Below are 55,925 nucleotides of genomic sequence, written 5' to 3' on the forward strand. Positions count from 1 at the left end.
CCGCGGGAACAGCGCGCGGGCCGGACAGCGTGGCTGGTCGGCGAACTCGCTGACCAGGGTGCGGTGCGTCAGTCGTCGCGGCCGGTGACTGCCGCGAGCGCCGCGCTGATGGTGGGGTGGTGGAAGTGGTAGCCGGCTGATTCCAGGGCTGTGGGGACGGCGCGTGGGCCGGACAGGATGGCCTCGTCGGCGAACTCGCCGACCAAGGCCCGCAGCGCGAAAGCCGGGACGGAGAACGGTGTGGGGCGATGCAGTGCCCGGCCGAGGGCGCGGTTGAATTCGGCGTTGGTCACGGGGGTGGGGCCGACGGCGTTGACCGGGCCGGAAAGAGTGTCGTGGGTCAGCGCGAACAGGATCGCGCCGATCTCGTCGGCGCCGGAGATCCACGGGGAGTACTGATGCCCGCTGCCCAGGCGCCCGCCGAGGCCGAGCAGGTACAGCGGCCGCAGCCGGCCGAGGATGCCGCCGTGCGCGGTGAGCACCGGCGCGCTGCGCAGCAGCACGACGCGGGCGCCGGCGGCCGCGGCGGGGCCGGTCGCGGCCTCCCAGTCGCGGCACAGGGTCGCGAGGAAACCCGTTCCGGCGGGAGCGGATTCGTCGACCACCCGTTCGGTGCCGCCGTAGAAGTGCACGCCGCTGGCATTGACCAGCACCGGCACGCCCTCGGCTGCGACAGCCGAAGCCAGCACATCGGTCGGCGTGATCCGGCTGTCTCGCAACTCCTGCTGGTAGCTGCCGGTCCAGCGTCGCCCGCCGATCGATGCGCCACACAGGTTGACGACCGCGTCCGCGCCGCGCAGGGCGCGCACGTCCAGTTCGGCGCGGACCGGGTCCCAGGTGAATTCGCCGGGCACCGCGGCGGCCCGGCGCACCAGCCGGGCCACCTCGTGCCCGTCGCGGCGCAGGGCCGCGACGAGCGCTGTCCCGATCAAACCGGATGACCCGGCGATCACCACCTTCATCGGTGCTTACAGACCGAGGTCGGCCTCGAACGCCGCTTCCTCGAGCCGGTGCCGGATCGTGGTCAGGAAGCGACCCGCGTCGGCGCCGTCGATGAGACGGTGATCGTAGGTGAGCGGCAGGTAGCACATCGAACGCACGCCGATGGACTCGTTGCCGGTCTCGTCGGTCACCACCACCGGGCGCTTGACGATCGCGCCGGTGCCGAGCATGCCCGCCTGCGGCGTCACCAGGATCGGGGTGTCGAAGAGCGCGCCCTGCGAGCCGATATTGGTGACGGTGAAGGTGCCGCCGGACAGCTCGTCGGGCTTGAGGCCACCGTTGCGGGCGCGGTTGGCGATATCGGCGATGGCACGGGCCAGGCCGGCCAGCGACAGATCGCTCGCGTTGTGGATGACCGGGGACAGCAGCCCCTTGTCGGTATCCACGGCGATGCCCAGGTGGACCGCGGCGTGGTAGGTGACTTCCTTGGTCTGCTCGTCGTAGGACGCGTTGACGTTCGGGTGCACACCCAGCGCCTCGACGACGGCCTTGGCGAAGAACGGCAGGAACGTCAGGTTGACGCCCTCGCGCTCCTTGAAGGAGGCCTTGGCTTGCGCGCGCAGTGCCGCGATCTTGGTGACATCGGCCTCGTGCACCTGGGTGAGCTGCGCGGTGGTCTGCAGCGATTCCCGGGTCTTGGTGGCCGTGATCTGGCGGATGCGGTTGGCCTTCTGCGTGGTGCCACGCAGATGCGCCAGCTGCGGAAGCGGTGCCGCGGGTGCGGCCTTGGCGGCCGGGGCGGCGGGCGCGGCGCTCGCGGTGGCGGGCGCCTGCTTGGCCTCGGCCGCGGCGAGCACATCCTGCTTGCGGATGCGGCCGCCGACACCGGAACCGGTGAGCGAGGCCAGGTCGACCCCGTTCTCCTCGGCCAGCTTGCGGACCAGCGGGGTGACATACGGGGTGGCGCCATTGCCCGAGGACGCGGTGGCGGCCGGAGCCTTGGCGACCGGGGCGGGAGCCTTCGGCGCAGGCGCAGGCGCAGGCGCAGGCGCAGGCGCAGGCGCCGGGGCGGGCGCGGGAGCCTTGGCCACGGGGGCGGGCTCGGGCTTCGGTTCCGGCTTCGGCGCGGCGGCCGGGGCGGGCGCGGGGGCCGGAGCCGGGGCGGGCGCGGCGGCGGGCTGACCACTGCCGATCACACCGAGCTGACCGCCGACCTCGATCACATCGTCTTCCTGCGCGCTGATTTCCAGCAGCGTGCCCGCGACGGGCGACGGGATCTCGGTGTCGACCTTGTCGGTGGAGACCTCGAGCAGCGGCTCGTCGACCTCGACCGAATCACCGACGGCCTTGAGCCAGCGGGTGACGGTGCCCTCGGTGACGGATTCGCCCAGCTCGGGCATCTTCACAGGGGTGCCGGAGCCGCCGGTGCCGGAGGCCGCGGGTGCGGCTGGGGCCGGGGCGGCCGCCTGGGGCGCGGGTTCCGGTGCGGGGGCGGGAGCCTCGGGCTCGGCCGCCGCGGGTGCGGGAGCGGGTGCGGCGGCGGGCGCCTCACCGGCTTCGCTGATCACACCCAGTTCGCCACCGACCTCGACCACATCGTCCTCGTTGGCGACGATCTTGGACAGCACACCGGCTGCCGGGGACGGGATCTCGGTGTCGACCTTGTCGGTGGAGACCTCGAGCAGTGGCTCGTCGACCTCGACCGTGTCTCCTTCCTGCTTCAGCCACCTGGTCACCGTTCCCTCGGTGACGCTCTCACCAAGAGCCGGCATCTGGACGGAGAAGGCCATGTCCGTTGACTCCTCTGACTGCTCGACGGATTTTGCAACAGTTGATCTCCGGCGGGCCGCCGCCGCAGGTCGCGACGAATGCCCGTCAGCCACCGACCGTTCCGGTGGCACCGGAGATCCGGGTGGTTCCTTGTACCGCGATCCATCCTTGCACTCGCACGGGTGGCGTGTAGCACAGGGCAGCCAAGAAACCGGTTAATTCTCGTCGAGCTGGCAAGATGGGGGTACCGGTGGGGATTGGTTCTCCGGTGTCGCTAGGAGGTCGGCGCTGATGGGTTTGCTGGATCGGTTCAAAGGCGCCGCGAGGGGTGCTGGTGGCCCTTCACGTGCGGGGACTTCGACCAAGGACGATCTGCGCTACATGCGCGAATGGGTGCGCACGCACGTGGGGGTCGAGGGATTCGTCGAACCGAAGACCACGGTGACCGATGTCACAGTGGTGCTGGTGGCCGCGGATGGGGAATGGACCCGCCGGATCGTCGGCGGGCGCGGTGCGGCCCGGCTTGCCGGTGATTTGCACATCCCCGTCTACGACGTCGGCCGGACCGGCTATCCGCAGCGGATGCGGGACTACGACGCGCGCAAGAAGATCGAGCGGCAGCGCGCTTTCGAGCAGGAGTTGCGCGACCTGTGACGGCGGTGCCGACGAGCCGGTTCGGTACGGAGCGGCTCGTCGGCGGCGTGCCCACTACGAGGCGGCGATGTCCTCGATGACGGCGATCAGCGTGCGCACCGGAACGCCGGTGCCGCCCTTGCCGATATAGCCGAACGGCCCGCCCGTGTTGTATGCCGGGCCCGCGATATCGACGTGCGCCCACTGCACGCCCTCCGGCACGAATTCCTTGAGGAACAGCCCCGCCGAGAGCATGCCGCCCCAGCGGTGCGGCGCCACATTGGCCAGGTCGGCGATCTTGGAGTTCAGGTCCGACCGCAGTTCCGCGGGCAGCGGCATGGCCCAGCCGTTCTCGCCGACCGCGCGGGACAGGAACGCCACCCGGTCACGGAACTCCTCGGTGCCCATCACGCCCGGGGTGCGGGTGCCCAGCGCCACCATCTGCGCGCCGGTGAGCGTGGCGACGTCGATCAGGTAGTCGGGGTTGTCCTCGCAGGCGCGGACGATGGCGTCGGCCAGGATGAGCCGGCCCTCGGCGTCGGTGTTGAGCACCTCGACCGTGGTGCCGCCGTACTGGGTGAGCACATCACCGGGGCGCTGCGCGGTGGCCGAGGGCATGTTCTCGGCCATCGGCACGGTCGCGGTCACGGTGATCGGCACGCCCAGGCGCGCGACCAGCAGCGTGGTCGCCACCACGGCGGCGGCGCCGGCCATGTCCGAGGTCATGTTCTCCATGTTCTGCGCGGGCTTGATGGAGATGCCGCCGGTGTCGAAGGTGATGCCCTTGCCGACCAGCGCCACCTTCTTCGGCCCGCCGGAGTAGGTGAGCCGGACCAGGCGCGGCGGGCGCGAGGAACCCTGGCCGACACCCAGGATGCCGCCGAAACCGCCTGCGGCCAAAGCGTGTTCGTCGAGCACCTCGACCTCGATACCCGCGCCCTCGGCGAGCTCACGGGCCCGGTCGGCGAACTCGGCCGGGTACAGGTGGCTGGGCGGGGTGTTCACGAAATCTCGTGCGGTAGCGACGGCTTCGGCCGTCAGCTGGGCACGCAGCAGCGCGTTCTCGCCGAAATCCGGCTCCGGGACCAGGAATTCGACGCGCGCCACCGGCTGCTCGTCCGGCTTGGGTGCGGACTTGGCCGACCTGAACGGCGTGAAAACGTATGCGCCCAGGTAGAAACCCTCCGCGGCGGCGCCGAGATCGATGCCGCCCAGCGTGGTCGCGACCAGTTCGGTACCCGAGAGCGAACGCGCGGCCACACCGGCCGACTTGCGGACCTGCTCCTCGTCGATCTTCTCGGCCGCGCCCAGCCCGACCGCGAGCACACTGGTCACACCGTCCAGCCCGACCGGCGCGGGGACCCGAGTCAGCTCCTCCGCCTTGCCTTTCGCGCCGACCGCGCCGAGCTGATCGAGCAGTTCCGCGCGGAGGTCCTCGGGCAGCACATCGCCGAACAGGTCCTCCGGGACGATGGCCGGACCGTTCTCCGAGGACGTCAATCCGATCACCAGCACATCGGTGTCGGGGTTGATGGTCTGGACGCGTGTCAGCTCCGGTCCGAGCGAGCGATCTGCAACAGCGGTCATGCGGGTCAGGTTACTGGGTGGTTCGCACGCGGTGCCCGCGCCGCGGGCGTGCGGTGCGTGTGTGTCTCGCGCCGAAACCCGGTGGCGCGTTCGACCGGCGCCGACGGGGCCGGTGGTGCGACTAAGCTGCGCGGGGTGACCGATACGAAGCTGCTGCAGGGGCCCATCCACGCTGTTCACGTCGAGCTCGGTGCGACGTTCGCGCCGTTCGGCGGCTGGGAGATGCCGGTGTCGTACGCGGGGACGGTCGCCGAGCATCAGGCGGTGCGCGGTGCGGTCGGGCTCTTCGATGTCAGCCATCTGGGCAAGGCGACGGTGCGCGGCGCGGGCGCGAAGGATTTCGTGAATTCGGCGCTGACCAACGATCTCGCGCGGATCCGGCCGGGCAAGGCGCAGTACACCCTGTGCTGCACCGAGGACGGCGGCGTCATCGACGACCTGATCGCGTACTACGTCAGCGACGACGAGATCTTCCTGGTGCCCAACGCCGCGAACACGGCCGCGGTCGTGGCCGAATTGCAGAAGGTGGCGCCGGCGGGGATCACGGTCACCGACGAGCATCGCGAGTTCGCGGTGTTCGCGGTGCAGGGCCCGAAGTCCGCGGATGTGCTGCTTGCGCTCGGCCTGCCCACCGAACTGGAGTACATGGCCTACGCCGACGCCGTATGGGACGGACGCCCGGTCCGGGTGTGCCGTACCGGCTACACCGGCGAGCACGGCTACGAGCTGCTGCCGCGCTGGGCCGACGCCGAGGCGCTGTTCCGGGCGCTGACCGAGCAGGTGGTGGCCGCCGGCGGGCAACCCGCCGGGCTCGGCGCGCGCGACACCCTGCGCACCGAGATGGGCTACCCGCTGCACGGACACGAACTGTCCCTGGAGATCTCGCCGGTGCAGGCGCGCGCGGGCTGGGCCGTCGGCTGGAAGAAGCCGGAGTTCTGGGGCCGCGAGGCGCTGGCGCGGGAGAAGGCGGACGGGCCGCGGCGGCTGCTCATGGGACTGAAGGCGCTCGATCGCGGTGTGCTGCGGCAGGGGCAGACGGTGCTGCGTGACGGCGAGCCCGTCGGTGCGACCACCTCCGGCACCTTTTCGCCGACCCTGAAGGTCGGTATCGCCCTGGCGCTGCTCGATACCGACGCTGGCCTGAACCCCGGCGACGAGGTGGAGGTCGACGTGCGCGGTCGGCGGTTGCGCTGCGAGGTGATCAAGCCGCCGTTCGTCGCGGTGCGCACCGCGTAACACCTGGCAACTTGCGCAGCAGGAACCGGTCCGACCGCGGTATTGCCGGCCGGGATGTCAGGAACGCGCGAGGTACTTGCGGCCGGCGCGCGGAGTGGGCGAACCTCGGCGCGAACGGCGCGCCGAACAGCGCGTGTCGTGGAAATCGGACCGAGATAGGATCACCGTCATGACCGTTGCCGCAGAGTTCACCCGTATTCCTCATCCTGCGCCCGCCCCGGCGCAGCGGGTACAGGAGATCCTGACGGCGCCCGGATTCGGCCGGTACTTCACCGACCACATGGTGTCGATCGATTACGCCGACGGGCAGTGGGGCAACGCCCGCGTCGAACCGTACGGCCCGCTGTCGATGGACCCGGCGACCATGGTCTTCCATTACGGCCAGGCCATCTTCGAGGGTTTGAAGGCCTACCGCCAAGCCGATGGCAGCGTCTCCTGTTTCCGAATCGACGCCAATGCCGCGCGGTTCCAGCGGTCGGCCCGGCGGATGGCCATGGCCGAGCTGCCGGAGGAGTTGTTCGTCGAGTCCGTGCGTCAGCTGCTCGCGGTCGACGAGCGCTGGGTGCCCGCGGCCGGTGGCGAGGATTCGCTGTATCTGCGGCCGTTCCTGCTCGCCACCGAGGTGGGGGTGGGCGTCAAACCGGCCGACGCCTACAAGTACCTGCTGCTCGGCTCGCCCGCGGGCGCGTACTTCAAGGGCGGGGTGAAGCCGGTCAAGGTGTGGCTGTCCACCGAGTACGTGCGGGCCGCGCCCGGCGGCACCGGTGAGGCGAAGGTGGCGGGGAACTATGCGGCGTCGCTGCTGGCGCAGGCGCAAGCCTCCGAGCAGGGCTGCGATCAGGTGGTCTGGCTGGACGCGTGCGAGCGCCGCTACGTCGAGGAAATGGGTACGAACAACCTGTTCTTCGTGTACGGCTCGGGATCGCAGGCGCGGCTGGTGACCCCGGAGCTGTCCGGTTCGCTGCTGCCCGGCATCACCCGCGACTCGCTGCTCACCCTGGCCGCCGATTCCGGGTTCAAGGTCGAGGAGCGGTTGATCTCGGTCGAGGAATGGCGTCGCGGCGCCGAATCCGGTGAGATCACCGAGGTTTTCGGCTGCGGCACCGCGGCCGTCATCACCCCGGTCGGGTCCGTGCGATCCGCCGACGGCGAGTTCACCATCGGCGGCGGCGAGCCCGGCGAGGTCACCATGGCCCTGCGCGACACACTGACCGGTATCCAGCGGGGCACCTTCGCCGACATCCACGGGTGGATGAACCCGATGGGCTGAGTCCACACATCGAACGGGCCGGGCTGTTTCCACAGCCCGGCCCGTTCGTGTTTCAGCCCGGCATCAGCATCTGCCACTGATCCAGCGTCTGCGGGCGCATGACGTAGTTGTTGTCCTTGATATGCGACAGGGACGCGCTCGGTTCTTGCGAATACCAGTGGCCCGGGTAGACGACCGGGTCGGAATTCAGGCCGGCGAGATAGCGCAGGCTGCGGAACATCTCCTCGGAGTCCCCGCCGGGGAAATCGGTGCGCCCGCAGCCGTCCACGAACAGGGTGTCGCCGGCGATCAGCCGGTTGTCGAACAGGAAGCACTGGCTGCCCGGGGTGTGGCCGGGGGTGTGCAGCAATTCGATGTCGAACGCGCCGACGGAGATCGTGTCGCCGTGCTCGTGGCCGGTGAGCTCGCTGGGCGCGATGCCGGTGACATTGGCCACCCAGGACAGTTCCTGACTGTTGACATGCACTGGGACGCTGGTCTTCTCGAGTAACTCGCGCACGCCGCCGAGCGTGAAGCCGAGCATGCTGCCGCCGACGTGATCGGGGTGGTGGTGGGTCGCGAGCACGCCGGTGAGCCGCAGGCCGTCGGCCGCGGCGACGTCGACGAGATCGGCGGCGGCGTACGCCGGATCCACCACCACGCAGTCGCCGGTCTCCCGGTCGCCGATCAGGTAGGCGAAATTGCGCATCTGGGTGGCGATCGGATCACCCACGGCGTAATCCCGCCCGGACAGCAGCTGTCGGAAATAGAGGCGCTCGGAAGACATGCTGACACCTTAAATCCCGACCCAGACGGTCAGCGCGGCAGCGGCGGAAATCACTGGCAAACACCCGGTCGGGGAGTGCCGCGACTGTGGCCGAACCCTATGCGGCCAGCGACAATCCGGCCGCGGCGGCGCCCACTGTGAGCTCGAGCGCGGCGCCGAGCACGTCACCGGACAATCCTTCGAAACGGCGTGTGGTGTGGCGGACCAGGAGTTCCGACAGCGCGACCGCGGCCAGCACCACCAGCGGTCCCAGCCAGGGACGACCAGGTACGGCGAAGACCGCGAGCACTATCGCGAGGGCCACCCACCCGAGCCCGGTCCACACCCGCTGCGTGGCGGCCACCAGCGCGCCGAACCCGGTGTCCGGCGCGGCTGGGACACCGGCACGACAGGCCAGCACCACCGCGACCCGGCCGAGCGCGATCGCGAGCGCCACCGCGAGCCACCGGTGCGCCTGCGCCAGCGCCGCGAACGACACCGCCTGCACCGCAATCGAGAACACGATCGCCGCCACCCCGAACGGCCCCGCCCCGCCACTTTTCATGATCTGCCGGGCCCGCTCCGGCGGCCCATAGCTCCCGAGCCCGTCGAACGTATCGGCCAGACCATCCAGGTGCATGCCGCGGGTGATCAACGCGAGTCCGGCGACCACGACGAACCCGGCCAGCAGTGGATTCGCACCTGCCGTCGTCAGCAACCAGAGCAGCCCGGCCGCCGCCGCTCCGAGCAGCACACCGACCAAGGGCGCCACCCTGATACCGCGCGCTGCGACCTCACGATCGACCTGCTCCGGCCCCGGTACCGGCAGCACCGTCAACCAGGAGAACGCGAGCCGCACCCCGCTCATGCGGCCTCCGCGCCTGGGGGATTCATGACTTGTGCAGGTCGAGGGCCGCGGGTTCGGAGGTGCTGACGCCCGCCTCGGCGAAGGTGGACATATCCGCGAGGGTGGCGACGGCGGCGCGCAGTACGGGGAGGGCGGTCAGTGCGCCGGAACCCTCGCCGAGCCGCATCGACATCTCGATCAGCGGTTCGAGGCGCAGGTGGTTCAGGGCCAGGGTGTGTGCGGGCTCGGTGGAACGGTGACCGGCCAGCCACCAGGCGGAGGCGCCGGCGGCCAGATCCTCGGCGACCAGGGCGGCGGCGGTGACGACCACACCGTCCAGGATGACGGGGGTGCGGCGGGTGGCGGCCTGCGCGAGAAAGCCGGTCATGGCGGCGAAGTCGGCGCCGGCGGCGACCCGGAGCAGGTCGACCGGATCCTTGGCGACCGGACGGGCCCGGCGCATGCCGTCGCGGATGGCGGCGACCTTGCGCGCCCAGCCGTCGTCGTCGACACCGGTACCGCGGCCCACGGCGGCCACCGGTTCCTTGTCGGTGAGTGTGGCGATCAGGACGGTGGCGGGGGTGGTGTTGCCGATGCCCATGTCACCGGCGATCAAAAGGTCCGCGCCCGCGTCGATCTCCTCGTCGGCGATGGCCTTGCCCGCGGCGATCGCGGCCGTCACCTCCGCCGGTGTGAGCGCGTCCTCCCGGTCGATGGATCCGCTGGAGCGGCGAACCTTGTGCTTGCTCACCGCCGGATCGGTGTCGGCGTCGACGGAGATATCGGCGACCCGCACCGTCGCGCCCGCGACCGCCGCCAGCGCGTTGACCGCCGCGCCGCCGCCCAGGAAATTGGCGACCATCTGCGCGGTCACCTCGCTCGGGTAGGCGGAGACGCCGTGCCGGGCGACGCCGTGGTCCCCGGCGAACACCACCACGCGCGCCCGCTCGAACTGGTTGGGCGGGCACACACCCTGGCAGGCGGCGACCCAGTTGCCGAGCTGCTCGAGCCGGCCCAGCGACGCGGCGGGCTTGGTCAGCTGCGCCTGCCGCTGTTCGGCCGCCGCGCGAATCTGCGCGTCCGGGGGCGCAACCGGTCCGAATCCGTGTGTCACTGTCGAGCCTCTCGGGTCGGGGCGCGGTCGGGCGCCGCACTGACTTCCGCCCAATCTTGCCTCCCCGGCTATTTGAGCCGCAGGGGGAGGCCCGCCACGATCAGGAACGCCTCGTCGCACACCGCCGCGAGCCGCTGGTTGAGCGCGCCGATCTCGTCGCGGAACAGGCGACCGGAGCGGGTGGCCGGGATGACGCCCATGCCGACCTCCGGGCTGACGAGCACCAGCCGCTGGCGGTACCGCTCGACGGCCGTGACCAGGGCATCGCATTCCGGGGCGATCGTTCCGCGCGGTTCGTCCCAGGCCCCGCGCGCATCGATCCGCGCGGTCAGCCAGGTGCCGATGTCATCGATCAGCGTCGGCTCCGCGACCGCTGCGCCGGCGAGAACTCCTGCCACATCGGCACTTTCGACGACAGCCCAGCCCGCCGGCCGCCGCTCCCGATGCCGCGCGATCCGCTCGCCGAAGTCCGTGTCCTCCGGATCCACCACGGCGGTAGCCACATATCGCGCCGCCCCCGCCCCCACCAGCCCCTCCGCGAACCCCGACTTCCCCGACCGCGCCCCACCCAACACCAATGTCCGCCCCGCACCACCGATCCCGCCAGCCATGCCCGAACGCTACCAACCACCGCCACCTCGGTCACCGTGTCACACACCGTTTGACCACATGACAGCGCGACTCACGGCCCCGGCTCCTACGTGCGCCGGTCGGTGACCAGCCCGCGAACTGCCCGCTCCCGGCAAGCACCGCAGATCGAAGCGCCGTGCTCCATTGCCGGGAGGCTTTTGCCGCGCTCGGGTCTCCCGCCCACGGCGAGCATGAGGTCGAAGCGTCGGGCACTCCATCCTCGGGTCGACATCACCGCGCTCCTCGGCACTGTGCACACGCAGCCACGGCGCATACGCAGTCTCACGGGTGTAGTCGCGAAAGACCCTGTGCGGTGGTGGGTCAGTCGGCCAGGGCGGGGGCCGCGCCGAAGCGGCGGCGGTATTCGGTGGGGGCCAGGCCGACCAGACGCTGGAAGTGGTGGCGCAACAGCGCACCGGAGCCGAAACCGGCTCGGGTGGCGATGGATTCGAGGCTCTGGTCGGTTTCCTCGAGCAGGTGCTTGGCGTAGAGGACGCGCTGATTGGTGAGCCATTTGACCGGGGTGGTGCCGGTTTCGGCGGCGAAGCGGCGGGCGAAGGTGCGGGTGGACATCATGGCGCGGGCGGCCAGGTCGTCGATGGTGTGCGGCAGGGCCAGGTTCTCGTTGAGCCACTCCAGCGTGTCGCGCAGGCTGTCGGTGGTGCAGGCGGGCACGGGCCGTTCGATGAACTGGCGCTGGCCGCCGTCACGCTGCGGCGGCACCACCATCCGGCGCGCGATGATATTGGCCGCGGCGCTGCCGATCTCGCGGCGCACCAGGTGCAGGCAGGCGTCGATGCCGGCGGCGGTGCCCGCGCTGGTGATGAGATTGCCCGCGTCGACGAACAGCACATCCGGGTCGACGGTGGCCGCCGGGAAGCGCCGGGCCAGCTCGTCGACATAGCGCCAGTGCGTGGTGCATTTGCGGCCGTCGAGCAGCCCGGCCGCACCGGCCAGGAAGGCGCCCGAGCAGACCGTCAGGATGGTCGCGCCCGCGGCGTCGGCTGCCCGGATCGCCTCGATGACGGCCGGGTCGGTGTCGCGCAGGGCGTCGGCGGGGAACGCGGGCAGCGCCACCAGGTCGGCTTTCGCGATTTCCTCGAGGCCGTAGGCGGGGGTGATGGTGACGCCCGGCGTGGAGGACGGCAGGCCGACGCCGGGTTCGAGCCCGCACACCTTGAAGTCGAACGGCGGTATGCCGTCGGCGGTCCGGTCGAGGCCGAAAACCTCGCAGATGACCCCGAATTCGAACATGGCGACCCGGGTGGCGAGGACGACGGCGACCTTCGACAACATCTACCCAGGCTACCTGGCTGGATACTTGCGCACAATGACGGTCCAGCCACTTTCGGCCAAATATTATCGAGCGCAAAATTACTGCCATGCTTACTTTTCTGCTTCTCGCGACCGTGATCGTGGCCCTCGGAGTCGTCGCCTCCGGCCGGAGCACAGCCGACGACCACACCGCCCGACGCGCCCAGGACGACCTCACCGTCCTGCGCGCGTACTCCGGTGGGACGTTGCTGTCATGATCGCGGCGCTGCTCACCCTCGCCGTGCTCGCGATCGTCGCGGCCCTGCTCGTCCGGGACCGTGGACTCGCCGGTTCCTCGAACGTGGTCGACCGCGACGCGCAACGCCTGCGCTGCGAGCTGTCCGCGATCTCCGGTCGCGCCGCTCGCGACAACTGAACCCCGCGAACGAGAACAGGCCCTTCCGAATTCGGAAGGGCCTGTTCTCGTTCGCCGAGGTCAGATCGCGTCGCCGGGGCCGACGCGCGGCTTGGGCGCACGCATCTTGCGGATCTGCGAGGCGCGCACGAAGGCGTACCAGCCGAGCTTGACGCCGGTATCGGTGGTCTCCGGGAACCGCTCCACCACCCGGTTGTTCACCAGGCGTCCGAGGATGACGCCCTCGACCATCATGAACAGCATCATCACCAGCATGACCAAGGTCACAATGATCTGATACTTGGGGAAGACGAAGGTGGACAGGATCAGCACCAGCGCCATCGGCATGAACAGTCCGACCAGGTTGCGCCGGGCGTCGACCACGTCACGCACGAAGGCGCGCACCGGGCCCTGATCGCGCGGCAGCAGGTACTTGTCCTCGCCGGCGAGCATGCGCGCGCGCCGATCCTGGGCGGCCAGGCGGCGCTCGGCCGAGGCGGCCTTGCGGTCCGCCTTGGTGCCGCGAGTGGCCTTGCGGCGCGCGCGGGCCTCCTTGGCGGTGAGCGGAGCGGGCGCGATCGGGCCGCGCCGTTTGCCTTGCGCGTCACGACGTTTCGGCGTCGGGCGGCCCTTGCCCAGGGTGGCGGTGGATGCGGGCGTGCGGGAGTCGGCGGTCACGCCACCGGTCGCGTCCGCCGGGGTGTCGGCGGTCGCGTCGGTGCTGCTGGACTCGCCACGACGGAACAATTTCACAGCGACCAGGCTATTCGATGCCGGACGCAGCCGGAAACGCGCGGGTCCCGGAAAGTCCAGGAGCCGATGTCCGCGCCGAGTACGGTGGTGGCAAGATAGGGAATAGCAGCCCGCTGGGTGGTGTTGAAGAGCCACGAGCCGTGCGCTGTTCACGGGTTGACCACAGCTGTCCCTTAGGAGAGTTCATGACTGTGCAGAACGAGACCGAAACTCACGGCGCGATCCTGACCGATGCCGCCGCCGCCAAGGCGAAGGCGTTGCTGGAGCAGGAAGGCCGCGATGACCTGGCGCTGCGTATCGCCGTGCAGCCGGGTGGCTGTGCCGGCCTGCGCTACCAGCTCTTCTTCGACGACCGCTCGCTCGACGGTGACCTCGTCGTCGATTTCGACGGCGTCAAGCTGGCTATCGACCGGATGAGCGCCCCCTACGTCCAGGGTGCCTCGATCGACTTCGTCGACACCATCGAGAAGCAGGGCTTCACCATCGACAACCCGAACGCCACGGGTTCGTGCGCCTGCGGCGACTCCTTCAACTGACGCCACATTGATACGGTGAGGGCGGGGTTTTCTCCGTCCTCACTTTTCGTTGTCCGTCCACCGAAGGGCTTCAGCTCGTGTCTATCGCCGTGTCCGCGTCCATCGCGACCGACCATCTCATGCGTTTTCCCGGACGGTTCGCCGACGCGCTGCTGGCCGATCAGCTCGACCACGTGTCGCTGAGCTTCCTCGTCGACGATCTGCAGGTGCGCCGCGGCGGTGTGGCGGGCAATATCGCCTTCGCCATGGGTGCCCTGAACCAGCGGCCGCTGCTGGTCGGCGCGGTCGGCGCGGATTTCGCCGAGTACCGCGCCTGGCTGGAGGAGCACGGGGTCGATACCTCGACCGTGCGGGTCTCCGAGACCGCGCACACCGCCCGCTTCACCTGCACCACCGATGAGGACATGGCGCAGATCGCGTCGTTCTACCCGGGTGCGATGAGCGAGGCCCGCGACATCTCGATCGGCGATCTGGCCGAGCGCCACACCCTGGATCTGGTGCTGGTCGGCGCCAACGATCCGGAGGCGATGCTGCGCCACACCGAGGAGGCCCGGGAGCTGGGTATCCCGTTCGCCGCGGACCCCTCCCAGCAGCTGGCCCGCCTGGACGGTGACCAGTCGGTGCGCCTGATCGAAGGCGCCGCATACCTTTTCACGAACAAGTACGAGTGGGCACTGCTGCTGCAGAAGACCGGGCTGAGCGCGGACGAGGTGGCGGCGAAGGTCGGTATCCGGGTCACCACGCTGGGCGCGGAGGGCGTCACCATCGTCGATCGCGACGGCACCGAGACCCATGTCGGCGTGGTGCCCGATCGCGGCCGGGTCGACCCGACCGGTGTCGGCGACGCGTTCCGCGCCGGATTCCTGACCGCGCACACCGCCGGTCTGAGCCTGGAGCGCGCCGCGCAGCTGGGTTCGCTGGTCGCGGTGCTGGTACTGGAGACCATGGGCACCCAGGAGTGGAGCCTGAACAAGGACGACGCGCTCGAGCGTCTGGCCGGCGCCTACGGCGCCGAGGCGGCGGACGAGATCAAGCCCCTGCTCTGACCCCCGAAACGACACGTGCCCCTCGGCGAAAGGCCGAGGGGCACTGTGCTGTTCGGGCTGTCTACAGCGAGACCGGGTACACCGGTTCCTGGATGTCGGGCTTGATCCGGTCCTCGACGAAGATGCCGTGCCACACCATGAACACCAGCAGCGTCCAGAGACGGCGGCTGTGGTCGGACCGGCCGGCCCGGTGGTCGTCGAGCATGCCGTTGATGGCGGCCTTGTCCAGCAGGTGGTCGGTCTGGGATTCGGCGATGGTCTGCCGGGCCCAGTCGAAGAGTTCGGTGCCGCGCAGCCAGTGCCGCATCGGCACCGGGAAACCGAGCTTGGCGCGGTGCAGTACATGCCCGGGCACGATGCCCTCGAGGGCTTGGCGCAGCGCGTACTTGGTGGTGTCCTTGGTGATCTTCTGTTCGAATGGCAGCTGCTCGGCGACCTGGAAGACCTCCGAATCCAGGAACGGCACCCGCAGCTCCAGCGAGTTCGCCATGGTCATCTTGTCGGCCTTGACCAGGATGTCGCCGCGCAGCCAGGTGAACAGGTCCAGATGCTGCATCCGCACCACCGGATCCCAGCCGCGGGACTGGGCGTAGATCGGCGCGGTCACGTCCTGATGCGTCCACTCCGGCCGGAATTCGCGCAGCACGGCGCGCAGCTGGGCGTCGTTGAAGCTGCGGGCGTTGCCGTAGTAGCGCTCCTCGAGGGTGAGCGAGCCGCGATGCAGCAGGCTCTTGCCCCGGGTGCCGTCCGGGATGCGCTCGGACAGCCGGCCCGCCAGTTTGCGTACCCCGCGCGGCAAGTACTCGAAGGGCTTGAGCGACAGCGGTTCCCGGTAGATGGTGTAGCCGCCGAACAGCTCGTCGGCGCCCTCACCGGAAAGCACCACCTTGACGTGCTTGCGTGCCTCCTTGGCCACGAAGTACAGCGGCACCAGCGCCGGGTCGGCCACCGGATCGTCCAGGTACCAGACGATTTCGGGGATGGCCGCGGCGAATTCGGCGGGCGAGACCACCTTCACGATGTGCCGGGCCCCGATCGCCGCGGCGCTCTCGGCGGCCACGTCCGCCTCGGAGTAGCCCTCGCGTTCGAAGGCCGCGGTGAACGTGATCAGCTTGGGGTTGTGCCGCATCGCCAGCGCCGCCACGGCGGTGGAGTCGATGCCGCCGGACAGGAAGGAGCCGACGGTGACATCCGCGCGCATGTGCTTGGCGACGGAATCCTCGAGCGCCTGCGCGATCTCGCGGTAGCGGGCCGATTCGGCGCCGGCCGAGAACGGCCGCACCCGGAACCCCGGCTGGAAGTACCGGGTGATCTTCGGGGCCTGACCGGGCCGGACGGTGGCGTAGCTGCCGGATTCGAGGCGGCCGATATCCTTGTGCAGGGTTTCCGGCTCCGGGACGTACTGGAGCACCGTGTAGTGCTCGAGCGCCCGCGGGTCCAGCGCGTCGGTCAACCCGAGCGCGGGCAGCAGTTCCAGCAGGCTCTTCTTCTCGCTGCCGAACGCGGTGCCGCCGGGGCCGGTGGCCAGGAACAGTGGTTTGATGCCGAACGGGTCGCGGGCCAGGAACAGGTCCTGGGTTTCGGTGTCCCAGATCGCGAACGCGAACATGCCGCGCAGTTTGCGCACCGCCTCCGGGCCCCAGTAGTGGAAGGCCGCGGCGATGGTCTCGCTGTCACCCTCGGTCTGGAACATCTGGCCGTCCGGGAACTCCGCGCCGTGAGTCCGGCTCAGTTCCTCGCGCAATTCGATGTAGTTGTAGATCTCGCCGTTGAAGGTGAGCGCGTAGCGCTCCCGGTTCTCCGCCGGGCCCCAGCGCAGCGGCTGGTGCGAGTGCTCGATATCGATGATCGACAGGCGGTTGAAGCCGAAGATGATGTGGTCGTCGTGCCAGGTACCGCGCTCGTCGGGGCCGCGATGGCGCACGCAGTGCAAGGCGTCGTACACCTGCTCGACCACCTGGTCAGTCGCCGCGTCAGCTGTCAGAAATCCGAGCAGTCCACACACGGCGTCGACATCCTCTTTTCCTCATAGGGTGGCTGGAAGAATCTCAGGTCCGAGTATGCCGTACCGGGCGCCGAAATGTTGTGTCCGCCTGCGGCTGCCGCGTCGCATAGACCCTGTGTCCAGCGGGTTTGCGGCGACGACTGCCGGTGCGGCGCTTCCGGTTCGGTCTCGGCGGAGTGTCGAATACGACCCGACGCAAAACTGTGCGCCGGTTTGGTCTACGCTGCGTAGTACTCAGGTCCTTCTCAGCTGGCGTGTGCCCGCGCGGAGGGGCCCGAAACGTGCTTAGGAAGTGCCGCCGGGAGATCGCACCCCGGCGGTGCAGGATGTCGGAATGTGTGGCGACCAGGAAGGCGTGAGCGTGGCGCACAAGGCGAGCGAAGAGACCGGGGCCGTACCCGTGAAGGGCAAGGGCCGTGTCCTTCGACGGGCCGGGCTGGCGGTGTCCCTCGGGATCACCGCGATGCTCGTCTCGGGCTGCTCGATCGACAATGTTTGGCTGCGGTTCGGCTGGCCCTCGGGTGTCACGCCGCAGGCCACCCGGATGCGGGAGCTGTGGACCTGGTCGGTCCTGGCCGCGCTCGCCATGGGTGTGCTGGTCTGGGGCCTGACCTTCTGGACGGTGGCCTTCCACCGCAAGAAGAAGGACTCCCCGGAGTTCCCGCGCCAGACCGGCTACAACGTGCCGCTGGAGCTGACCTACACGGCCATCCCGTTCGTCATCATCGCGGTGCTGTTCTACTTCACCGTGGTGGTGCAGAACTACGTGCACGAGAAGGTCGCCGATCCCGACGTCACCGTGGATGTGACCGCCTTCCAGTGGAACTGGAAGTTCGGCTACCGCGAAATCGACTTCAAGGACGGCTTCAAGTACGACGGCATCGACACCTCCCGTGAGGCCCGCGCCCAGGAACAGCTCGAGGGCTACAAGGAGCTGAAGAACGAAGAGGGCCACCCGCAGCCGGGCCCGGTGCACGGCAAGCCGGAGAACGACATCCTCTCCTACCTGCACTACGACAAGATCGAGACCATCGGCTCCACCCAGGAGATCCCGGTCCTGGTGCTGCCGACCAATCGGGTGATCGAGTTCCAGCTCGCCGCCGCGGACGTGATCCACGCCTTCTGGGTGCCGGAGTTCCTGTTCAAGCGCGACGTGATGCCCAACCCGAAGGAAAACCAGTCCGACAACGTCTTCCAGATCACCAAGATCGAGAAGGAAGGTGCGTTCGTCGGCCGCTGCGCCGAGATGTGCGGCACCTTCCACTCGATGATGAACTTCGAGGTCCGCGCGGTCTCGCCGGAGAAGTTCGTGAAGTACATCGAGGCGCGCCAGGCCGGCAAGACCAACGCCGAGGCGCTGGCGTCCATCGGCGAGTCGCCGGTCGCGACGTCGACGCAGCCGTTCAACTCCGACCGCACGGTCAAGAGCGCGTCCGAAGCCAAGTGAGGATTGATCTGACATGAAGATCGAAGCGCGTATTTTCGAACTGCTCACCGTGTTCTTCGTGATCACCGGCGTGATCTACGGGTTCTTCACCGCACAGTCCCGCACCGGCATCGAGTGGGCGGGCACCACCGCGATCGTGCTGACCGCGGGCCTGTCGCTGATCATCGGCACCTACTTCCGGTTCGTGGCCCGCCGCCTGGACCTGCGCCCGGAGGACTACGAGGACGCCGAGATCGTCGACGGCGCGGGCGATCTGGGCTTCTTCTCGCCCGGCAGCTTCTGGCCCATCTCGCTGGCCGCCGCCGGTTCGGTCGCGGCCCTGGGCCTGGCGTTCTGGCAATACTGGCTGATCGCGATCGGCGTCGTCTGTGTGCTGGTCGCCGCGGCCGGTCTGGTCTTCGAGTACTACCTCGGCCCGGAAAAGCACTGACCTGAAACACGAAGCGCCCCACCGGCTCCGGTGGGGCGCTTCGTCGTTTCCGGGAGCTAGTCGGCCGACTCGTAGCGCAGCGCGTGCTCGGAGGCGCAGATCTCGTCGATCCCGGCGACGATGTCGCGCAGCAGTTCCGAGGGCAGCCCGGTGGGGCGCAAACGGCAGGTGAAGGTGATCAGGGCGTGATCATCGGCGGGCAGGCTGCGGGTGGCCGCCTGGGCGCGCAGGTACTGCGAGCGCACGCCGTAGGTCATGGCCGAGATGACGGTGAAGCAGCCGGTGCGCTCGCGGTGCCCGGCGAACAGATCGTGCAGGCGGTAGAACACCGAGGTGTAGTTGGCCAGCGGCGCGAAGATGCCGACCCGGTAGGCGGGGCCGCGCTCGGAGGAGCTGATCACGGTGTCGGCCAGGTACTCCGCGTCGCGCAGGGTCAGCACCTTCGGCGCGAACATGAGCGCGCCCGCCGCGGCGTTGCGCACCGGCATACCGGCCTTGCCGCTGGCGGCCGAGGCGATGGCGCCCAGCGACTTACGGGTTCGGGTGCCGACCTCGCGGCGGGCCCGCAGCGACCGGGTCGGCGTGGTGGGGTAGAGGCTGGACCACTGGCCGAAACGCACCGTGCCCAGCTGTACCTGCCCGGTGCCGACCGGCCGCGAGACCTTCAGCGGCGCGGTGTCGACCCAGCGGCCCACCTGGAGGGCGGAATTGCCGGGTCGCATGATTTCGGCGTGCGCGTGCTCGATGAAGGAGTCGAAGTCCAGGAACCGGTCCGCGTCGGTGGTGAGCCAGGTGTGGTCCTTGTCGATATCGATCGCGTCCAGGGTGAGTGCGGTGATGATGCCGGCCCGCCCGCCCGCGCCGAGGATCCGATGAAACCGGTCGACGTGATGGCGACGGCCGCAGGTGCCGATCCGGCCGTCCGTGTCCACGTATTCCAGATCCACGATCTGATCGATGAACAGCCCGTACCGGTGCGAGGCGCTGCTGACGCCGCCGACCGAGGCGAATCCGCCCGCGGTGATGTCGCGGTGGTCGCCGACGATCGGCAGGCCCAGCCCGTGCGCGCCCAGCCGCCGGTCGATATCGGAGAGCTTCGCGCCCGCCTGCACCCGGACGGTGCGCCGGCCGAGGTTGATGTCGAGCACCGAGTTCATTCGGCGCAGCGAGACGACCGTGGGCTGGTCGGCGAAGACCGTGCGTGTGCCGGTGCGGTCCGGGGACGGGTGGGTCGACTCGTCCTCGGGCTGTTCGCCGCCGCGGACGGTCAACCGTTCGGCGCGGTCTCGTGAATCCCGCACTGTGCGAACCACATCCGCGGTGTCGCGGGGTAGAACTTCGGCGGCGGAGAGGGTTCGCGGCGTGCTCATGGATCGACACTTAACCACAGCCGGGGCCGCCGCGGCGACCCGAACTCGAGTGTGCGCCAACGGCACCGGTGTGACCCGCGCTGACCAGCGGTAATGCTCGAATCAGGACCGTTCGGTACGGTCAGCGGCGCGAGGCCATACCCGCGAGCCGGTGGTGCAGTTCGGCGGCCCAATCCCGTTGGCCCAGCGTGGCGTAGTCGACCCGCAGCGCGTCGAGCACATCGCGGCTCTGCGACCACACGCCGCCGCGCTTGTCGGCCTCGAGCACCACGCTCATACCGTGCTCGTCGGGCACGAAGGTGACCTCGAGCTGATCGAGCTGCGGGTAGCGGTGCGAGCCACCGAATTCGATCTCCTGATAGAACGGCAGCGTCTGGCGGCTGTTGTGGATCCGCCCGTATTCCACATCGGCGCTGCGCAGTCCGAAGCCGAGCCGCTCCACCGCCTCCAGCAGGACATGCTGGGCGGGCAGCGCGCCCACCCCGATCGGATCGGTATCGGTGGCGTCCACACCCGGCACGTCCACGATGGTGCGCAACGCGACCCAGGTGCCCGGGAGCACGCGACCGTTGTAGAAGGTGATGGGGGTTTCCAGGGGCGTGCGGGCGGCGAACCGGAATTCGGCGGCGGCGCCGGGATCCAGCCGGAACGGGCCCTGCACCCAGGTACGTCCGAAGCTCATGTCCCGCACGCCCTCGTGGTCGTCGTGCTCGTGCTCGACCCGGGTCACGAACTCCACCGCGATCTCGGCGATGTCCTGGGCAACCTTCCCGCCGTGCAACCGGATCACGCCCTCGGCGACGCCGCCGGGCTGGATACCGGGGGTGGACAATTCGGTTTCGACCTCGGCGCCGCCGACTCCCGCCGCGGCCAGCAATCTCTTGAACATGATCTGAATCCTCGCTGCCGCACCATAAAACGCACTTACCGAACGCTTGGCATGTGATCGAGGCCATTCCGCGACCCGGAGAATAGGCGCGGCGCGGGGTGCCGCACGATACTGGTGATACGGCGCGCGCTCGCCAGTCGATATACCGACCGATAGTGTAGTGCCGCTCTTGATGTCGAAACACGAACCGGGGGACGCAATGTCATACCCGCACGGGCAATATCCCGGCGAGCAACAACCGGGTCAGCCGTACCAGCCGACCCAGCCCTACGGGGACCCGTACCAGTCGGGTCCGCAGTACCAGCACGGCCAGTATCCGCCGCCGGGGCCGCCCGGACCGCCGTACCAGCAGCCGCCCTACGGCCCCGGTGGGCCCGGCGGCGGTGGCGGCGGTGGCAAGATGGCCGCGATCATCGTCGCGGTGCTGATCGGCGTCGTCGCCATCGTCGGCGTGGTCGGCGTCCTGGTGATCCGCAGCAGCAAGGACGACGACACCGATCCGATCGCGAGCTCCACCGCCTCGACCAGCACGACGTCACCGTCCTCGACCACCTCCCAGTCGAAGACGACCACGCCGTCGCCGACCCCGACCACGTCGAGCAAGCGGGACACCTGGATCGCGGCCTCCTACAAGGAATCCACCAACCAGGTCGTCTGGGTGCGGTCCACCATCAGCCAGGACTCCGCCACCAATCAGGTGCTCACCGACTGCGGTTCGGAATGCCAGAACCCGATCTGGTCCCGCAACGGCTGCGTCGCACTGGCGTTCGGTCAGAACGGCGGCTGGGGCTCGGACTGGGGTTCCACGGCCGCCGAGGCCGAGTCCAAGGCGATCAAGACCGCGACCGGCGTGTACAACGTGTCCGGTCCGTTCGAGCTGTGGTCCAAGTGCGCGTTCGAATGAGCTGACACCGCGCGGTCATCGAATAGACAGAGGCTCCGAAACGGGAAAGGCCCCGAATCCCACTGGGATTCGGGGCCTTTCCCGTGGGATCAGCTGGCGGCGGTGTCCGGGATGCGGGTGGCCTCCGGGCGGGACCCGCTCGGCACACCCTTGAGGCTGTGCGCGTAGACGTCCACGTACTCCTGGCCGGTGAGCTGCATCAGCTCGTACATGACCTCGTCGGTGACGGCACGCTCGACGAAGCGGTTGCCGCCCATGCCCTCGTAGCGGGAGAAATCGATCGCCTTGCCGTAGGTGACGGTGACCCGCTGCCGCTTCCAGCGGAACGGTCCGGGCGGGCTCACCTTGTCGGTGCCGGTGACGGCGACCGGGATGACAGGAACGCCGGTCTCCAGGGCGAGCCGGGCCATGCCCGTCTTGCCCTTGTAGAGGCGGCCGTCGGGGGAGCGGGTGCCCTCCGGGTAGAGACCGACCAGACGGCCCTGGTCGAGCAGCTTGCGGGCGGCGTTGAGCGCGTCCTCGGCGGCGTCCGCGCCGGTGCGGTCGATCGGGTACTGGCCGGTGGTGGTGAAGAACCACTTCTGGAAGGCGCCCTTGAGACCCGGGGTGTTGAAGTACTCGGCCTTGGCCAGGTAGTTGATCCGGCGCGGGCTGGTCAGCGGGGCGAACAGCCAATCCGCGAAGGAGAGATGGTTACCCGCGAGGATGGCCGGACCGTCCGACGGGATGTTCTCCACGCCTTCTACCTTCGGCCGGTTGTAGAAGGTGATGAAGGGGCCCACCAGGACGAATTTCAGCAGCCAGTAGAACATGACGTCCTTCCCCCGGGACCGGGATGAGTTGCGGGCACCTGCTTGAAACCAGACTTTACCGCTGGTCGGAGATCACATCCAACCCGCTGCGGGGTATCTCACCACAATTCGCCTCAGCCCACGCGGGAGGGCCGATGGTCGGTGTCGACCAGTACCGCGCGGGCCAGTTCGGCCGCGCCGATCATGCCCGCGGCCTCGCCCAGCTGGGTGGTGCGGATGCGGGCCAGCGGCCGATGACCCGCACCGGTGACCGCCCGCGCGTACTCCTCGCGCGCCTCGTCCAGGAACAGCGCGGCCGAACTGCTCACGCCGCCGGCGATCACCACCAGGTCGGGGTCGAAGATATCGCTGACGAACGCCAGCCCGAGGCCGAGCCAGCGGGCGAAGTCGGCCATGGCCGCCACCGCTACGGGGTCGCCGTCCTGCGCGGCGCCCGCCACCCGGCGCCCGGTCAGCGAGCCCGGATCGCGATACACCTCGCGGGCCAGCACGGTGGAGCTGACCGGATCGGTGGCCAGCAGTTCGATCGCGGTATCGGCGAGTGCGGTTCCGCTGCAATACCTTTCCCAGCAGCCGTGCTTACCGCACGGGCAGGCCCGGCCCTGCGGGACGACCTGCAGATGCCCCAATTCCGGTGCCACGCCGTGGGTTCCGCGATACAGCCGCCCCTCGATGAGCAGCGCCGCCCCGATCCCGGTGCCGATCGCGATCAGCACCACATTGTGGCCGCCGGTGGCCGCGCCGAACCGGTATTCGGCCCAGGCGGCGGCATTGGCATCGTGCTCCAGGATGACCGGCAGGCCCAGGCGGTCGGTGAGCCGTTTCGCGACCGGGGTGTCCTGCCAGGGCAAATGCGGTGCGAATCGGACCGTCGTGCGGTCGCTGGTGATGAACCCGGCGACGGCGAGCCCGACCGCGCCGATCGCGTGCCGGCCGCAGAGTTCGCGCACCGACCGCGCCAGCGCGTCCTCCAGGGCCCGCGCGGAATGCGGGGTCGGCGCCACCACGGTATCGAGCACCTGGCCCTCGCCGTCGACCACCGAGGCGCGAATATTGGTGCCGCCGACGTCGATTCCGACGGTCAGGGGGTGGGCACCGGCAATCGGGCGGGTCATGCCTTGAACGTCACGGGGATGCTGACGTACCGGGAACGCTCGCGTTCCGGCGTGGGCCGCCCGGCGGGCGGATCATCGTGTGGCGGCGCGTCTTCGGGATCCGGCAGCACCGGCTCCACCGGTACTCCGGCCAGCGCCTCGCGCAGCACCGTGACGATCGCCGTGCCGTGCCCGGCCACCGCGGCCACCACATCGTGGTGCTCGCCGCGCAGCAGCGCCGCGGCCGCGCACACCGGGCACCAGCTGCAACTGTCCCAGTGCTGCTCGCCGTCGGCGGCGGTGCGCCGCAGCACCGGCTCGACCCGCTCCAGCACGGCCTCGGCCAGCAGTTTCAACTCCTCGGTGAGTTCCCCGAGTCCGTCCTCGTAGGCGGCCCGCTGCTCGGTCATCGCGGCCACAGCTCCGGGTCGGGGACGAAGCGCAGCACCAGATGATGGCCGTCGAGTTCGGCGCCGTCGACCGTGCACCGCCGCAACACCGGTGCCAGACGCACCCGGCGCCGGACCCCGTCCGCTCCCACGATCACATCGTCCTCCACTCGTCCCAGTCGCAGCGTCGCCGGATCGACGACGGGCAGGCGCATCCGCAGCGTGTACACCGAATGCAGGCCGGTGCCCGACTCCCATCGAACCACCGGTTCACCGGAACTTGTGCGAACCTCTGCCAGATTGTCGCCGAGAGACCCGGCCGCGTCGAACTGTTCGGCCAGCTCCAACAGCGCCGTCGGCCCGACCGGTTCGGTCCCGCTGTGCTCGGCGACCAGCACCCGGGCCGTGCCCTCGAAGCGCACGCCGAGTTGTTCGAGTACCGCGAGCTGTTCGGCCCGGCGGGCCAGATACCAGTCGATCGCGGGATGCGCGGAATCGCCGGGCGGCACGGCCGGGAGCACCTTGTTGACCAGCACCGTGTCCAACCGCAGGCCGAGCAGCGCGGCCGCCGAGTGGACCCGCTCGGTCTCGGCGAGCGCGACCCGCTCGGCGACGGTCACCAGGGTGACGCCGGTGCGGGCATGATCGGCCAGCAGGTCGCGCACCGCGGTGACCGCGGTGACGATCTTGTTCACGGTCGCGGCCAGCACCGCGCGCCGCAGATCCAGGCCACCGGCCTGGCGGGCGCGTGCGTGCGGCGGCCAGATCCGCTCCAGATACCCCAGCAGCGTCTCGGGCGCGGTCACGATGCGCAGCATGTCGGCCGAGGGTGGGCAATCCACGACCAGCACGTCCCAGTCGTCCTCGTCGGCGAACTGCGCCAGCTCGACCAGCATCAGCAGTTCCTGCACGCCGGGCAGCCCGGTCAGCTCGGCCGGATCCAGCGCGGCCAGATCGATACCGTGCTGGTGCGAGCCGCCGGTGGACCACATCCGGACCACGTCGCGGAAGCGATCCTCGAGCAGCGCAAGCGAATCCACCTCGATGGCATCGAGTCCCGTTGCCACCCGGATGATTCCGGTGACGGTGCCGGGATCGTGCGCGAACCGCAGGCCCAGCGCGTCACCCAGGGAGTGCGCCTGATCCAGCGACACGATCAGCACCCGCTGCCCGGTGCGCGCATGCGCGATCGCGGTGGCGCACGCCAGCGTCGTCTTACCGACTCCGCCTTTGCCGACGAACAGCTCGAGCCGCGTCCTCGCGCCCGGCTCACGTCGAGCCGCTGGGCCGGTCAGCCCTCCACCCGCTTCTTCAATTCCTTGAGCGCGGTATCGGTGATCACCTTCTCGGCCTTGCGTTTGAACATGCCGATCATCGGAATGTTCAGGTCGACGGTGAGCCGGTAGATCACCTCGGTGCCGCCGTCGGGAGTGTCACGCAGCTCGTAGGTGCCGTCCTGGGCCTTCTGCAGATCGCCGCTGATCAGCTGCCAGCTGACCGCGCGATCGTCGGGCCGCCAGGTGTAGTTCAGCACGTAGGTGTCCTTGACGACCCCGGCGTCGAGCACGAAACGCGCGCTGCGGGCGCGCCCGTCGGCGCCCTTCTCCAGCACCTCCACCGACTTCGCCGCCGACACCCACTCCGGATAGGACTCCAGATCGGCGATCACGGCCATCACCCGCTGCGCGGGCGCGTCGATGAGGATGGACCTCTCTGTCCGGTCGACCATCAGCAGGCCGGGGCCACGCCCGCGGGCCGCCCCGCCTCCAGCCGCGCCTTGATCTCGAACGCCATGTCCTTACCCGCCACCCGGCGAGCCCGGTTCGCGGCCGGCAGCTGCTTGACGTGCAGCGCCGGCATCGGCTCGGCGTGCAGGAAGTAGTGCAGGATCACGCCATCCAGCATCGGCTGCAACCACACCTCCATGGTGCCCTCCAGCCCGCCGCGCACGGTCCAGCGAATGCCCTGCTCGCCCCGGTCTTCTCGGACCTCGAGGAGGAGGTCCGGCCACCACCCGCGCCAGTTGGTCGGCCCGCCGAGCACCTCGGCGACCGCCGCGCCCGAAGCGGCGACGAACGTCTGATCCGCGACCTGAATACTGCTCACAACGTGAGCGTAGTGGATTACGACACAGGCCGGTTCAGTGCAGTAGGTGCCGCAGCCGAGCGCCCAGGCTGTCCCAGCGCCACTGCTGCTCCACCCAGGCTCGGCCCTCGGCGCCCATCCGGGCGGCCGCGTCGCGATCGGACAGCACCGCAACGATCGCCTCGGTGATCTGCTCGGTGCTGCGCCCGTCGACCACGCGGCCGGTCTTGCCCTCGATCACCGTCTCCGGCGCGCCGCCGGACCTGCCCGCCACCACTGGTACTCCGGAGGCCGAGGCCTCCAGGTAGACGATGCCGAGCCCCTCCACGTCCAGGCCCGCGCCGCGGGTGCGGCAGGGCATGGCGAAGACATCGGCGAGGGTGTGGTGCGCGGCGAGTTCGGCCGAGGGCACGCGACCGGTGAACACCACGCTCTCGGCGACACCGAGCGCGGTGGCCAGACCACGCAGCTTGTCCTCGTAGGGGCCGCCGCCCGCGATGACCAGCACCGCGCCGTCGATCTGCTCGCGAATCGAGCGCATCGCCACGATCAACGCGTCCTGGCCCTTGCGCGGTACCAGCCGCGACAGGCACAGGATGGTGGGCCGATCCCCGAGCCCGTACCGTTCGCGCAGCTCCGCCCGCGCTGCCGGATCGGGCCGGAACACCTCGGTGTTCACGCCCGGCGGCAGGTACTCCAGGGCCGCGTTCGGACCGAACGCGGACGCGAAACGTCCTCGGGTATACCGGCTCACATAGGTGACGACGTCCGTGTCCTCGCCGATCGAGCGCAGCGACTGCCGGGCGCCGGGCAGCATCGACCAGCCCACCTCGTGCCCGTGCGTGCTCGCCAGGATCCGCTCGGCACCGGCCCGGCGCAGCATCGGCGAGAGCAGCGCCAGCGGGGCGGCGGCCCCGAACCAGACCGTGTCGCACTTCTCGGTGCGCAGCAGGCGGGCGGCCCGGCGCAGCACCAGCGGCGTCGGCAGCATGAGCGTGGTCGGATGCCGGACCACCTGGAACGGCTGTTCGGCGTCGAACTTCAGATGGCTGTCGCCCTTCCAGCGCGGGGCGTAGACGACCAGGTCATCGGGCGGCAACTGCCCGGTCAGCGCCTGGAGATAAGACTGGATACCGCCCGGCCGTGGCGGGAAATCATTGGTAACCAGCAGAGTTCGGGCCATAACCGAACAACCTACTGTGTCCGGATCGCGAGGCCGAAAACCCGTCGTCGAGCTAGGCGGATTCGGTGCCGAGCCACGCGCGCCAGGCGGCGGCGAACTCGGCACGGCCCGTGCCGAGCACCTCGCGCAGGATACGGTCCGCGGCGTCCGGGGTCTGGGTGGCCAGGGCCCGGTAGAGCTGGAGCAGCCGGGGCTCACCATAGGTGGCGGCGGTGAATGCGCAGACCGACCAGGCCTGTTCGTAGGCCGCGGCGGCGTCGGCGCCGGTGAAGTCGCGGTCGGCGGGCAGGTCGGCGGGGATCTCGCCCGCGCGCAACCGGGCATGCACGGTCGGCGCCACCTCGGCGAGACCACGCTGCCTGCCACGGTGCGCTGCGTACTCGGCGAAACCTTCGAGCAGCCACTGCGGCGCGCCGTCGACGGTGTCGGCGCGGGTCGCGACATGGGTGAGTTCGTGGCGCAGCACGGTGCGCAGGCCGTCCGGACCGAGCCGCCGCCCGGCCTCGGCGCTGAAAACCACTCGCTGCCCGGTCGGCTGCCGGCCCCGCGCGAACGGATCGGCGACCGTCACGGCGGCGATTTCACGGGCGAGCAGCTCGGTCGATCGGGCCAGGGCGGCGAACTCCGAGGGATTGGACGCGACCACCACCAGTGCGGAGCGGGCCCAGTCCGCGCCCCAGAGTTCGGTGATCGAGGCGGTGGCCGGCGCGAGTTCCTCGGCCAGCACCGCCATGTCGGCGCGCTGGGCCGGATGACCGACCACCAGTCCGCCGGACTCCGATTCGACGGCGGTGAGTTCGCCGAACGGGGTCATGACGCCGCGCACCGCCGCCAGCCGGGAATCGTCGGCGGCCACCCGCTGCGCCGAACCCAGCTGGTCGGACCGGATTTTCGGCATCGCCCAGTTCGGGGCGAGCAGCAGGGCGCCACCGGCGCCGGTCAGCAGCGTCACGGTCGCGAGTGTGAGCGCGAACTGGACGCGACGCCGAGCCCGGCGCAATCCCTGCATAGCCAATCAGTATCGCCGAGCGGAGTGATAGGGCGTGGAGGACATGGGCGCCACCGCGACCGGAACGCCGAAGGTGGAGGCGTGCAGCATGAGTCCCTTGCCCGCGTAGATGCCGACATGGGAGATCTCGGGGTAGAAGAACACCACGTCGCCGGGCAGCAGTTCGTCCTTGGGGACCGGCGTGCCGAAATTGGCCTGCTGCGAACTGGTGCGCGGTACGTTCTTGCCGACCTGCTTGAACGCCCACTGCACCAGGCCCGAGCAGTCGAACTGATTCGGGCCGGTCGCGCCCCAGACGTACGGGTCGCCGACGCGGGTCAGGCCCGCGGCCAGCGCGCTGGTGCCGCTGCCGGGCACGAGGTCCTTCAGCAGGGTGTCGCGGTCGAAGCCGGCCGGGAACGGCGAACCCGCCCACGCGGCTTTGTCGTTCGCCGACAGCGCGGTCCACGCCTCGACGACTGCGGTGATGGCGGTGCCCAGCTCGGCCTGCTTGGCGTGGACGTCGGCGCGGACCTTGTCGGACCGGGCGGCGGCGTCGTGCGCGGCGTCGGAGGCGGCGCGGGCTGCGGATTCGGCGCCGGCCGCGGCGTCGGTGGCCTTCTTGAATTCCCGCAGCTGGTCGGTGGTCTGGGCGGCCATCACGTCCAGCACGGACATCTGATCGAGCAGCTTCTGCGGTGAGTCACTGGTCAGCACCGCGAACATGCGGTTGGTCTTCGCACCCTGGTACTTGGCGATGGCGGTGCGGTCGATGACCGGCTGGTATCTGCGGACCTCGGCGCGGGCGGCTTCCAGCACCGCGCGCTTGTCGGTGAGTACGGCGTCGGCGTCGCGTTGGACGGCGAGTTTGGCATCGAGATCGGATTGCGCGTTGAGCGCCTTCTCGTTGAGTTGTTCCGACTCGCGGGATAGGTCCACCATGCGTTGCACCGCTTCGGTAGCGGTGGCGGGCATCGCTACCGGGTCGGCCGTCGCCGGTCCGATGCAGACGGTCGCGGCGAGGATGCCTGCCGCAAGTACGCCTCCCACAACACGATTGGAGCGGTGTGTTCTGTGTGCGGCCACGGCCTGCGGTGCCCCGTTTCTCTCCACTGAGCGATTAGGTCTCGATTAGGTTACGGAATGGTTCAGGTCCGTGTCCAGTGGGGAACGAACCGGTCACACCCCGGCCGGGTATGTCGTCACGCCCGCCGGATCGCTGGTAGGCGACCCGGCGGCGGCGAAGTCGTTGCGGCGGACGGTCGCTCAGTAGCGGCGTGCGCCCGCGAACGGCATCTCCGACATCGAGGCGACCTTCACCGGGACGCCCGAGGTGGAGGCGTGGACGACGGTGCCGTCACCGGCGTAGAGGCCGGAATGGCCGCCGCCGTAGAAGGACACGACATCGCCCGGCTGCAACTCGTCGATCGAGACGGGGGTGCCCGCCGAGAGTTGCGCGCCGCTGGTGCGGGGTAGCTCCAGGCCGGCCTGGCGGTAGGCCCACTGGACCAGGCCCGAGCAGTCGAACGCATTCGGGCCCGCGGCGCCGTAGACGTACGGGGCGCCGATCTTGGACTGCGCGGCTTCGAGCGCGATCTCGCCCGCGGTCTGCACCGGGGCGGGCGGGGTCCACGGCGCGGGGGCCGGGTTGGGCACCTCGATGCCGGGAATGCCCGCGGGGATGGGGATCTCGTTGGGCACCTCGAAGGTGCCGACGCCGGGGATGGTCACCGGCTGTGCCGACGCGGGGGCCGCGGGCAGGAGGATCGCGCCGATGGTGGCAGCGCCGACGGCTCCGGCGGCGACGGCACGCCGCGCCCCTCGCTTGACGGTGGTGTTCGCCATGATGCGGTTTCTTCCAATCTGCCCCACGACGTCGCACCCGGTCTGGTGCGGCGGACTGCGTGCCGTTCGCACCGGCTCCGTGGTCGGGTCCGGTGCGGCGGACTCCGTGAGGTCTCGAAAAGGTTACGAACACATCACGGGCATTTGTAAAGCCCGTACCGGTCGGAATTGGCCTCGTTTCGCAATTTGTCCGGGTTTGCGTGCGAGATATCTCACAGGGAATTACGGGCCCTGAATTCGGACATTTATCAGGCGGCTCTCAGGCGTCCGTGCGGCGAGTCGCGAGCCTGGGACCGGCCACGATAGGGGTCGGGTATGGGCCCGTTCACGCAGGTAGTTCGGTTAGTCGCGATATACCGGAGGGCTCCCGGCCGGTCAGTTGACCAAATCTGTGGTGACACGCCGGTGGGCGAGTTCCGGAAAGTTCGACACGCCCGGGCCATTTATTTACACCCGCGTCTGAATGTGACCTGCATCACAATTTGATTAACTAGATCGAATCACGGGCATCGAAACGAAAACCTCGCGCGGAATTCGACAGTTTCTCCGTGTCTTTTGTTGTGGGCTCAACCAACTGTCCTGGGCTTTCGCGGTCCGCCGAGTCTGTCGGTGCCTGGCTCTACGCTGCACGTCGTGCCCGACCCGTCCGCCGCGCAGCTGGCCTTCGATGAACTCGACACCCCGCTGTACGACACGACATTCGTCATCGTGGACCTGGAAACCACCGGGACCAGCCCCGAAGGCGACGCCATCACCGAGATCGGCGCGGTCAAGGTGCGCGGCGGTGAAGTGCTCGGCGAGTTCGCGACCCTGGTCAACCCCGGGCGCGAGATCCCACCGCAGGTCGTGCACATCACCGGCATCACACACGCCATGGTGTACGCGGCGCCGCGGATCGAGCAGGTGCTGCCCGGATTCCTCGAATTCGCCCGGGGCGCGGTGCTCGTCGCGCACAACGCGCGATTCGACACCGCCTTCCTGCGCGCCGCCGCCGTGCGCTGCGAGACCGTCTGGCCGAACCCGCCCGTGCTGTGCACGGTGAAGCTGGCGCGGCGGGTGCTCAGCCGCGACGAAGCGCCCTCGGTGCGGCTCGGTGTGCTGGCGCGGGTCCTCGGGGCGAGTACGCAACCCACGCACCGTGCGCTCGACGATGCGCGCGCGACGGTCGATGTGCTGCACGCGCTGATCGGACGGGTCGGAAACCAAGGCGTGCACAGCCTCACCGAGCTGCTGGACTACCTGCCCGATGTCAGCAACGGGCAGCGGGCCAAACGGGTGCTGGCCACCGATCTGCCGACCGCGCCCGGTGTGTACCTGTTCCGGGGTCCGAGCGACGAGGTCCTCTACATCGGAACAGCGGTGAATCTGCGCCGCCGCGTGCGCAACTACTTCACCGGCTCGGAGACACGCGGGCGGATGAAGGAGATGGTGGCGCTCGCGACGCGGGTCGACCACGTCGTGTGCGCGCACGGACTCGAAGCGGGAGTTCGCGAACTGCGGCTGCTCGTCGCGCACGCGCCGCCCTACAACCGGCGGTCGAAGTTCCCGAAGAAGGTGTGGTGGCTGACGCTCACCGACGAACCGTTCCCGCGGTTCGCGGTGGTGCGGGTTCCGACCCGAGATGCTCTGGGGCCGTTCAACTCCCGTGCCGACGCCGTCGATGTCGGAGCGACCGTCGCCGAGCACATCGGGCTGCGTAGCTGCACCGGGCGTCTTTCTCGTACCGCCGTGCACGAGTGTCCGCCCGCCGTCGTCGGTGGCTGTCCCGCCGCGCGTGAAACACCCACAGATATAAAGGAATACGCGCCCACTGCGGCCGCCGTGCGCGACCTGTTCGCCGGCCGCTCCGACGCGATCCTGTGCGCCATCTTCGACCAGCTCGAAAAGCATTCCCGCGCAGAACATTTCGAAGCCGCCGCGCGCCTGCGCGACCGAGCGGTCACCGTCGTCCGCGCGCTCGCCCGCACCCAGCGCCTCGCCGCCCTGGCCCGCATCCCCGAACTCGTCGCCGCCCACCCCGACGGCGCGCGCGGCTGGGAATTCGCCGTCATCAGATACGGCCGCCTCGCCGCCGCGGGCAACGCTCGGCGCGGCGTGCCCCCGATGCCCGTCGTCGACCATCTGACCGCTGCGGCCGAATTCGTCGTCCCGGACACCATCGCGCCGCTCACCCCGGACCCACAGACGGTGTTGCCGGTCGCTGTCGAAGGGCCACCTCTACTCGGCGGCTCGCCCGAGGAGATCGCCCTGGTGGTCCGCTGGTTGGCGCGGCCCGGCGTGCGGATCGTGCGTAGTGCCGCGGGCTACTGGGAGCCGCTCAACGGTGCGGCCCGCTACCTGACGTGGGCCGAGCAGGCGGAGGCGGCGGCGCGGAGCGAACTCGCGGGAGCGGACTACCTCGGCCAACTAGGCTGACCGCATGATTAACGCGATCGTGCTCATCCACGCCGACAACGGCCGGATTCCCGAAACCGCACAGGCCGTCGCCGATACCGAAGGCGTCACCGAGGTGTACTCCTGCGCGGGCGACGTCGACCTGATCGCGATCGTGCGCGTCCGCGACCACGAGAAGATCGCCGAAGTGGTGACGGCGGGCATCGACAAGGTGCCGGGCGTCCTGCGCACCACCACCCACATCGCCTTCAAGTCCTACTCCAGCGCCGACGTGGAAGCCGGGTTCTCGCTGGGGGAGTGAGGGTCAGTTCTCGCCGAGGGTGTTGGTGAGCTTGGCCCAGTTGTCCAGCAGGGCGGCCGATTTGCCGGTATCGATGGCCTCGGCGGCCCGCTCGACGGCCGCGGCGAGGGCGGTATGGATATCGGCCTGCGGGTCGCCGACACCGCGCGACCAGTCGTAGGCGACGATCGCGGCCGCGGAGTTCACCAGGACGGCGTCACGGACCGGGCCCGGCTCACCGGCGAAGACGGCGCGGGCGATACCGGCATTGGTGTCGGCGTCGCCACCGCGCAGCGCGTCCAGGTCCACGCGGGGGATGCCCAGCCGGGTCGGGTCGATGACGGTCTCGCGCAGCCGCCCGCCGGAGACGACCCAGGCGGTCGTGGTGTCCGAGGTCGTGATCTCGTCGAGGCCGTCGTTGCCGCGCACCACCAGCGCGCTCGCGCCACGCTCGGCGAACACACCCGCGATCACCGGCAGCAGATCGGCGAAAGCGCAGCCGACCAGGCCCGCGCGCGGCTGCGCCGGATTGGTCAGCGGGCCCAGAATATTGAATACGGTGGGGATGCCGATCTCGCGGCGGGCGGCGCCGGCGAACCGCAGCCCGGAATGGAACACCGGTGCGAAGCAGAAACCGATACCGGCCTCGCGCACGCTGGTCGCCACCGCCTCGGGGCCGAGATTCAGCTTCACGCCGAGCGCCTCGAGCACGTCGGCGCCGCCGCTCTTCGACGAGGCCGCGCGATTGCCGTGCTTGACCACCGGCACCCCGGCGGAGGCGACGACGATCGAGGACATGGTCGAGATGTTCACCGAGCCGGACCGATCGCCGCCGGTGCCGACGATGTCGACCGCGTCGCCGTCGATCCGCACCAGTTGCGCGTGCCCGAGCATGCCCGCGGCCATGCCCGCCAGTTCGGCGGGCGTGGGGCCCTTGATCTTCATCGCGACACCGAACGCCGCGATCTGCGCGGAGGTCGCGTTGTCGGAGAAGATCTCGTTGATCACCCAGGTGGTGTCGTCCGCGGCCAGGTCGCCCCCATCGGCGAGGGTCCCGAGTACCTGTGGCCAGCTACGCACACTCATGTCCTTCTCCCTGTCACTGGTTTCGCCCACCAGTCTGTCGCGATGCAGCCTATCGGGCCAGACGTTATTCGCCGGGGGCGGCGCTGGGCCGGGGCGCCGCCCGGCCCGTCGCGCCGAGGAGACCTCCATCTCAGCAATTCCTCAGCGCGGCCTGCCATGCTGGGGCGGTCGTCCTGGGTGAATACCGACGCTTCCTGCGTAAACACGGACACGCCGACACCCGTGTGAGACCCGCTCTGTCCGTGCGTTTTCCGACACGGACAGACAAGTTTCGCACCCGGGTACCTGCGTCGTACTACGACGAGTCATACTTACCGGCGTGACGACCGCAGTAGGCACCCCAGGATCGGCCATTACTCAGCGTGTGCATTCGCTGAACCGGCCCAACATGGTCAGCGTCGGTACCATCATCTGGCTGTCCAGCGAGCTGATGTTCTTCGCCGGACTCTTCGCCATGTACTTCGTCGCGCGCGCGCAGGCCCACGGCAACTGGCCGCCGGAGCCGACCGAGCTCAACATGAAGCTCGCGGTCCCGGTCACCGCCGTGCTCGTCGCCTCCTCCTTCACCTGCCAGATGGGCGTGTTCGCGGCCGAACGCGGCGACGTGTTCGGGCTGCGCCGCTGGTATGTCCTCACCCTCGCGATGGGCGCCTTCTTCGTGGGCGGCCAGGGCTACGAGTACTACCACCTGGTCCACGAGGGCACCACGATCTCCAGCAGCGCCTACGGCTCGGTGTTCTACATGACCACCGGCTTCCACGGCCTGCACGTCATCGGCGGCCTGATCGCCTTCGTGTTCCTGCTGATCCGCACCAAGGTCAGCAAGTTCACGCCCGCGCAGGCGACCGCCGCGATCGTGGTCTCGTACTACTGGCACTTCGTCGACATCGTCTGGATCGGGTTGTTCGCCACGATCTACTTCGTCCGCTGAGCGGGCGCATCCACACGTACAAGTCGGTTCCGTCTACTCCAAAGGGACACAGATGAGTTCATCTCCCCCGTCAGCGCCAGAGCCCGCCAGCCCCGGGAAAGGCAACGCCACCAAGGTCCGCAAGCAACGGCGTCTGCGCCGTCGCATCGCCGGCGGACTCGCGCTGCTGATTGGTCTCGTCGGAGCCGGTTTCCTGGCCACGGCCCTCACACCCGAGCCGCAGGTCGCCACGGCCAACGAGGACCAGTCCGCGCTGATCCGCGAGGGCAAGCAGCTCTACGACACGTCCTGCATCACCTGTCACGGCGCCAACCTCCAGGGCATCACCGACCGCGGTCCGAGCCTGATCGGCGTCGGCGACGCGGCGGTGTACTTCCAGGTGTCGACCGGTCGTATGCCGTTGGCCGCCAACCAGGCCCAGGCCCCGCGCAAGCCGGCCAAGTTCGATGCCGCGCAGACCGACGCGCTGATGGCCTTCATCCAGTCCAACGGCGGCGGCCCCACCGTCATCCGCGACGAGAACGGCGAGATCGCCCAGGAGTCGCTGCGCGGCCCCGACGTCGCCCGCGGTTCGGAGCTGTTCCGGATGAACTGCGCGTCCTGCCACAACTTCACCGGTCGCGGCGGTGCGCTGTCCTCCGGTAAGTACGCGCCGCCGCTGAACGAGGCCACCGAGCAGCAGATCTACGCCGCGATGCTGACCGGGCCCGAGAACATGCCGAAATTCTCCGACCGGCAGCTGACGCCGGAGGAGAAGAAGGACATCGTCGCCTACGTCCGCAACGCCGTCGAGGAATCCGCGCCCGGCGGCTGGGATCTGGGTGGTTTCGGCCCCGCGACCGAAGGCCTCGCCGCCTGGGTGATCGGCATCGCCGCGATCGTCGGTGCCGCGATGTGGATCGGATCCCGGTCATGAGCGAAAAGGAGCCCAACGAGATGCGGCCGGAAGAGGGCCACGACAGCACCGAGCTGTCGAAAGAATCGGCGCGCGAACTCGATGTCACGCGTGACTACACCGAGGCCGAGCTCGACGCGATGACCCGCGACGAGCTGGTCGAGCTCGGCACCGCGCGCGACGGCGTCGACGTCGCCTACCGCCGCGAGCGTTTCCCGATCCCGGGCACCCGGGCCGAGAAGCGCGCCGAGCGTGAGGTGAGCTTCTGGTTCGCCGTCTCCGCGCTCTCCGCGGCCGCCCTGATCGGTGTGTTCCTGTTCTGGCCCTGGGAGTTCAAGGGCAAGAACGAGGACGGCCACGCGGCCTACTCGCTGTTCACCCCGCTGGTCGGTCTCACCTTCGGTATCGCCGTGCTGGTCATCGGTATCGCGGTCGTGCTGATCCGCAAGAAGTTCATCCCCGCCGAGCTGTCCATCCAGGACCGCCACGACGGTCCGTCGCCCGAGGTCGAGCGGCGCACCCTGGTGGCCGAGCTCAGCGACGCGCTGGACACCTCCACCCTGGCCCGCCGCAAGATGATCACCCGGACCGCGGGCGCCGGCGTCGGCATCCTCGGTGTGGGCGCGCTGATGGTGTTCGCCGGCGGCCTGATCAAGAACCCGTGGGCCAAGGGCGACAAGTCGCCGCTGTGGGTTTCGGGCTGGAGCCAGGACGACGACAAGAAGCCCGACACCATCTACCTCCGCCGTGACACCGGCCGCCCCGAGGACATCGTCCTGGTGCGCCCGGAGGATCTGGACGCGGGCTCCATGGAGACCGTGTTCCCGTGGAAGGAGAAGTGGCGCGGCGACGAGCACGCGACCCTGCAGTCGCTGCGCGGTATCCGCAACTCGGTCATGCTGATCCGGCTGCGCACCGAGGACGCCGAGAAGGCGATCAAGCGCAAGGGCCAGGAGAGCTTCAACTACGGCGACTACTTCGCCTACTCGAAGATCTGCACCCACCTCGGCTGCCCGACTTCGCTGTTCGAGCAGCAGACCAACCGGATCCTGTGCCCGTGCCATCAGTCGCAGTTCCTGGCGACCGAGTGGGGTAAGCCGGTCTTCGGTCCCGCCGCTCGCGCGCTGCCGCAGCTGCCGATCACCGTCAACTCCGAGGGTTACCTCGTCGCCGCGGGCGACTTCATCGAGGCGCTCGGACCGGCCTTCTGGGAGCGTCGTTCATGAGTCCTTCTATGGTTGCCTCCCAAGCCAACGAGATGGACGAGCGGTATCGCGCCGCCGCGTTCATGAAGCGTTCGATCAACAAGGTCTTCCCGACGCACTGGTCGTTCCTGCTCGGTGAGATCGCGCTCTACTGCTTCATCATCCTGCTGCTGTCGGGTGTGTACCTGACCCTGTTCTTCGATCCGTCGATGAGCGAGGTCGTCTACAACGGCGCCTACCAGCCGCTGCGTGGTGTCACCATGTCCCGCGCCTACGAGACCTCGCTGGAGATCTCCTTCGAGGTGCGCGGCGGCCTGTTCGTGCGCCAGGTGCACCACTGGGCCGCGCTGCTGTTCGCGGCGTCGATCATCGTGCACCTGTTCCGCATCTTCTTCACCGGCGCGTTCCGCAAGCCGCGTGAGGCGAACTGGGTGATCGGCTCGCTGCTGCTGATCCTGGCGATGTTCGAAGGCTTCTTCGGCTACTCGCTGCCCGACGACCTGCTCTCGGGTACCGGTCTGCGGGCCGCGTTCGGTGGTATCACCATGGGTATCCCGGTGGTGGGTACCTGGATGCACTGGCTGATCTTCGGCGGCGATTTCCCCGGCACCATCATCATCCCGCGCCTCTACATCGCGCATGTGCTGCTGTTCCCGGGCATCATCCTGGCGCTGATCGCGGCGCACGTGGCGCTGGTGTGGTACCAGAAGCACACCCAGTTCCCCGGCCCGGGCCGCACCGAGAACAATGTGGTCGGCGCGCGCATCATCCCGGTGTTCGCCGCGGACCAGGGCGCGTTCTTCGCCTTCACACTCGGCATCATCGGCATCATGGGTGGCGTGCTCCAGATCAACCCGATCTGGAATATCGGCCCGTACAACCCCTCTCAGGTGTCCGCGGGTTCGCAGCCCGACTTCTACATGATGTGGACCGACGGTATGGCGCGTCTGATGCCGCCGTGGGAGCTCTACATCGGCAACTACACGGTTCCGGCCGTGTTCTGGGTCGCCATGATCATGGGCCTGGTGTTCACGCTGCTGATCGCCTACCCGTGGATCGAGAAGCGGCTCACCGGTGACACCGCGGCGCACAACCTGCTGCAGCGTCCGCGCGACGTGCCGGTGCGTACCGCGATCGGGTCCATGGCGATCGCCTTCTACCTGGTGCTGACCCTGTCCTGCGTCAACGACATCCTGGCGTTGAAGTTCGACATCTCGCTGAACGCGACCACCTGGGCCGGTCGTATCGGCCTGCTGGTGGTGCCGCCGGTGGCGTACTACGTCGCCTACCGGTTCTGCCTGGGTCTGCAGCGCAGCGACCGCGCGGTGCTCGAGCACGGTATCGAGACCGGCGTGATCAAGCGTCTGCCGCACGGCGAGTACATCGAGGTACACCAGCCGCTGGGCCCGGTCGACGACCACGGCCACCCGCTGCCGCTGGAGTACCAGGGCGCCCACGTGCCCAAGAAGATGAACAAGCTCGGCGCCGCCGGCAAGCCCGGCACCGGTTCGTTCCTCCGTCCCGACCCGTTGCAGGAGAGCGAAGCCCACTTCGAGGCCGAGGAAGCCGAGGAGCACAAGCAACTCGCCGCCCTCGCCAAGGCCCAGCGCAAGGCCCTGGAAGGCAAGTCCGGCCACTGACCCGGCCGTAAGCACAAGGCCCCGAGTCGATTCCGACTCGGGGCCTTTGCTTGTTCCAGGTATACGGTCAGAAGGGGTCGGCGGCGGCTCGGCGGATCACCTCGCGGGCGAGCGGACCGTGCAGGGCGTCGATGGGTTTGCCAGGGAGGCTGGCGTCATCGGTGAAGATCCACTCGAGGATTTCCTCGTCGGTGTACTTCGCGTCCTTCATGACCGTGATCAGCCCGGGCAGGTGTTTGGTGACGCCGCCGTCGGGATCGAAGAAGATTTCGGGTACGCCCGCGACGCCGCCCCGGCGCAGCGCGAGCAGTTGGTGATCGCGCAGCATCTGATGCACCCGGGTCACCGAGATCCCGAGCCTGTCGGCCACCTCAGGCAGTGGCAGCAAGGTCACCGACTCCGGAAGAACATCATCACTGCATGGAAATGCACTCACTCCGACAACGGTAGACGGTGCTCGAACACCGGGTGGCAGACACCCGGCTGTTGCCTGTCGAAAAACTGCTCGCGGCAGGCGGGGCTCCCGCTCGAACACAGTTACCATCGTGGGGGCCGCACGGCGCGGACGAGAGGTTTTGGAGGACATCACGTGATCGGGCAGATCCTGGAGGGGCGCTACCGGATTGACGCGTCGATCGCGCGGGGCGGGATGTCGATGGTCTTCCGGGGGATGGACACCCGGCTCGACCGCCCGGTCGCGATCAAGGTGATGGACCCGAAATTCGCCGGTGACCCGCAGTTTCTGTCCCGTTTCGAATTCGAGGCGCGCGCGGTCGCCAAACTCAAGCATCCGTCGCTGGTCGCGGTGTACGACCAGGGCGTGGACGGCGACTACCCGTTCCTGATCATGGAGCTGGTCGAAGGCGGCACCCTGCGTGAACTGCTGCGCGAGCGCGGCCCGATGCCACCGCACGCCGTGCGGGCGGTGGCCGAGCCGGTACTGGAGGCGATCGGCGTCGCGCACGCGGCCGGGCTGGTCCACCGCGACATCAAACCCGAGAACGTGCTCATCTCCGACGCCGGCGACGTCAAGATCGCCGATTTCGGGTTGGTCCGAGCGGTCGCCGCGGCCAACACCACCTCGGCGAGCGTCATCCTCGGCACGGCCGCCTACCTGTCGCCGGAGCAGGTCATGTCCGGGTCGGCCGATTCCCGCAGCGACGTGTACTCCTTCGGCATCCTGATCTTCGAACTGCTGACCGGGCAGGTGCCGTTCACCGGCGATACGTCGATCTCGGTGGCATACCAGCGCATCGAGAACGACGTGCCCGCCCCCAGCGCGTACATCGCGGGCGTGCCGCCGGAGTTCGACGACCTGGTCGCGCGCGCCACCGCCCGCGAACCCCTGCACCGTTTCGCCGACGCCCGGGAGATGGCAGCCGAACTGCGCGCCATCGCCGCCGATCTGGAGCTGCCCCCGTACCGGGTGCCCGCACCGAAGGAATCGGCCCAGCATCACAGTGCAGGATTCACCGCTGTCACTCCACAACCTGCCCCGCGCTCCGCGCCGCAGCACACGCCCGCCCCGCAGCACACGAAGGTCGTCACCACGACGCGGGCCCGCGTCGCCGACTACGGTCCGGACGATTACAACGCCACCGAGGTCCACCCGTACGCACCCGCGCCGCGCCGGGATCAGCCCTACGGCTCCGATCCGGTGCGTTCCCGGCGCACCGCGCTGGTGTGGGCGGCGATCGTGGTGGCACTGACCCTGCTGGTCGGCATCGGCGGCTGGTGGCTCGGCGTCGGCCGGTACACGGCGGTTCCGCCCGTCGCCGGGCTGAGCGTGGAGCAGGCGACAGCCGCCCTGCAGAACGCCGGATTCGAGACCGAAACCCGGCAGAAAGCCTCCGACACCATCCCCGTCGGCGGCGTCGTCGGCACCGACCCTTCCGCGGGCTCCAAGGTGACCGACGGCTCGATGGTGTCCGTGCTGATCTCCAGCGGCAAACCTCGGGTGCCCGACGTGCAGCCCGGCGCCGAGATCAAGAAGGTCAACCAGTTGATCCGGGACGCCGGACTGCAACCCATCGACGCGGGTGAGATCGGCAGCCAGCTGCCCAAGGGCAGCCTGGTGCGGGTCGACCCGGAGGTCGGCACCGTGCTGCCGATGGGCGCGCAGGTGAAGGTGTACCGCAGCAACGGCGAACCGCCCAAGCCGCTGCCCGATGTGCGCGGCAAGACGGTCGAGGAGGCCACGGCGGCGCTCACCAAGGCCGGGGTCAAGATCAAGGGGCAGCGCACCGAATTCGACGCGGACATCGAATCGGGCCAGGTGGTGGCCACCGACCCCGCCGCGGGCACCGTCGTCGGCTCCGGTGATTCGGTGACGCTCATCGTGTCCGACGCGGTGAAGGTGCCGTGGGTGATGGGCTCCAGTGTGGGCGAAGCCCGAAAGAAACTGGTGGAGCTGGGATTCAAGGTGCGGGTCCAGTCGATCACCAACTCCGACTCCTCCGTCGTGGTCGGTCAGGCGCCCGCCGCGACCACCCGGGTCCAGCCGGGCAGCACCGTCACCCTGACCGCGCTTCCCTGAGCGAAAAAGACAGCGGGCCCGCCGGAATTCCGGCGGGCCCGCTGTCGTGAACGCTGTTTGTCAGCGCAGCATTTCCGCGACCAGGAAGGCCAGCTCGAGCGACTGCTGAGTGTTCAACCGCGGATCACAGGCCGTCTCGTAGCGATCGTTGAGATCCAGATCCGAAATGTCCTGCGCGCCACCGAGGCATTCGGTGACATCCTCACCGGTGAGCTCGATGTGCAGACCACCCGGATGCGTACCCAGCGCGTGATGCACCTCGAAGAAACCCTGTACCTCGTCGACGATCCGATCGAAATGCCGGGTCTTGAAACCGGTGGACGCCTCGTGGGTGTTGCCGTGCATCGGATCGCACTGCCAGATCACCTGATGTCCGGTGGCCTGGACCTTCTCGATGATCGGCGGCAGCGCCTCACGCACCTTGCCGTTGCCCATGCGCGAGACGATGGTCAGGCGGCCCGGCTCGTTGTTCGGATCCAGCCGCTCGACGTACTCCACCGCCTGATCGGGGGTGGTGGTGGGGCCGATCTTCAAGCCGATCGGATTGGCCAGCAGTTCCGCGAACGCGATGTGCGCGCCGTCGAGCTGGCGGGTGCGCTCACCGATCCACAGGAAGTGCGCGGACAGATCGTAGAGGGCGGGTTCGCCGGTGACCGGGTTCTCGCCCAGGCGCAGCATGGCGCGCTCGTAGTCGAGCACCAGCGCCTCGTGGCTGGCGTACAGGCGCGCGGACTGCAGGCTGGGATCGTTGACCCGGCAGGCCGTCATGAAAGCCAAGCCGCGGTCGATCTCCTCGGCCAGGGCCTCGTAGCGGGCGCCCGCGGGCGACTGGGCGACGAAATCGCGGTTCCAGTCGTGCACCTTGTGCAGGTCCGCCATGCCGGCGCTGGTCAGCGCGCGCACCAGGTTCATCGCGGCGCTGGCGTTGGCGTAGGCGCGAACCAGGCGCGACGGATCGTGCTCGCGCAGCTTCTCGTCGGCGACCAGCGAGTTCACCATGTCGCCGCGGTAGGACTTCAAACCCTTGGAGTCGGTATCGGCGGAGCGCGGCTTGGCGTACTGGCCCGCGATCCGGGCCACCTTGACCACCGGCAGGCTGGCGCCGTAGGTGAGCACCACGGCCATCTGCAGCAGGGTGCGGATATTGCCGCGAATATGCGGTTCGGTGTTGTCGGCGAAGGTCTCCGCGCAGTCGCCGCCCTGCAGCAGGAACGCCTCACCGCGCGCCACCTCGGCGAGCCGCTCCCGCAGCTCCTCCACCTCGGCGGGAACGCAGATCGGCGGCACGCTCTCGAGCACGGTGCGCATCTTCGCCGCCTGCTCCGGATCCCACGACGGCTGCTGTAGCGCGGGGCGGGCCAGCGCGTCGTCCAAGCGCCTGCGCAACTCGACGGGCAGCGGCGGCAGTTCCGGCAAGCGGTCGATGGGTACGTCGACGGTCCAGTTCACGTGCCTCAGCTTACGGTCAGTCCGGTGGTGGGGGGCACCCCGAGGTAGTGCTGAATCACGGCACCATGGTGTCGGGATCGCCCACCTTGGTGGGGCTTGCGGCAAACGCCCGGCAGATGGCGCATAGGGTTGGCGGCAGGGTCACGACAAGATCGAGAAGCGAGGCGATCGCACTGCGGTATTTCTACGATTCGGAATTCATCGAGGACGGGACGACCATCGACCTCGTCTCGATCGGATTCGTCTGCGAGGACGGCCGCGAATACTATGCGGTATCAACTGAATTCGACGCCGAACGAGCCGGGCCGTGGGTGCGCAAACACGTCCTCCCGCAGCTCCCGCCCCGTACTTCCCCGCTGTGGCGCACCCGCGAGCAGATCCGCGACGATCTCTACAAGTTCCTGATCCCCCGCCCGTCCATCCAGCCGGAACTGTGGGCCTGGGTCGGCGCCTACGACCACGTCGCCCTGTGCCAACTCTGGGGCTCCATGATCGACCTCCCCCCGAACCTGCCCCGCTACACCAACGAACTCCGCCAGCACTGGGACGCCCACGGCCGCCCCGACCTCCCGCCCATCCCTCCCGACGCCCACGACGCCCTCGCCGACGCCCGCCACAACCTGGCCAAGTTCGAAGCCATCGAGGCGGCGCGGCGGCGCTGAGTTCAGCGCGACATGAGCTGGGTCGCCGCGACCCGCAAGCGCTTCGGCACCCCGACCACCGCCCGGGAGCCGAACACGGCGTAGTCGCGGCGTTCGATCTCGGTCAGGATGCCCGCGTAGAGGGCGCTGGCGGTGCGGATGGCGGGGCGCACCCGCGGGTCGAGCAGGTCGATGCCGGGGTCGGCGCGGCGGTAGACGCCGCGGGTGACGGCGATCAGATGTGCCAGCGCGCGTCGCACGCGCGGGTCGGTGTGCCCGGTGCGGCGGCAGTGCGCGAGCAGGTCGGGGTCGACGCCGAAGGCGGTGAGGTCGTCGGCGGGCAGGTAGATCCGGCCGCGATCGAGGTCTTCGGCGATGTCGCGCAGGAAGTTGGTGAGCTGGAAGGCTTCGCCGAGGGCCGCGGCGGCGGGTTCGGCCTCGGCCCGGGGGACGACGGTGCCGAGTACCGGCAGGAGTTGCAGGCCGATGGCGGCGGCGGATCCGCGCATGTATTCGCGCAGTTCGGCCATGCTGGCGTAGCGGGACCGGAAGTGTGGTGAGCCGGGCAGATCCATGCGCATGGCGTGCAGGAAGGTCCAGAAGTGCGCCGGCGCGATGTCGTAGCGCGTGATGGTGTCGGTGACGGCGAGCAGGACCGGGTCGTCGGCGACGGTGGCGGGGCCGGTGTCGAGGGCGGCGCGCAGACGCGCTTCGAGGCGGTCGAGTTCCGTGCCGGGGTCGGCGTGTGCGCCGTGGTCGACGATGTCGTCCACCTGGCGTGCGAACGCGTACAGGGCGTGGACGGCCGGTCTGCGTGGTGCGGACAGTAGGCGGGTGGCCAGGAAATAGGTGCGTCCGTGCTCGGCGGCGATCCGCCCGCAGATCCGGTAGGCGGCTTCGAGTGGGGTGGAGCTCATGGACGCGGTGCGGCGGCTTCCGCGGGCGTCGGGGTGGCGCGCAGGCGCAGCGGGTCGACCTTGCGCAGGGACAGCGCGGCGACCACGGCGACGAAGGCCGCCGCCGCGACGTGCCAGAAGTTGTACAGGCCGATATTGCCGTCCGGGGTGAAGACCAGCATCAACCAGGTGCACAGCCCCACCAACACCATCAGTGTGGTGGTGGACAGCGCGAAGCCGGCGGCCAGCGCCAGCGGCCAGGAGTAGTACCAGGGCAGCGCGGCGGGGGAAAGGATGACGATGGCGACGAACGCGATGGTGATGCCGAGCACCGCCTCGCGTTCGCTGTGCCGGAATCGCCACCAGGTCCAGATTAGGGCCAGCCCCAGCACAACCTGCCCCATCTTGCGGGTCAGGTGGAGCACCGGTGCCTGGTCGAACGGGGTCACCCAGGTGACCATGTCAGCGAGGACGGTGGGCAGCGACAGCCAGTTGATGATCTTGTTGGAGCCTTCGAGCGCTTGCAGCCAGCCGATACCGACGCCGGCGAGCAGCGAGGCCGCGGCGAAGACCGCTGTGAACACCACCAGCCCCAAGCCCGCGATCTTGACGAAAACGAACGCCGGATGCGGCATGTCCTGGGAGGGCCGGGCCGCGTCGGGATCGATCACCTGCGGGTCGTCGGTGGCGGTGCCGAGGCGTTCTGCGGCTCGCTTCTCCTTCTCGTGCAGCATCCAGATCCACACGAGGAAGGGCAGCGCGATGCCCGCGGTCGCTTTGATGGCGACGCCGATCGCGACGACCACGATGCCCGCCACGTGGTGACGTTCCAGCACCAGCGCGATGCCCGCGCACATCAGGCCGACCATAAGCATCTCGTTGTGCACGCCGCCGATCAGGTGGATCAGCACCAGTGGGTTGAGCACGGCCAGCCACAGCGCGACCGTCGGCTTGCCGCCGAGATGCTTGGTCAGATAGGGCACCGCCCACATCATCAGGGCCAGCCCGGGCAGCATCACCAGGCGCAGGCCGATGGTCCCCGCGACCACGTTGTCACCGGTGATCTCGGTGACTCCCTGGGCGAGCAGCAGGAAGATCGGGCCGTAGGGTGCGGTGGTCGTCGTCCAGACCGCGCTCACATTGTCCAGCAGCACACCAGGATTGGCGACCGGGCCGACCGCATAGGGATCGAACCCGTCCCGCAGCAGCGCCCCCTGCGCCAGATAGGAGTAGGCATCGCGGCTGAACATCGGCACCGCGAACAGCAGCGGGAAGATCCAGATACCGACGATGGCGCGCAGCTCGTTCAGCGTGACCTCGGCGCCGGGCCGGTCGCCGGTGCCGATGGTGGTGCGGCCCAGCCGCACCCACGCGGTGATCATGAGCAGGACGCCGATCCAGACGAACATGCTCGACAGCACGAGGCCGTGCCCGAACCGTAGCCAGGACAGATGCCAGGATTCCAACAGCGGGTCGACCTTGCGGACGCTGCCCGCGCCGAAGCCGCCGAAGGTGATCATGAACGCGCCGACGAACCCCATCAGGGCCGCGTGGCCCTCGGGGCTGCGGGCGAAGTCGGCGTAGGTCTGCATCCGGGACCGGGCGGGTCGCGGGGTCGCGACGGTGTGCCCGGTGTCGGGGGCGACGCTCGGTGTGTCGACGGTGATGCGCATGTCCGGGGATGCCATGTGGTGTCGGTCCCCCCGGATAGGTCGGCGGTCGCAACCGCGAGCGAATAGGTCGGCGATCAGTTTAATGCTTCGCTGGGAACCCTAGCGCCATGGTAGGTGCGGTTTCACCCGAAGTCGCCGCCGCCGGGCCGGTAATTCGGGTTGCCGCCAGTTTTCCGGACAGCAGCACGGTGGGCACGCCGACGCCCGGGGTGGTGCCGCAACCGGCGATAACCACATTGTCGCTGGACCTCGGCAGGTTGCGCGGCCGGAACGGCCCGGTCTGCCGGAAGACGTGCGCCGCGGAGAACGGTGTGCCCGCCAGCATGCCCTGGTCGCGCCAGGTGTACGGGGTGTCGAGGTGGTCGACGGTGAAGTGTTCGGCGATGCCGGTGTACCCGCGCTGCTCGAGCACGGCCAGCAGTTCGCGGAGGTAGGACGGGCCGAGCCGGTCCCAATCCAGCGGCGCGGCATCGAGATTCGGGCACGGGGCGAGCAGCGAGAACGGTTCGTGCGGTCCGTCGCCGCGCGGGATGTACAGGCCGGGATCGGTGAGCGCGGGCCGGGTCAGCAGCAGTGACGGGTCGCTCATGAGCCGCCCGCGACCGCGGCGGGCCGCGATTTCGGCGAAGGTGCGGTCCCAGGCGGCGCCGAAGTCGATGGTGTGGTGGGCCTGTATCGGCCAGCCCGCGGCTACCTCGGCGGGGACCGTGCCGTGCGCGACGACCGCCGAGGGCGCGGCCCGCAGCCGGCGGCGGCGGATGCCGAACCGTTCGATCGAGCCGAGGTCGGCGGTCAGGACGACGGCGTCGCAGTCCAGGGCCCGCCCGTCGGCGGTGCAGACGCGCCGGGCCCGCCCGCCCGCGTAGTCGATGCCCACGACCTCGGTGCCCAGTTCCAGCGTGCCGCCCGCTTCGGTGAAGGCCCGCGCCAGCGCCGCGGCCACCGCTCGCATGCCGCCCTCGGGGAAGTACACGCCGAGCGAGGTGTCCATATGGGGGATCGCGCCGTACACCGCGAGCGCCTGGGCCGGCGGCAGCCCGGCGTACAGCGCCTGGAAGGTGAACAGCCGGGCCAGCCGCGGGTCGCGCAGGATCCGTCCGACCCGGGGGCCGAGCCGGCCGAACCCGCCGATTCGCGCCAGGTCCAGCAGGGCGGCCCGCTTCTCCGGCCGCCGCACCAGATCCAGCGGCGAGTCGAAGTTGGTGTCCATGAACTCGGTGAACTCGGCCGCGTAGATCCGGCCCAGCCAGGCGCGCAGCCGCCGGTAGCGGCGGGCCTCGCCCGGCCCGCAGGTCCGGGTGACCTCCTCGGCCATGGCGTCGGGGTCGGCGAACACGCGGATGTCGGTGTCATCGGCGAATCGCGCGTGATAGCTCGGTGTGAGGAGATGGATGCGCAGTCCGCACGACTCGGGTGTGCGGCCGACCGCCGCGAGTGCGTCGCCGACCAGCTCGGGCAGCGTCAGAACGGTTGCGCCGGAATCGATCTCGTAGTCAGGGCCGCGATACACCCCGACCCGGCCGCCCACGTGGTCGGCGCGTTCGAGCAGCGTGACCGTGCGCCCGGCGCCGGTCAGGTGCAGCGCCGCCGCGAGCCCGGCCAGACCGGCGCCCACCACGACGACCCGATCGGTCGGTCCCGCAACGGTTTTCATCGAACTATCTCCTCGCCCAGGCATGCCGATACCTCCGAGCACCGTCGGTGGCCGGAGGTATCGAACGGAAGGTGCTATTCGCCGGTCTGCTCGTCGGCCGTGGCGGCGCAGGCCTTCGGCAGCCGGATGGCACGGCGGGCGGGCAGGGCCGCGCCCATCATGATGCGGCGCTCGGTGAGCACGAAGCTCTTGCCGCGACGCCTTCCGGTCGTCCGCGGCGCGGGCCCCGCACCGACCGTGATTACTCGATCGGCTGGTCCCACAACGGCTTTCATGCGGTCCTCCTGGTTGCGGCGAGTGCCATCGCACGCAATGACTGTTTCGCGGATGTGGTGGCGGTTGAGTTCTCGATCGCGGCCAGGCCGCGTTCGGTCAGGTCGGCGATGCGGGCTTCCACGTCGTCGACGGCGCCGAGATCGGTGAGCACGGCCCGCAGCCGCTCCACCTCCTCGGCGCTCAGATCGGTGCCGATGCTGGTGCGCAGCAGAGCGGCGGCGGCCGGATCGGTGGCGTCGGCGCGGCGCAGTGCCTCGGCGAGCAGCACCGTGCGCTTGCCTTCGCGCAGGTCGTCGCCGGAGGGCTTGCCCGTGACGGCCGGGTCGCCGAACACCCCGAGCAGGTCGTCACGCAACTGGAAGGCGATGCCGATATCGGTGCCGAACTCACGGTAGGCGTCGAACAGCCCGGCGTCGGCGTCGGCGATGGCGGCGCCCAGGTGCAGCGGGCGCTCGACGGTGTAGGCGGCGGTCTTGTAGCGGTTGATCCGTAGCGCCGCCTCGACCGAGTCGTCGCCGCCTGCCTCGCCGTTGATGTCGAGCAGCTGCCCGCCCAGCACCTCGGTGCGCATCAGCGCCCAGAGCGGGGCGAACCGGCCGACGGTGGCGTCGTCCAGGCCGGAGGCGTGGACCATGTCGTCGGCCCAGGCCAGCGCGAGATCGCCGATCAGGATGGCGACGCTGGCCCCGAAGTGGGCGGAGTCGCCGGCCCAGCCGCGCTCGCGGTGGCGCTGTTCGAAGTCGACGTGCACGGTCGGCCACCCGCGCCGGGTGCGTGAGGAGTCGATGATGTCGTCGTGGATGAGCGCGCAGGCCTGCACCAGTTCGAGTGCGGCGCAGGCGCTGAGGACCGCGGGCGCTTCGGGGCCGTCGGGGTCGCCGCCCGCGCCGAGCCAGCCGGTCCAGGCGAACGCTGGCCGGGTGCGCTTACCGCCGCGCAGCACGAACAGCTCCAGCGCTTCGGCGGATTCGACGAACGGGGCGCCCAGCGGGTCGACCGTGGTGCGTTTGGCGGCGAAGAATTCGGTGAGGGCCTTCTCCACCGCGACGACGAACTCGGGTGCGCTCAGTTGTGCGGCGGCCGCCCCGGTCACCTCGGCGGGTCTGTGCGCCGACGACAGGGTTCGAGACGGGGTACCTGGTCCGGCGGACAGGGCAGCCTCCAAACGTGGTGCACGGGCCGCGTGGTGCGTGACGCGGCGGAAGTCGGTGTGTCGGGCTCGGAGCCGAGGCGGGAGATCAACCAGGTCACCGCGTGGGTACTGCCCAGTAAAAGGATACGCGCGCGGGTAGCCGCCGGGGTCGGGCGGGGCCACCTCATTTCCCGCGATGTGGGAGTAAATAGGTCGAACGTGCAGGTCCCCCTACACTGGACCGGTGACTTTCGATGACTTACGGGGCAGTTCGGCCCCTGGCCGACCTGCCCGGACGCCACCGATCGTCTCCGGAACCCCCTCGGTCGTGCAGCGCCTGCGGACCCACGGCGCGCGGGCTGTGCCGTTCTCGGTGGAGTTCAATCCGCCGCGCGATGCCGCCGCGGAGGCCCGGCTGTGGCGGGCGGTGCGCGAGTTCGAGCGTATGCATCCCGCCTTCGTGTCCATGACCTACGGCGCGGGTGGTTCCACGCGCGATCGCACTGTCCGGGTGACCGGCCAGCTGGCGCAGGAGACGATCCTGCTGCCGGTGGCCCACCTGACCGCGGTCGGGCACAGTGTGGCCGAGCTGCGCTCGCTGGTCGGCGCGTACGCCGATTCCGGGATCAAGAACATTCTGGTGCTGCGCGGCGATCCGCCGGGCGATCCGCTCGGTGCGTGGACCAGGCATCCGAACGGTGTCGAGTACGCCGAGGAGCTGGTCCGGATCGTGCGCGATCTGGGTGATTTCCATGTCGGTGTCGCCTCGTTCCCGCAGGGCCATCACCGGTCGCCGGATCTGGATCACGACACCGAGTTCCTGGCCGCGAAACTGCGTGCGGGCGCGGAGTATTCGATCACCCAGATGTTCTTCGACGTCGAACACTATCTGCGGCTGCGGGATCGGCTGGCGGCCTTCGATCCGGTCGAGGCGGAGAAGCCGATCATTCCGGAGCTGATGCCGATCACCTCGCTGCGCACGGTCGCGCGTGCGGAGGAACTGTGCGGCCGGCCGCTGCCGGGCCGGGTGCTGGAGCGGTTGCGCCGGGCCGCCGGTGACGGCCCGGAGGAGAACCGGGCCGCCGTGCGCGAGGTCGGTATCGAGATCGCCACCGAGATGGGCCAGCGCCTGATCGACGAGGGCGCCCCCTGCCTGCACTTCATCACATTGAACTTCGCGAAGGCGACCAGCGAGGTGCTGACCAACCTGGGCTACGGCGTGACCGCCGCACCGCTGAGCGCCTGACCCACCAGCCGGGTGCACCGGCGAGCGGCACGGTGAGGTAGCTAAATCACGCCGCGCGGGTAGCGCGGGCGTCCCACGCCTCGGCCAGCAGCCGATGCGAGTCCAGCCGGTCGGCGTGCCGGTGCGTGACACTGGTGATCAGCAGTTCGTCCGCCCCGCTGACGCGTTGCAGGGCCGCGAGCCGGTCGGTCACCGTGCCGGGCGAGCCGACGAGCTGGGTCGCGACCCGGTCGGCCACCAGCCGCTGCTGGTCGGCGGTCAGCGGTCCGGCGGTGTCGGGGTCCGGATACTCCGGCGCACCCGCTCCGCTTCGGATCCCGTGTACCCAGTGGCCGTAACTGGAGGCCAGATGTTGTGCGGCGGTATCGGTTTCGGCCACCACCACATCCGCGGAGAGCACCACGTAGGGTTCGGCGAGCCGCACCGAGGGCCGGAAGGCGGCCCGATAGGACTCGACGGCGTCCAGCGCGGTGCCGGGTGCGACGTGGTAGGCCGCGGCGAACGGCAGTCCCAGCCGTCCGGCGATCTCGGCGCTGGTTCCGCCGGAGCTGCCGAACAGCCACAGGTCGACCTTCGCGCCCGCACCCGGCACCGCCCGCAGCGCGAATCCGTCCGGGGTGGTGTAGGTGTCGGCCAGCAGCGCGCGGATGTCGTCGACCTGTTCGGCGAAGTCCTGCGGCTGCGCGCCCTCCTGGTGCAGTGCGTGCAGACCGGCGAGGTATTTGGATCGGTCGGCGATTCGGCCGGGATCGAACGGCGGCGGGATCACCACGCCGTCGCGGACCTCGGTGCGCCCGGTCGCGGTGTCGATCGCCGGGCGCTTCGGCCGGGCCGGTTCCGCCCCGAACTGGGTCTTGCGATGCCCGGAGCGGCCGATGCCCAGGTCCAGCCGCCCAGGGTAGAGCGCGTCGACGGTGCCGAACGCCTCCACGATCGAGGCCGAGGTGTGGTGGCCGACCTGCACCGCTGCCGTACCCACCCGGATCCGGTCGGTGGCCGCCGCGATCAACCCGAGCAGCGTGATCGACGACGAGCTCGCCACCGCGACGAAATGATGTTCGGCCAGCCAATACCGGTGGTAGCCCCACTGTTCGGCGCGGCGGGCCAGATCGACGGTGTTACGCAGCGCCTGCTGCGCGGTGGACCCGGCGCTGATCGGCGACAGATCGAGGATCGACAGCGGAACGCTCATGCCCGGCCACCCGGCCGCCGCTCGCCCGCCTCGACGGCCACCCGCAACCGGTTCTGTTCGGGCGCGATGGGGCAGGTCGCGAAATCGGTGAAGGCGCAGGGCAGGTTCGCTGCCCGGTTGAAATCCAGATCTACGGTGCCGTCGGCGGCGGGTGCGCCGACGGCCAGCGACCGTGCCGCCGGATAGGTGGTGACACCGCTGGTGGCGTCGGTGAACAGCACCCGCAGATCCGTGCCGCTGCCGAAGGCCACCACCTGTTCGGTCACGCCGTCGATGCTGAATTCGATGGTGCCCGTGGCAGTGTGATGGTGTTCCAAACCCTCGACCACCGCGCCCGTGGTGAGCGTCTGCGGCGCGTCGAAGGGCCGGTAGTGACCGGTCACCACCCACCGCGGGTCCGGCGCGTAGACCGGAATACCCTCGAAGGTGATCAGGCTCGGGGCCGCCGGGTCGTGTACCCGGACCGCGTACCGGCCGGTGCGCCGGATCACCTCGAGGATCCGATCACCATGTCGCACTTCGAGTCCCGGCGCGCCTTCGACCGGCGTCAGGATCTGCACACCGGCGATCTCGGCGTCCGCGTGCGCGAGCCGGTCACCGGGCTGGGCGGTGACGAAGACCTTGTCGTCGGTCACCCACCAGGTGCCGGGCACGTTCGCGAGACGTTCGGGCTGATCGGTGAGCCAATGCAGTCCGGTCAGGCTCAGGAAGCCGAGCGGGTCGCGCAGCTGCGCCTCCCGGTCCCGATGCCACCGGGCCCAGTCGGTCTCGAATTCGGTTGCGGTGCTGGTGGTCATGACGCGCGGGCTCCTTCGTGGACGGTGTGACGGGGATGGCGCAGGCCGAGATGGTCGCGCAGGGTCGTGCCGGTGTAGGCGGTGCGGAAGCTGCCGCGGTCCTGGAGTTCCGGGACGACCCGGTCGACGAATTCATCGAGCCCGCCGGGGGTGAGGTGCGGAACGAGAATGAAACCGTCCGCGGCCTCGGCCTGGACGTACTCGTCGATCCGGGCGGCGACCTGCGCGGGCGTTCCCACGAACTGCTGGCGGGCGGTGACCTCGATGATGAGTTCGCGGATGCTGAGCTTGTCCGCCTCGGCCTTGGCGCGCCAGGCCTCGGCGACCGCGCGCGGATCCTTGGCGTGCCGCACCCGGCCGCGGGTGATGTTCACATTGTCGGCCGGTTCGATCTCGGGCAGCGGCCCGTCCGGGTCGTAACCGGAAAGGTCACGGCCCCACACCTGTTCGAGAAAGGCGAGGGCAGTCTGCGGGCCGACCTGCTGGCGGCGGATGTGGTGGGCGCGCTCATGCGCGTCGGCCTCGGTGTCGCCGAGCACGAAGGTGGCGGCGGGCAGGATCTTCAGGTCCTCGGGTGCGCGACCGTATTTCGCGAGGCGGCCCTTGAGGTCGGCGTAGAACTTCTGCCCGGCTGCCAGTGTGCCGTGGCCGGTGAAGATGGCATCGGCGGTGGCGGCCCCGAATTCGCGGCCCTCGTCGGAATCGCCCGCCTGCAACTGCACCGGGTAGCCCTGTGGGCTCGGCGGCAGGACGAAGGTGGCGTCGATCTCGAATTGTGAGGAGCGGATCCGGGTTTCGGCGACATCGTGGGCGAATACGCCGGTGTCGCGGTCCACCACCAGCGCGTCGTCGGGCCAGCTGGCCCATAGCGCCCGGCTGGCCTGGACCACCTCGGCGGCGCGCTGGTAGCGCTGGCTGTGCTCCAGATAGCCGCCGCGGCGGAAGTTCTCGCCGGTGAACGCGTCGGAGGAGGTGACGGCGTTCCAGGCGGCGCGGCCGCCCGAGAGGTGATCCAGGGTCGCGAATTGCTTTGCCAGCTCGAAAGGTTCGTTGAACGTGGTGTTGATGGTGCCCGCCAGGCCGAGCCGGTCGGTGACCCCGGCGAGCGCGTTGAGCACGGTGAAGGTGTCGGGGCGGCCCACCACGTCCAGGTCGTGGATGCGATCGCGGTGCTCGCGCAGCCGCAGCCCCTCGGCCAGGAAGAAGAAGTCGAACAGTCCGCGTTCGGCGGTGCGGGCCAGGTGGCGGAAGGAGGCGAAGTCGATCTGACTGCCGGACTCCGGATCCGCCCAGACGGTGGTGTTGTTGACGCCGGGGAAGTGCGCGGCGAGGTGGACTTGTCTACGTGGTGGCATGGATCTCTCGGTTCGGCGACGCGTAGCGGCTGAGGGGGCGGTGCAGGCCGAGCCGGTGCCGGAACCCGGTGCCCGCCACGGGTTTACGGTTCAGTTCGGTGAGGCGGGCCAGGACCGGCGCGGTGGCCAGCGGCCGCAGCACGACACCGTCGGCGATCCGGTCGCGCCCGATCTCGTCGAGCAGGGCGCGCAGGGTCGCGGTGGTGCCGAGGTGGCGCAGCGCGGGGGAGTCCGCCGCGGCCCAGCGATCGAGCTCGCGAACCTGCGCGCGGGCCGCTTCGACCGTGTCGGCGAGGTGCAGGTCCAGATCCAGCAGGACGCGCACCGAATCGGGATCCCGATCGGCGGCGGCCAGCGCGGCGCGCAACTCGTCCCGGCGGGCACGGGCCGCTGCCAGGTCGGTGGCGGCGACCCGGATCAGATCCGCGCGGCGGATCGCGACGGCCGTGCTCTCGGGGTGTGCGGCGCGCACCACCACGATCGGCTGCCCCTGCGGTGGCCGCGGGGTGATCGAGGGACCGCGCACCGAGAAGTTGTCCCCGGCGAAATCGATGTAGTGCAGCTTGTCCCGGTCGATGAACCGCCCGGTGGGCTCGTCGCGGATTTCGGCGTCGTCCTCCCAGCTGTCCCACAGCCGGGTGACGACCTCGATTGCCTCGTCCGCTTCGTGCCACAGTGCCGCCGCATCCTGAACCTGTTTGCGGCCGAAGGCTTTCGCCTCGGCCGCGGTCTCGGAGACGGTCACCTCCCAGCCCGCCCGGCCGAGCGCGGCGAAGTCCAGGCTCGCGATCGCCTTGGACAGGTGGAAGGGCTCGGTGTGGGTGACGGCGGCCTGGGGCAGCAGTCCGATGCCGTGCGTGGCCGCCGCGACCCGCGCGGCGACCGCAACCGCGTCGAGCCGGCTCCGGGTGACGCCCGGTCCGCCGGGTTGCAGCGCGAACCCGTCGGGCAGGAAAACCGCGTCGGCCCCGGCCTTTTCGGCGGCCTGGACGACGTCCACCCAGTACGCACCGGTGAACAGGTGCTCCGCGGCCGAGTCGGGGCGGCGCCAGGCGGCCGGGTGGACGCCCGGTCCTGCGGGTTCGACGCCGAGAAACAATCTCGGATCAGTCATGTGCGGCAATCCTCTCCCTGGGTACGGCCGCGAGCAGCTCGCGGGTGTATTCGTGCTGCGGCGAGTTGAAAATGTCCGCGGTGGAGCCGGTTTCGACGATGCGGCCGTGCCGCATGACCGCGACCCGGTCGCTGATCCGTCGCACCACGGTGAGGTCGTGCGAGATGAACAGATAGCTCAGGCCGAGTTCGTCTTGCAGCCGGTCCAGCAGTTCGAGGATCTGGGCCTGGATCGAGGCGTCCAGCGCCGAGACGGGTTCGTCCAGGACCAGCAGTTCCGGGTGCAGCGCCAGCGCGCGGGCGATCGCTACGCGCTGGCGCTGCCCGCCGGAGAGTTCGGCGGGCCGGCGCTGTGCGACAGTCGCCGGCAGCGCGACCTGGTCCAGGAGTTCGCCGACCCGGGCCGTGCGGGCACCGATACCGAAGGCGCGCAGCGGCTCGGCGATGATGCGCGCTACCCGCCAGCGGGGATCCAGTGAGGCGTAAGGGTTCTGGTACACCACCTGGATGCGCCGGCGCAGCGCGCGCAGCCGGGCTCCGCGCAATCGGGTCAGGTCGTGCCCGTCGAAGGCGACCGTTCCGCTGTCGGGGGTGAGCAGCCGCAAAGCGATTCGTGCCGTGGTCGACTTGCCGGAGCCGGATTCGCCGACCAGCGCCAGGGTTTCGCCGCGGCGCAGCTCGAAGCTCACGCCGTCGGCCGCGGTCACCGAACCCCCGCGCGTGGCGAATCGCTTGTGTACCTCGCGCACCGACAGCAGCGGCGGGCCGTCGGCCCGGGGCGAACGGAAGCCCTCGAACGGCGCCAGGCTGGGCGCGGCGGCCAGCAGCCGTCGGGTGTACGGATGCTGTGGCGCCCGCAGCAGGTCCGCGGTGGGCCCGGTCTCGACGATCGCGCCGTCGTGCAGCACGATCAGCCGGTCCGCCCGTTCGGCGGCCACCGCGAGATCGTGGGTGATCAGCAGCACCGCGGTGCCGCGCGCGGTGGTCTGGGCGGTGAGCTGATCCAGGACCCGGCGGGCCACCGTGGTGTCCAGCGCGCTGGTCGGTTCGTCGGCGATCACCAGGTCGGGGGTGGCGATCAGCGCGGCGGCGATCAGCACCCGTTGCCGCTGCCCGCCGGACAGCTGGTGCGGATACTGGCGCGCCCGCAGCTCCGGCCGGTCCAGTCCGGCGTCGGCGAGCAGGCGGATCGCCCGCTCTCGCGCCTGCGCGGGTGCCGCGAGCCCGTGCACGAGCAGGGTCTCGGCGACCTGGTCACCCACGCGCCGAACCGGATTCAGTGACAGGCCGGGATCCTGCGGAACGAATCCGAGGC

54 protein-coding genes (1 of these 54 cut by a window edge) are annotated in these 55,925 nt (G+C 69.6%); 19 read left to right on the forward strand and 35 right to left on the reverse strand.

What is annotated here, in order from left to right:
• Window positions 1-68 precede the first annotated feature (68 nt).
• Window positions 69-962, reverse strand: a complete 894-nt coding sequence (locus ACFVMC_RS17370; RefSeq protein ID WP_379211312.1) for a TIGR01777 family oxidoreductase — start codon at window positions 960-962, stop codon at window positions 69-71.
• 6 nt (window positions 963-968) lie between these two features.
• Window positions 969-2,732 (reverse strand): 2-oxoglutarate dehydrogenase, E2 component, dihydrolipoamide succinyltransferase, encoded by a 1,764-nt coding sequence (gene sucB, locus ACFVMC_RS17375; RefSeq protein ID WP_379211314.1) that lies wholly within the window; start codon window positions 2,730-2,732, stop codon window positions 969-971.
• A gap of 271 nt (window positions 2,733-3,003) precedes the next feature.
• On the opposite strand from sucB, the gene ACFVMC_RS17380 reads away from it, so the two are divergent.
• Window positions 3,004-3,366 carry an oxidoreductase gene (locus ACFVMC_RS17380; RefSeq protein ID WP_379211316.1) on the forward strand — a complete coding sequence of 121 codons (363 nt, stop codon included), beginning with the start codon at window positions 3,004-3,006 and terminating at the stop codon, window positions 3,364-3,366.
• Window positions 3,367-3,420: 54 nt separating this feature from the next.
• Here ACFVMC_RS17380 and ACFVMC_RS17385 read toward each other — a convergent pair whose 3' ends face one another.
• On the reverse strand, window positions 3,421-4,932 hold the full coding sequence (locus tag ACFVMC_RS17385) for a leucyl aminopeptidase (protein WP_379211318.1): 1,512 nt from the start codon (window positions 4,930-4,932) through the stop codon (window positions 3,421-3,423).
• A gap of 135 nt (window positions 4,933-5,067) precedes the next feature.
• On the opposite strand from ACFVMC_RS17385, the gene gcvT reads away from it, so the two are divergent.
• Both gcvT and ACFVMC_RS17395 read left to right on the forward strand, forming a co-directional pair.
• The gene (gene gcvT / locus ACFVMC_RS17390; protein ID WP_379211319.1) at window positions 5,068-6,168 is read left to right on the forward strand and encodes a glycine cleavage system aminomethyltransferase GcvT; all 1,101 of its coding nucleotides are present in this window, start codon (window positions 5,068-5,070) and stop codon (window positions 6,166-6,168) included.
• Between the two features lie 169 nt (window positions 6,169-6,337).
• A complete protein-coding gene (locus tag ACFVMC_RS17395) occupies window positions 6,338-7,438 on the forward strand; it encodes a branched-chain amino acid aminotransferase (protein ID WP_379211321.1) in 1,101 nt (366 codons plus the stop codon).
• 52 nt (window positions 7,439-7,490) lie between these two features.
• On the opposite strand, the gene ACFVMC_RS17400 is transcribed toward ACFVMC_RS17395, so the two are convergent.
• From ACFVMC_RS17400 to ACFVMC_RS17420, 5 genes are all read right to left on the reverse strand, one after another.
• Window positions 7,491-8,204, reverse strand: coding sequence for an MBL fold metallo-hydrolase (locus tag ACFVMC_RS17400; RefSeq protein WP_379211323.1), 714 nt, complete (start codon window positions 8,202-8,204; stop codon window positions 7,491-7,493).
• A 97-nt stretch (window positions 8,205-8,301) separates the two neighbouring features.
• Window positions 8,302-9,051 carry an adenosylcobinamide-GDP ribazoletransferase gene (locus ACFVMC_RS17405; RefSeq protein WP_379211324.1) on the reverse strand — a complete coding sequence of 250 codons (750 nt, stop codon included), beginning with the start codon at window positions 9,049-9,051 and terminating at the stop codon, window positions 8,302-8,304.
• Window positions 9,052-9,073: 22 nt separating this feature from the next.
• Window positions 9,074-10,144 (reverse strand): nicotinate-nucleotide--dimethylbenzimidazole phosphoribosyltransferase, encoded by a 1,071-nt coding sequence (gene cobT, locus ACFVMC_RS17410; RefSeq protein ID WP_379211326.1) that lies wholly within the window; start codon window positions 10,142-10,144, stop codon window positions 9,074-9,076.
• Window positions 10,145-10,212: 68 nt separating this feature from the next.
• Window positions 10,213-10,755 (reverse strand): bifunctional adenosylcobinamide kinase/adenosylcobinamide-phosphate guanylyltransferase, encoded by a 543-nt coding sequence (locus ACFVMC_RS17415; RefSeq protein ID WP_379211328.1) that lies wholly within the window; start codon window positions 10,753-10,755, stop codon window positions 10,213-10,215.
• A 340-nt stretch (window positions 10,756-11,095) separates the two neighbouring features.
• On the reverse strand, window positions 11,096-12,070 hold the full coding sequence (locus ACFVMC_RS17420; protein ID WP_379211330.1) for a helix-turn-helix domain-containing protein: 975 nt from the start codon (window positions 12,068-12,070) through the stop codon (window positions 11,096-11,098).
• Window positions 12,071-12,156: 86 nt separating this feature from the next.
• Here ACFVMC_RS17420 and ACFVMC_RS17425 point away from each other — a divergent pair, with 86 nt between their 5' ends.
• Both ACFVMC_RS17425 and ACFVMC_RS17430 read left to right on the forward strand, forming a co-directional pair.
• On the forward strand, window positions 12,157-12,306 hold the full coding sequence (locus ACFVMC_RS17425) for a hypothetical protein (protein WP_379211332.1): 150 nt from the start codon (window positions 12,157-12,159) through the stop codon (window positions 12,304-12,306).
• Window positions 12,303-12,464, forward strand: a complete 162-nt coding sequence (locus tag ACFVMC_RS17430) for a hypothetical protein (protein ID WP_379211333.1) — start codon at window positions 12,303-12,305, stop codon at window positions 12,462-12,464. Before ACFVMC_RS17425 ends, ACFVMC_RS17430 begins: the two co-directional genes overlap by 4 nt.
• Before the next feature lie 60 nt (window positions 12,465-12,524).
• Here the strand turns inward: ACFVMC_RS17430 and ACFVMC_RS17435 are convergent, their stop codons facing one another.
• Window positions 12,525-13,121: a DUF3043 domain-containing protein gene (locus ACFVMC_RS17435; RefSeq protein ID WP_379211553.1), complete on the reverse strand. Its 597-nt coding sequence runs from the start codon at window positions 13,119-13,121 to the stop codon at window positions 12,525-12,527.
• Window positions 13,122-13,381: 260 nt separating this feature from the next.
• Here ACFVMC_RS17435 and ACFVMC_RS17440 point away from each other — a divergent pair, with 260 nt between their 5' ends.
• Window positions 13,382-13,732, forward strand: a complete 351-nt coding sequence (locus ACFVMC_RS17440; protein WP_379211335.1) for a HesB/IscA family protein — start codon at window positions 13,382-13,384, stop codon at window positions 13,730-13,732.
• Between the two features lie 77 nt (window positions 13,733-13,809).
• Complete coding sequence (locus ACFVMC_RS17445; protein WP_379211336.1) at window positions 13,810-14,778, forward strand: carbohydrate kinase family protein; 969 nt, start codon at window positions 13,810-13,812, stop codon at window positions 14,776-14,778.
• Window positions 14,779-14,839: 61 nt separating this feature from the next.
• Here the strand turns inward: ACFVMC_RS17445 and asnB are convergent, their stop codons facing one another.
• Window positions 14,840-16,783, reverse strand: coding sequence for an asparagine synthase (glutamine-hydrolyzing) (gene asnB / locus ACFVMC_RS17450; protein WP_379211338.1), 1,944 nt, complete (start codon window positions 16,781-16,783; stop codon window positions 14,840-14,842).
• 463 nt (window positions 16,784-17,246) lie between these two features.
• Here asnB and ACFVMC_RS17455 point away from each other — a divergent pair, with 463 nt between their 5' ends.
• A complete protein-coding gene (locus ACFVMC_RS17455) occupies window positions 17,247-18,230 on the forward strand; it encodes a cytochrome c oxidase subunit II (RefSeq protein ID WP_379211555.1) in 984 nt (327 codons plus the stop codon).
• 13 nt (window positions 18,231-18,243) lie between these two features.
• Entirely contained in the window at window positions 18,244-18,660 is a 417-nt protein-coding gene (locus ACFVMC_RS17460; protein ID WP_379211340.1) for a cytochrome c oxidase subunit 4, read from the forward strand.
• A 56-nt stretch (window positions 18,661-18,716) separates the two neighbouring features.
• On the opposite strand, the gene ACFVMC_RS17465 is transcribed toward ACFVMC_RS17460, so the two are convergent.
• Together ACFVMC_RS17465 and ACFVMC_RS17470 are read right to left on the reverse strand one after the other, a co-directional pair.
• Window positions 18,717-20,030 carry an FAD-binding oxidoreductase gene (locus ACFVMC_RS17465; RefSeq protein WP_379211341.1) on the reverse strand — a complete coding sequence of 438 codons (1,314 nt, stop codon included), beginning with the start codon at window positions 20,028-20,030 and terminating at the stop codon, window positions 18,717-18,719.
• Between the two features lie 121 nt (window positions 20,031-20,151).
• Entirely contained in the window at window positions 20,152-20,919 is a 768-nt protein-coding gene (locus ACFVMC_RS17470; protein ID WP_379211342.1) for a sporulation protein, read from the reverse strand.
• 199 nt (window positions 20,920-21,118) lie between these two features.
• Between ACFVMC_RS17470 and ACFVMC_RS17475 the strand changes: the two genes are divergently transcribed.
• On the forward strand, window positions 21,119-21,823 hold the full coding sequence (locus tag ACFVMC_RS17475) for a DUF4189 domain-containing protein (RefSeq protein WP_379211344.1): 705 nt from the start codon (window positions 21,119-21,121) through the stop codon (window positions 21,821-21,823).
• An 89-nt stretch (window positions 21,824-21,912) separates the two neighbouring features.
• Here ACFVMC_RS17475 and ACFVMC_RS17480 read toward each other — a convergent pair whose 3' ends face one another.
• The 10 genes from ACFVMC_RS17480 to ACFVMC_RS17525 all read right to left on the reverse strand — a co-directional run bounded on the left by ACFVMC_RS17480 (window position 21,913) and on the right by ACFVMC_RS17525 (window position 30,219).
• Window positions 21,913-22,635 (reverse strand): lysophospholipid acyltransferase family protein, encoded by a 723-nt coding sequence (locus ACFVMC_RS17480; RefSeq protein ID WP_379211346.1) that lies wholly within the window; start codon window positions 22,633-22,635, stop codon window positions 21,913-21,915.
• 113 nt (window positions 22,636-22,748) lie between these two features.
• Window positions 22,749-23,750: an ROK family protein gene (locus ACFVMC_RS17485; protein WP_379211347.1), complete on the reverse strand. Its 1,002-nt coding sequence runs from the start codon at window positions 23,748-23,750 to the stop codon at window positions 22,749-22,751.
• Window positions 23,747-24,139, reverse strand: coding sequence for a hypothetical protein (locus tag ACFVMC_RS17490; RefSeq protein WP_379211349.1), 393 nt, complete (start codon window positions 24,137-24,139; stop codon window positions 23,747-23,749). The genes ACFVMC_RS17485 and ACFVMC_RS17490 overlap by 4 nt, the downstream gene beginning before the upstream one ends.
• Window positions 24,136-25,413, reverse strand: a complete 1,278-nt coding sequence (locus ACFVMC_RS17495) for an ArsA family ATPase (RefSeq protein ID WP_379211557.1) — start codon at window positions 25,411-25,413, stop codon at window positions 24,136-24,138. Before ACFVMC_RS17495 ends, ACFVMC_RS17490 begins: the two co-directional genes overlap by 4 nt.
• A complete protein-coding gene (locus ACFVMC_RS17500) occupies window positions 25,410-25,847 on the reverse strand; it encodes an SRPBCC family protein (protein WP_379211350.1) in 438 nt (145 codons plus the stop codon). Before ACFVMC_RS17500 ends, ACFVMC_RS17495 begins: the two co-directional genes overlap by 4 nt.
• Complete coding sequence (locus tag ACFVMC_RS17505; RefSeq protein WP_379211352.1) at window positions 25,847-26,224, reverse strand: polyketide cyclase / dehydrase and lipid transport; 378 nt, start codon at window positions 26,222-26,224, stop codon at window positions 25,847-25,849. The genes ACFVMC_RS17500 and ACFVMC_RS17505 overlap by 1 nt, the downstream gene beginning before the upstream one ends.
• A 34-nt stretch (window positions 26,225-26,258) precedes the next feature.
• On the reverse strand, window positions 26,259-27,386 hold the full coding sequence (locus ACFVMC_RS17510; RefSeq protein WP_379211354.1) for a glycosyltransferase family 4 protein: 1,128 nt from the start codon (window positions 27,384-27,386) through the stop codon (window positions 26,259-26,261).
• 52 nt (window positions 27,387-27,438) lie between these two features.
• Window positions 27,439-28,338: a hypothetical protein gene (locus ACFVMC_RS17515; RefSeq protein ID WP_379211355.1), complete on the reverse strand. Its 900-nt coding sequence runs from the start codon at window positions 28,336-28,338 to the stop codon at window positions 27,439-27,441.
• Between the two features lie 63 nt (window positions 28,339-28,401).
• Window positions 28,402-29,424 (reverse strand): NlpC/P60 family protein, encoded by a 1,023-nt coding sequence (locus ACFVMC_RS17520; protein ID WP_379211356.1) that lies wholly within the window; start codon window positions 29,422-29,424, stop codon window positions 28,402-28,404.
• Window positions 29,425-29,640: 216 nt separating this feature from the next.
• On the reverse strand, window positions 29,641-30,219 hold the full coding sequence (locus tag ACFVMC_RS17525; RefSeq protein ID WP_379211357.1) for a C40 family peptidase: 579 nt from the start codon (window positions 30,217-30,219) through the stop codon (window positions 29,641-29,643).
• A 633-nt stretch (window positions 30,220-30,852) separates the two neighbouring features.
• On the opposite strand from ACFVMC_RS17525, the gene ACFVMC_RS17530 reads away from it, so the two are divergent.
• Window positions 30,853-32,634 (forward strand): DEDD exonuclease domain-containing protein, encoded by a 1,782-nt coding sequence (locus ACFVMC_RS17530; protein WP_379211359.1) that lies wholly within the window; start codon window positions 30,853-30,855, stop codon window positions 32,632-32,634.
• A 4-nt stretch (window positions 32,635-32,638) separates the two neighbouring features.
• Entirely contained in the window at window positions 32,639-32,914 is a 276-nt protein-coding gene (locus ACFVMC_RS17535) for an Lrp/AsnC family transcriptional regulator (protein WP_209896999.1), read from the forward strand.
• A 3-nt stretch (window positions 32,915-32,917) separates the two neighbouring features.
• On the opposite strand, the gene trpD is transcribed toward ACFVMC_RS17535, so the two are convergent.
• On the reverse strand, window positions 32,918-33,979 hold the full coding sequence (gene trpD / locus ACFVMC_RS17540) for an anthranilate phosphoribosyltransferase (RefSeq protein WP_379211361.1): 1,062 nt from the start codon (window positions 33,977-33,979) through the stop codon (window positions 32,918-32,920).
• Window positions 33,980-34,298: 319 nt separating this feature from the next.
• Between trpD and ACFVMC_RS17545 the strand changes: the two genes are divergently transcribed.
• The 4 genes from ACFVMC_RS17545 to ACFVMC_RS17560 are packed head-to-tail and all read left to right on the forward strand — an operon-like array spanning window position 34,299 to window position 38,650.
• Window positions 34,299-34,910: a heme-copper oxidase subunit III gene (locus ACFVMC_RS17545; RefSeq protein WP_379211363.1), complete on the forward strand. Its 612-nt coding sequence runs from the start codon at window positions 34,299-34,301 to the stop codon at window positions 34,908-34,910.
• Between the two features lie 52 nt (window positions 34,911-34,962).
• Window positions 34,963-35,826, forward strand: a complete 864-nt coding sequence (locus tag ACFVMC_RS17550) for a c-type cytochrome (RefSeq protein WP_379211364.1) — start codon at window positions 34,963-34,965, stop codon at window positions 35,824-35,826.
• Window positions 35,823-37,031 (forward strand): ubiquinol-cytochrome c reductase iron-sulfur subunit, encoded by a 1,209-nt coding sequence (locus ACFVMC_RS17555; RefSeq protein WP_379211365.1) that lies wholly within the window; start codon window positions 35,823-35,825, stop codon window positions 37,029-37,031. Before ACFVMC_RS17550 ends, ACFVMC_RS17555 begins: the two co-directional genes overlap by 4 nt.
• A complete protein-coding gene (locus ACFVMC_RS17560) occupies window positions 37,028-38,650 on the forward strand; it encodes a cytochrome bc complex cytochrome b subunit (protein WP_379211366.1) in 1,623 nt (540 codons plus the stop codon). Before ACFVMC_RS17555 ends, ACFVMC_RS17560 begins: the two co-directional genes overlap by 4 nt.
• A 67-nt stretch (window positions 38,651-38,717) precedes the next feature.
• On the opposite strand, the gene ACFVMC_RS17565 is transcribed toward ACFVMC_RS17560, so the two are convergent.
• Window positions 38,718-39,086 carry an Rv2175c family DNA-binding protein gene (locus ACFVMC_RS17565; protein WP_379211368.1) on the reverse strand — a complete coding sequence of 123 codons (369 nt, stop codon included), beginning with the start codon at window positions 39,084-39,086 and terminating at the stop codon, window positions 38,718-38,720.
• Between the two features lie 153 nt (window positions 39,087-39,239).
• Here ACFVMC_RS17565 and pknB point away from each other — a divergent pair, with 153 nt between their 5' ends.
• Entirely contained in the window at window positions 39,240-41,186 is a 1,947-nt protein-coding gene (pknB, locus tag ACFVMC_RS17570; protein WP_379211370.1) for a Stk1 family PASTA domain-containing Ser/Thr kinase, read from the forward strand.
• Between the two features lie 60 nt (window positions 41,187-41,246).
• On the opposite strand, the gene ACFVMC_RS17575 is transcribed toward pknB, so the two are convergent.
• Window positions 41,247-42,635, reverse strand: a complete 1,389-nt coding sequence (locus ACFVMC_RS17575) for a class II 3-deoxy-7-phosphoheptulonate synthase (protein ID WP_379211371.1) — start codon at window positions 42,633-42,635, stop codon at window positions 41,247-41,249.
• 173 nt (window positions 42,636-42,808) lie between these two features.
• Here ACFVMC_RS17575 and ACFVMC_RS17580 point away from each other — a divergent pair, with 173 nt between their 5' ends.
• Window positions 42,809-43,297 carry a polyadenylate-specific 3'-exoribonuclease AS gene (locus ACFVMC_RS17580; protein WP_379211558.1) on the forward strand — a complete coding sequence of 163 codons (489 nt, stop codon included), beginning with the start codon at window positions 42,809-42,811 and terminating at the stop codon, window positions 43,295-43,297.
• A gap of 2 nt (window positions 43,298-43,299) precedes the next feature.
• Here the strand turns inward: ACFVMC_RS17580 and ACFVMC_RS17585 are convergent, their stop codons facing one another.
• From ACFVMC_RS17585 to ACFVMC_RS17605, 5 genes are all read right to left on the reverse strand, one after another.
• Entirely contained in the window at window positions 43,300-44,193 is an 894-nt protein-coding gene (locus ACFVMC_RS17585) for a phytoene/squalene synthase family protein (protein WP_379211373.1), read from the reverse strand.
• Complete coding sequence (locus tag ACFVMC_RS17590) at window positions 44,190-45,845, reverse strand: alpha-(1->6)-mannopyranosyltransferase A (RefSeq protein WP_379211560.1); 1,656 nt, start codon at window positions 45,843-45,845, stop codon at window positions 44,190-44,192. Before ACFVMC_RS17590 ends, ACFVMC_RS17585 begins: the two co-directional genes overlap by 4 nt.
• A gap of 79 nt (window positions 45,846-45,924) precedes the next feature.
• Window positions 45,925-47,499, reverse strand: a complete 1,575-nt coding sequence (crtI, locus tag ACFVMC_RS17595; protein WP_379211374.1) for a phytoene desaturase family protein — start codon at window positions 47,497-47,499, stop codon at window positions 45,925-45,927.
• Between the two features lie 74 nt (window positions 47,500-47,573).
• Window positions 47,574-47,774, reverse strand: a complete 201-nt coding sequence (locus ACFVMC_RS17600) for a hypothetical protein (protein WP_379211376.1) — start codon at window positions 47,772-47,774, stop codon at window positions 47,574-47,576.
• Window positions 47,771-48,940, reverse strand: a complete 1,170-nt coding sequence (locus ACFVMC_RS17605) for a polyprenyl synthetase family protein (protein ID WP_379211378.1) — start codon at window positions 48,938-48,940, stop codon at window positions 47,771-47,773. The genes ACFVMC_RS17600 and ACFVMC_RS17605 overlap by 4 nt, the downstream gene beginning before the upstream one ends.
• A 211-nt stretch (window positions 48,941-49,151) precedes the next feature.
• Here ACFVMC_RS17605 and ACFVMC_RS17610 point away from each other — a divergent pair, with 211 nt between their 5' ends.
• A complete protein-coding gene (locus ACFVMC_RS17610; protein ID WP_379211379.1) occupies window positions 49,152-50,153 on the forward strand; it encodes a methylenetetrahydrofolate reductase in 1,002 nt (333 codons plus the stop codon).
• Window positions 50,154-50,199: 46 nt separating this feature from the next.
• Here the strand turns inward: ACFVMC_RS17610 and ACFVMC_RS17615 are convergent, their stop codons facing one another.
• The 5 genes in view from ACFVMC_RS17615 to ACFVMC_RS17635 are tightly spaced (each overlapping or abutting the next) and all read right to left on the reverse strand, a layout consistent with a single transcriptional unit that may run on beyond the window.
• Window positions 50,200-51,345, reverse strand: coding sequence for an LLM class flavin-dependent oxidoreductase (locus ACFVMC_RS17615; protein WP_379211381.1), 1,146 nt, complete (start codon window positions 51,343-51,345; stop codon window positions 50,200-50,202).
• Window positions 51,342-52,142, reverse strand: a complete 801-nt coding sequence (locus ACFVMC_RS17620) for a DUF1684 domain-containing protein (RefSeq protein WP_379211383.1) — start codon at window positions 52,140-52,142, stop codon at window positions 51,342-51,344. Before ACFVMC_RS17620 ends, ACFVMC_RS17615 begins: the two co-directional genes overlap by 4 nt.
• A complete protein-coding gene (locus tag ACFVMC_RS17625; protein ID WP_379211385.1) occupies window positions 52,139-53,497 on the reverse strand; it encodes an NtaA/DmoA family FMN-dependent monooxygenase in 1,359 nt (452 codons plus the stop codon). Before ACFVMC_RS17625 ends, ACFVMC_RS17620 begins: the two co-directional genes overlap by 4 nt.
• Window positions 53,484-54,611: an LLM class flavin-dependent oxidoreductase gene (locus ACFVMC_RS17630; RefSeq protein WP_379211387.1), complete on the reverse strand. Its 1,128-nt coding sequence runs from the start codon at window positions 54,609-54,611 to the stop codon at window positions 53,484-53,486. Before ACFVMC_RS17630 ends, ACFVMC_RS17625 begins: the two co-directional genes overlap by 14 nt.
• Window positions 54,604-55,925, reverse strand: the 3' portion of a protein-coding gene (locus ACFVMC_RS17635) for a dipeptide ABC transporter ATP-binding protein (RefSeq protein ID WP_379211389.1). The gene runs 343 nt beyond the window's last position; 1,322 of the gene's 1,665 nt are visible here — the last part of the coding sequence; the start codon falls outside the window, past its right edge; the stop codon is at window positions 54,604-54,606. The genes ACFVMC_RS17630 and ACFVMC_RS17635 overlap by 8 nt, the downstream gene beginning before the upstream one ends.

The sequence above is a fragment of the Nocardia sp. NPDC127579 genome (assembly GCF_042672005.1).
GTDB lineage: Bacteria > Actinomycetota > Actinomycetes > Mycobacteriales > Mycobacteriaceae > Nocardia.

Coding starts and splice junctions, on each gene's coding strand:
- ACFVMC_RS17510 (WP_379211354.1), bottom strand. CDS start 27,386: ATGGCCCGAACTCTGCTGGTTACCAATGATTTCCCGCCACGGCCGGGC.
- ACFVMC_RS17535 (WP_209896999.1), top strand. CDS start 32,639: ATGATTAACGCGATCGTGCTCATCCACGCCGACAACGGCCGGATTCCC.
- ACFVMC_RS17395 (WP_379211321.1), top strand. CDS start 6,338: ATGACCGTTGCCGCAGAGTTCACCCGTATTCCTCATCCTGCGCCCGCC.
- ACFVMC_RS17405 (WP_379211324.1), bottom strand. CDS start 9,051: ATGAGCGGGGTGCGGCTCGCGTTCTCCTGGTTGACGGTGCTGCCGGTA.
- ACFVMC_RS17430 (WP_379211333.1), top strand. CDS start 12,303: ATGATCGCGGCGCTGCTCACCCTCGCCGTGCTCGCGATCGTCGCGGCC.
- ACFVMC_RS17440 (WP_379211335.1), top strand. CDS start 13,382: ATGACTGTGCAGAACGAGACCGAAACTCACGGCGCGATCCTGACCGAT.
- ACFVMC_RS17560 (WP_379211366.1), top strand. CDS start 37,028: ATGAGTCCTTCTATGGTTGCCTCCCAAGCCAACGAGATGGACGAGCGG.
- ACFVMC_RS17425 (WP_379211332.1), top strand. CDS start 12,157: ATGCTTACTTTTCTGCTTCTCGCGACCGTGATCGTGGCCCTCGGAGTC.
- ACFVMC_RS17385 (WP_379211318.1), bottom strand. CDS start 4,932: ATGACCGCTGTTGCAGATCGCTCGCTCGGACCGGAGCTGACACGCGTC.
- ACFVMC_RS17585 (WP_379211373.1), bottom strand. CDS start 44,193: ATGAGCTCCACCCCACTCGAAGCCGCCTACCGGATCTGCGGGCGGATC.
- ACFVMC_RS17590 (WP_379211560.1), bottom strand. CDS start 45,845: ATGCGCATCACCGTCGACACACCGAGCGTCGCCCCCGACACCGGGCAC.
- ACFVMC_RS17550 (WP_379211364.1), top strand. CDS start 34,963: ATGAGTTCATCTCCCCCGTCAGCGCCAGAGCCCGCCAGCCCCGGGAAA.
- ACFVMC_RS17465 (WP_379211341.1), bottom strand. CDS start 20,030: ATGAGCACGCCGCGAACCCTCTCCGCCGCCGAAGTTCTACCCCGCGAC.
- ACFVMC_RS17420 (WP_379211330.1), bottom strand. CDS start 12,070: ATGTTGTCGAAGGTCGCCGTCGTCCTCGCCACCCGGGTCGCCATGTTC.
- ACFVMC_RS17615 (WP_379211381.1), bottom strand. CDS start 51,345: ATGAGCGTTCCGCTGTCGATCCTCGATCTGTCGCCGATCAGCGCCGGG.
- ACFVMC_RS17480 (WP_379211346.1), bottom strand. CDS start 22,635: ATGTTCTACTGGCTGCTGAAATTCGTCCTGGTGGGCCCCTTCATCACC.
- ACFVMC_RS17620 (WP_379211383.1), bottom strand. CDS start 52,142: ATGACCACCAGCACCGCAACCGAATTCGAGACCGACTGGGCCCGGTGG.
- ACFVMC_RS17475 (WP_379211344.1), top strand. CDS start 21,119: ATGTCATACCCGCACGGGCAATATCCCGGCGAGCAACAACCGGGTCAG.
- trpD (WP_379211361.1), bottom strand. CDS start 33,979: ATGAGTGTGCGTAGCTGGCCACAGGTACTCGGGACCCTCGCCGATGGG.
- ACFVMC_RS17630 (WP_379211387.1), bottom strand. CDS start 54,611: ATGACTGATCCGAGATTGTTTCTCGGCGTCGAACCCGCAGGACCGGGC.
- ACFVMC_RS17485 (WP_379211347.1), bottom strand. CDS start 23,750: ATGACCCGCCCGATTGCCGGTGCCCACCCCCTGACCGTCGGAATCGAC.
- ACFVMC_RS17400 (WP_379211323.1), bottom strand. CDS start 8,204: ATGTCTTCCGAGCGCCTCTATTTCCGACAGCTGCTGTCCGGGCGGGAT.
- ACFVMC_RS17460 (WP_379211340.1), top strand. CDS start 18,244: ATGAAGATCGAAGCGCGTATTTTCGAACTGCTCACCGTGTTCTTCGTG.
- ACFVMC_RS17370 (WP_379211312.1), bottom strand. CDS start 962: ATGAAGGTGGTGATCGCCGGGTCATCCGGTTTGATCGGGACAGCGCTC.
- ACFVMC_RS17525 (WP_379211357.1), bottom strand. CDS start 30,219: ATGGCGAACACCACCGTCAAGCGAGGGGCGCGGCGTGCCGTCGCCGCC.
- ACFVMC_RS17470 (WP_379211342.1), bottom strand. CDS start 20,919: ATGTTCAAGAGATTGCTGGCCGCGGCGGGAGTCGGCGGCGCCGAGGTC.
- sucB (WP_379211314.1), bottom strand. CDS start 2,732: ATGGCCTTCTCCGTCCAGATGCCGGCTCTTGGTGAGAGCGTCACCGAG.
- ACFVMC_RS17625 (WP_379211385.1), bottom strand. CDS start 53,497: ATGCCACCACGTAGACAAGTCCACCTCGCCGCGCACTTCCCCGGCGTC.
- ACFVMC_RS17490 (WP_379211349.1), bottom strand. CDS start 24,139: ATGACCGAGCAGCGGGCCGCCTACGAGGACGGACTCGGGGAACTCACC.
- ACFVMC_RS17600 (WP_379211376.1), bottom strand. CDS start 47,774: ATGAAAGCCGTTGTGGGACCAGCCGATCGAGTAATCACGGTCGGTGCG.
- ACFVMC_RS17500 (WP_379211350.1), bottom strand. CDS start 25,847: ATGGTCGACCGGACAGAGAGGTCCATCCTCATCGACGCGCCCGCGCAG.
- ACFVMC_RS17555 (WP_379211365.1), top strand. CDS start 35,823: ATGAGCGAAAAGGAGCCCAACGAGATGCGGCCGGAAGAGGGCCACGAC.
- ACFVMC_RS17415 (WP_379211328.1), bottom strand. CDS start 10,755: ATGGCTGGCGGGATCGGTGGTGCGGGGCGGACATTGGTGTTGGGTGGG.
- ACFVMC_RS17455 (WP_379211555.1), top strand. CDS start 17,247: ATGCTCGTCTCGGGCTGCTCGATCGACAATGTTTGGCTGCGGTTCGGC.
- ACFVMC_RS17380 (WP_379211316.1), top strand. CDS start 3,004: ATGGGTTTGCTGGATCGGTTCAAAGGCGCCGCGAGGGGTGCTGGTGGC.
- crtI (WP_379211374.1), bottom strand. CDS start 47,499: ATGAAAACCGTTGCGGGACCGACCGATCGGGTCGTCGTGGTGGGCGCC.